The organism is Psychromonas marina (assembly GCF_030161115.1).
Classification (GTDB): domain Bacteria; phylum Pseudomonadota; class Gammaproteobacteria; order Enterobacterales; family Psychromonadaceae; genus Psychromonas; species Psychromonas marina.
In genome coordinates, this window is sequence record NZ_BSPQ01000001.1 from 519042 (window position 1) to 576712 (window position 57671).

At 40.5% G+C, this 57671-nt stretch carries 62 protein-coding genes (2 of these 62 cut by a window edge); 6 read left to right on the plus strand and 56 right to left on the minus strand.

Annotated elements, in window-relative coordinates:
- Together QQK09_RS02485 and QQK09_RS02490 are read right to left on the minus strand one after the other, a co-directional pair.
- On the minus strand, positions 1 to 494 hold the beginning of the coding sequence (locus QQK09_RS02485) for a sensor histidine kinase (RefSeq protein WP_284202531.1). The gene continues 622 nt to the left of window position 1, outside the view; 494 of the gene's 1116 nt are visible here — the first part of the coding sequence; its start codon is at positions 492 to 494; its stop codon lies beyond the left edge, outside the window.
- 178 nt (positions 495 to 672) lie between these two features.
- Positions 673 to 2118: a sigma-54 dependent transcriptional regulator gene (locus tag QQK09_RS02490; RefSeq protein WP_284202532.1), complete on the minus strand. Its 1446-nt coding sequence runs from the start codon at positions 2116 to 2118 to the stop codon at positions 673 to 675.
- 340 nt (positions 2119 to 2458) lie between these two features.
- Between QQK09_RS02490 and fliS the strand changes: the two genes are divergently transcribed.
- Complete coding sequence (gene fliS / locus QQK09_RS02495; protein WP_284202533.1) at positions 2459 to 2854, plus strand: flagellar export chaperone FliS; 396 nt, start codon at positions 2459 to 2461, stop codon at positions 2852 to 2854.
- 25 nt (positions 2855 to 2879) lie between these two features.
- The gene (locus tag QQK09_RS02500) at positions 2880 to 3179 is read left to right on the plus strand and encodes a hypothetical protein (protein ID WP_284202534.1); all 300 of its coding nucleotides are present in this window, start codon (positions 2880 to 2882) and stop codon (positions 3177 to 3179) included.
- Between the two features lie 240 nt (positions 3180 to 3419).
- On the opposite strand, the gene fliD is transcribed toward QQK09_RS02500, so the two are convergent.
- The 54 genes from fliD to QQK09_RS02770 all read right to left on the minus strand — a co-directional run bounded on the left by fliD (position 3420) and on the right by QQK09_RS02770 (position 54558).
- Complete coding sequence (gene fliD / locus QQK09_RS02505; protein WP_284202535.1) at positions 3420 to 5492, minus strand: flagellar filament capping protein FliD; 2073 nt, start codon at positions 5490 to 5492, stop codon at positions 3420 to 3422.
- A 97-nt stretch (positions 5493 to 5589) separates the two neighbouring features.
- Positions 5590 to 5982: a flagellar protein FlaG gene (locus tag QQK09_RS02510; protein ID WP_284202536.1), complete on the minus strand. Its 393-nt coding sequence runs from the start codon at positions 5980 to 5982 to the stop codon at positions 5590 to 5592.
- Between the two features lie 108 nt (positions 5983 to 6090).
- Positions 6091 to 7794 (minus strand): flagellin N-terminal helical domain-containing protein, encoded by a 1704-nt coding sequence (locus QQK09_RS02515; RefSeq protein WP_284202537.1) that lies wholly within the window; start codon positions 7792 to 7794, stop codon positions 6091 to 6093.
- A 443-nt stretch (positions 7795 to 8237) separates the two neighbouring features.
- Positions 8238 to 9938 (minus strand): flagellin N-terminal helical domain-containing protein, encoded by a 1701-nt coding sequence (locus tag QQK09_RS02520; protein WP_284202538.1) that lies wholly within the window; start codon positions 9936 to 9938, stop codon positions 8238 to 8240.
- Between the two features lie 480 nt (positions 9939 to 10418).
- Positions 10419 to 11105: a MaoC family dehydratase gene (locus tag QQK09_RS02525; protein WP_284202539.1), complete on the minus strand. Its 687-nt coding sequence runs from the start codon at positions 11103 to 11105 to the stop codon at positions 10419 to 10421.
- Positions 11106 to 11123: 18 nt separating this feature from the next.
- The gene (gene pyrF / locus QQK09_RS02530) at positions 11124 to 11822 is read right to left on the minus strand and encodes an orotidine-5'-phosphate decarboxylase (protein ID WP_284202540.1); all 699 of its coding nucleotides are present in this window, start codon (positions 11820 to 11822) and stop codon (positions 11124 to 11126) included.
- A gap of 157 nt (positions 11823 to 11979) precedes the next feature.
- On the minus strand, positions 11980 to 13143 hold the full coding sequence (gene lapB, locus QQK09_RS02535; protein WP_284202541.1) for a lipopolysaccharide assembly protein LapB: 1164 nt from the start codon (positions 13141 to 13143) through the stop codon (positions 11980 to 11982).
- A gap of 6 nt (positions 13144 to 13149) precedes the next feature.
- A complete protein-coding gene (locus QQK09_RS02540; RefSeq protein WP_284202542.1) occupies positions 13150 to 13437 on the minus strand; it encodes a LapA family protein in 288 nt (95 codons plus the stop codon).
- A gap of 138 nt (positions 13438 to 13575) precedes the next feature.
- The gene (locus QQK09_RS02545; RefSeq protein WP_284202543.1) at positions 13576 to 13863 is read right to left on the minus strand and encodes an integration host factor subunit beta; all 288 of its coding nucleotides are present in this window, start codon (positions 13861 to 13863) and stop codon (positions 13576 to 13578) included.
- 85 nt (positions 13864 to 13948) lie between these two features.
- Positions 13949 to 15619 carry a 30S ribosomal protein S1 gene (gene rpsA / locus QQK09_RS02550; RefSeq protein WP_284202544.1) on the minus strand — a complete coding sequence of 557 codons (1671 nt, stop codon included), beginning with the start codon at positions 15617 to 15619 and terminating at the stop codon, positions 13949 to 13951.
- A gap of 104 nt (positions 15620 to 15723) precedes the next feature.
- The gene (gene cmk, locus QQK09_RS02555) at positions 15724 to 16401 is read right to left on the minus strand and encodes a (d)CMP kinase (protein ID WP_284202545.1); all 678 of its coding nucleotides are present in this window, start codon (positions 16399 to 16401) and stop codon (positions 15724 to 15726) included.
- 18 nt (positions 16402 to 16419) lie between these two features.
- Entirely contained in the window at positions 16420 to 17211 is a 792-nt protein-coding gene (locus QQK09_RS02560) for an MlaA family lipoprotein (protein ID WP_284202546.1), read from the minus strand.
- Between the two features lie 21 nt (positions 17212 to 17232).
- Positions 17233 to 18552 (minus strand): c-type cytochrome biogenesis protein CcmI, encoded by a 1320-nt coding sequence (gene ccmI, locus QQK09_RS02565; RefSeq protein ID WP_284202547.1) that lies wholly within the window; start codon positions 18550 to 18552, stop codon positions 17233 to 17235.
- On the minus strand, positions 18549 to 19010 hold the full coding sequence (locus QQK09_RS02570; RefSeq protein ID WP_284202548.1) for a cytochrome c-type biogenesis protein: 462 nt from the start codon (positions 19008 to 19010) through the stop codon (positions 18549 to 18551). The genes ccmI and QQK09_RS02570 overlap by 4 nt, the downstream gene beginning before the upstream one ends.
- Before the next feature lies 1 nt (position 19011).
- On the minus strand, positions 19012 to 19548 hold the full coding sequence (locus tag QQK09_RS02575; protein WP_284202549.1) for a DsbE family thiol:disulfide interchange protein: 537 nt from the start codon (positions 19546 to 19548) through the stop codon (positions 19012 to 19014).
- A complete protein-coding gene (locus QQK09_RS02580) occupies positions 19549 to 21501 on the minus strand; it encodes a heme lyase CcmF/NrfE family subunit (protein ID WP_284202550.1) in 1953 nt (650 codons plus the stop codon).
- An 11-nt stretch (positions 21502 to 21512) separates the two neighbouring features.
- Positions 21513 to 21980 (minus strand): cytochrome c maturation protein CcmE, encoded by a 468-nt coding sequence (gene ccmE, locus QQK09_RS02585; RefSeq protein ID WP_284202551.1) that lies wholly within the window; start codon positions 21978 to 21980, stop codon positions 21513 to 21515.
- On the minus strand, positions 21977 to 22183 hold the full coding sequence (gene ccmD / locus QQK09_RS02590; protein ID WP_284202552.1) for a heme exporter protein CcmD: 207 nt from the start codon (positions 22181 to 22183) through the stop codon (positions 21977 to 21979). The genes ccmE and ccmD overlap by 4 nt, the downstream gene beginning before the upstream one ends.
- Before the next feature lies 1 nt (position 22184).
- A complete protein-coding gene (locus QQK09_RS02595) occupies positions 22185 to 22937 on the minus strand; it encodes a heme ABC transporter permease (protein WP_284202553.1) in 753 nt (250 codons plus the stop codon).
- A gap of 34 nt (positions 22938 to 22971) precedes the next feature.
- Entirely contained in the window at positions 22972 to 23640 is a 669-nt protein-coding gene (ccmB, locus tag QQK09_RS02600; protein ID WP_284202554.1) for a heme exporter protein CcmB, read from the minus strand.
- Positions 23633 to 24268 (minus strand): cytochrome c biogenesis heme-transporting ATPase CcmA, encoded by a 636-nt coding sequence (gene ccmA, locus QQK09_RS02605; RefSeq protein WP_284202555.1) that lies wholly within the window; start codon positions 24266 to 24268, stop codon positions 23633 to 23635. The genes ccmB and ccmA overlap by 8 nt, the downstream gene beginning before the upstream one ends.
- Before the next feature lie 101 nt (positions 24269 to 24369).
- Positions 24370 to 24762 (minus strand): DUF2802 domain-containing protein, encoded by a 393-nt coding sequence (locus QQK09_RS02610; RefSeq protein ID WP_284202556.1) that lies wholly within the window; start codon positions 24760 to 24762, stop codon positions 24370 to 24372.
- A 13-nt stretch (positions 24763 to 24775) separates the two neighbouring features.
- Positions 24776 to 25264: a chemotaxis protein CheW gene (locus QQK09_RS02615; protein ID WP_284202557.1), complete on the minus strand. Its 489-nt coding sequence runs from the start codon at positions 25262 to 25264 to the stop codon at positions 24776 to 24778.
- 73 nt (positions 25265 to 25337) lie between these two features.
- Complete coding sequence (locus QQK09_RS02620; protein ID WP_284202558.1) at positions 25338 to 25997, minus strand: chemotaxis protein CheW; 660 nt, start codon at positions 25995 to 25997, stop codon at positions 25338 to 25340.
- Positions 25997 to 26770 (minus strand): ParA family protein, encoded by a 774-nt coding sequence (locus QQK09_RS02625; protein ID WP_284202559.1) that lies wholly within the window; start codon positions 26768 to 26770, stop codon positions 25997 to 25999. Before QQK09_RS02625 ends, QQK09_RS02620 begins: the two co-directional genes overlap by 1 nt.
- A 2-nt stretch (positions 26771 to 26772) precedes the next feature.
- Entirely contained in the window at positions 26773 to 27735 is a 963-nt protein-coding gene (locus QQK09_RS02630) for a flagellar motor protein MotB (protein ID WP_284202560.1), read from the minus strand.
- Positions 27735 to 28487 carry a flagellar motor protein gene (locus QQK09_RS02635; RefSeq protein WP_284202561.1) on the minus strand — a complete coding sequence of 251 codons (753 nt, stop codon included), beginning with the start codon at positions 28485 to 28487 and terminating at the stop codon, positions 27735 to 27737. Before QQK09_RS02635 ends, QQK09_RS02630 begins: the two co-directional genes overlap by 1 nt.
- Positions 28480 to 29655 carry a protein-glutamate methylesterase/protein-glutamine glutaminase gene (locus QQK09_RS02640; protein ID WP_284202849.1) on the minus strand — a complete coding sequence of 392 codons (1176 nt, stop codon included), beginning with the start codon at positions 29653 to 29655 and terminating at the stop codon, positions 28480 to 28482. The genes QQK09_RS02635 and QQK09_RS02640 overlap by 8 nt, the downstream gene beginning before the upstream one ends.
- A 39-nt stretch (positions 29656 to 29694) precedes the next feature.
- Positions 29695 to 31854 carry a chemotaxis protein CheA gene (locus tag QQK09_RS02645; protein ID WP_284202562.1) on the minus strand — a complete coding sequence of 720 codons (2160 nt, stop codon included), beginning with the start codon at positions 31852 to 31854 and terminating at the stop codon, positions 29695 to 29697.
- Positions 31855 to 31865: 11 nt separating this feature from the next.
- Positions 31866 to 32618 carry a protein phosphatase CheZ gene (locus tag QQK09_RS02650; RefSeq protein ID WP_284202564.1) on the minus strand — a complete coding sequence of 251 codons (753 nt, stop codon included), beginning with the start codon at positions 32616 to 32618 and terminating at the stop codon, positions 31866 to 31868.
- Positions 32619 to 32629: 11 nt separating this feature from the next.
- The gene (gene cheY, locus QQK09_RS02655; protein ID WP_284202565.1) at positions 32630 to 33013 is read right to left on the minus strand and encodes a chemotaxis response regulator CheY; all 384 of its coding nucleotides are present in this window, start codon (positions 33011 to 33013) and stop codon (positions 32630 to 32632) included.
- Positions 33014 to 33168: 155 nt separating this feature from the next.
- Entirely contained in the window at positions 33169 to 33873 is a 705-nt protein-coding gene (locus QQK09_RS02660) for an RNA polymerase sigma factor FliA (RefSeq protein WP_284202566.1), read from the minus strand.
- A complete protein-coding gene (locus QQK09_RS02665; protein ID WP_284202567.1) occupies positions 33870 to 34733 on the minus strand; it encodes a MinD/ParA family protein in 864 nt (287 codons plus the stop codon). The genes QQK09_RS02660 and QQK09_RS02665 overlap by 4 nt, the downstream gene beginning before the upstream one ends.
- A gap of 39 nt (positions 34734 to 34772) precedes the next feature.
- Entirely contained in the window at positions 34773 to 36230 is a 1458-nt protein-coding gene (flhF, locus tag QQK09_RS02670; RefSeq protein ID WP_284202568.1) for a flagellar biosynthesis GTPase FlhF, read from the minus strand.
- Positions 36231 to 36243: 13 nt separating this feature from the next.
- A complete protein-coding gene (flhA, locus tag QQK09_RS02675) occupies positions 36244 to 38301 on the minus strand; it encodes a flagellar biosynthesis protein FlhA (RefSeq protein WP_284202569.1) in 2058 nt (685 codons plus the stop codon).
- Between the two features lie 124 nt (positions 38302 to 38425).
- Entirely contained in the window at positions 38426 to 39565 is a 1140-nt protein-coding gene (gene flhB / locus QQK09_RS02680) for a flagellar biosynthesis protein FlhB (RefSeq protein ID WP_284202570.1), read from the minus strand.
- Positions 39566 to 39577: 12 nt separating this feature from the next.
- Complete coding sequence (fliR, locus tag QQK09_RS02685) at positions 39578 to 40372, minus strand: flagellar biosynthetic protein FliR (protein WP_284202571.1); 795 nt, start codon at positions 40370 to 40372, stop codon at positions 39578 to 39580.
- Between the two features lie 25 nt (positions 40373 to 40397).
- Positions 40398 to 40667 (minus strand): flagellar biosynthesis protein FliQ, encoded by a 270-nt coding sequence (gene fliQ, locus QQK09_RS02690; RefSeq protein ID WP_284202572.1) that lies wholly within the window; start codon positions 40665 to 40667, stop codon positions 40398 to 40400.
- A gap of 8 nt (positions 40668 to 40675) precedes the next feature.
- Positions 40676 to 41422: a flagellar type III secretion system pore protein FliP gene (gene fliP, locus QQK09_RS02695; RefSeq protein ID WP_284202573.1), complete on the minus strand. Its 747-nt coding sequence runs from the start codon at positions 41420 to 41422 to the stop codon at positions 40676 to 40678.
- The gene (gene fliO, locus QQK09_RS02700) at positions 41415 to 41828 is read right to left on the minus strand and encodes a flagellar biosynthetic protein FliO (protein WP_284202574.1); all 414 of its coding nucleotides are present in this window, start codon (positions 41826 to 41828) and stop codon (positions 41415 to 41417) included. The genes fliP and fliO overlap by 8 nt, the downstream gene beginning before the upstream one ends.
- Positions 41825 to 42217 (minus strand): flagellar motor switch protein FliN, encoded by a 393-nt coding sequence (fliN, locus tag QQK09_RS02705; protein WP_284202575.1) that lies wholly within the window; start codon positions 42215 to 42217, stop codon positions 41825 to 41827. Before fliN ends, fliO begins: the two co-directional genes overlap by 4 nt.
- Positions 42218 to 42241: 24 nt before the next feature.
- A complete protein-coding gene (gene fliM / locus QQK09_RS02710) occupies positions 42242 to 43261 on the minus strand; it encodes a flagellar motor switch protein FliM (RefSeq protein ID WP_284202576.1) in 1020 nt (339 codons plus the stop codon).
- A gap of 31 nt (positions 43262 to 43292) precedes the next feature.
- Positions 43293 to 43805, minus strand: a complete 513-nt coding sequence (fliL, locus tag QQK09_RS02715; protein WP_284202577.1) for a flagellar basal body-associated protein FliL — start codon at positions 43803 to 43805, stop codon at positions 43293 to 43295.
- 78 nt (positions 43806 to 43883) lie between these two features.
- Positions 43884 to 45716: a flagellar hook-length control protein FliK gene (locus QQK09_RS02720; protein WP_284202578.1), complete on the minus strand. Its 1833-nt coding sequence runs from the start codon at positions 45714 to 45716 to the stop codon at positions 43884 to 43886.
- Positions 45717 to 45786: 70 nt separating this feature from the next.
- Entirely contained in the window at positions 45787 to 46239 is a 453-nt protein-coding gene (gene fliJ, locus QQK09_RS02725) for a flagellar export protein FliJ (protein ID WP_284202579.1), read from the minus strand.
- A gap of 9 nt (positions 46240 to 46248) precedes the next feature.
- On the minus strand, positions 46249 to 47580 hold the full coding sequence (gene fliI, locus QQK09_RS02730; protein WP_284202580.1) for a flagellar protein export ATPase FliI: 1332 nt from the start codon (positions 47578 to 47580) through the stop codon (positions 46249 to 46251).
- Positions 47573 to 48448: a flagellar assembly protein FliH gene (gene fliH / locus QQK09_RS02735; RefSeq protein ID WP_284202581.1), complete on the minus strand. Its 876-nt coding sequence runs from the start codon at positions 48446 to 48448 to the stop codon at positions 47573 to 47575. The genes fliI and fliH overlap by 8 nt, the downstream gene beginning before the upstream one ends.
- Positions 48449 to 48484: 36 nt before the next feature.
- Positions 48485 to 49537 (minus strand): flagellar motor switch protein FliG, encoded by a 1053-nt coding sequence (gene fliG / locus QQK09_RS02740; protein WP_284202582.1) that lies wholly within the window; start codon positions 49535 to 49537, stop codon positions 48485 to 48487.
- Entirely contained in the window at positions 49527 to 51245 is a 1719-nt protein-coding gene (fliF, locus tag QQK09_RS02745; RefSeq protein WP_284202583.1) for a flagellar basal-body MS-ring/collar protein FliF, read from the minus strand. Before fliF ends, fliG begins: the two co-directional genes overlap by 11 nt.
- Positions 51246 to 51277: 32 nt before the next feature.
- Positions 51278 to 51604 (minus strand): flagellar hook-basal body complex protein FliE, encoded by a 327-nt coding sequence (fliE, locus tag QQK09_RS02750; RefSeq protein ID WP_284202584.1) that lies wholly within the window; start codon positions 51602 to 51604, stop codon positions 51278 to 51280.
- Positions 51605 to 51767: 163 nt separating this feature from the next.
- Positions 51768 to 52337: a hypothetical protein gene (locus QQK09_RS02755; protein WP_284202585.1), complete on the minus strand. Its 570-nt coding sequence runs from the start codon at positions 52335 to 52337 to the stop codon at positions 51768 to 51770.
- 10 nt (positions 52338 to 52347) lie between these two features.
- Positions 52348 to 52539: an EAL domain-containing protein gene (locus QQK09_RS02760; protein ID WP_284202586.1), complete on the minus strand. Its 192-nt coding sequence runs from the start codon at positions 52537 to 52539 to the stop codon at positions 52348 to 52350.
- Between the two features lie 412 nt (positions 52540 to 52951).
- On the minus strand, positions 52952 to 54178 hold the full coding sequence (locus QQK09_RS02765; protein ID WP_284202587.1) for an ammonium transporter: 1227 nt from the start codon (positions 54176 to 54178) through the stop codon (positions 52952 to 52954).
- A 41-nt stretch (positions 54179 to 54219) separates the two neighbouring features.
- Positions 54220 to 54558: a P-II family nitrogen regulator gene (locus QQK09_RS02770; protein WP_284202588.1), complete on the minus strand. Its 339-nt coding sequence runs from the start codon at positions 54556 to 54558 to the stop codon at positions 54220 to 54222.
- A gap of 293 nt (positions 54559 to 54851) precedes the next feature.
- Between QQK09_RS02770 and QQK09_RS02775 the strand changes: the two genes are divergently transcribed.
- The 4 genes from QQK09_RS02775 to lipA all read left to right on the plus strand — a co-directional run.
- Positions 54852 to 56009: a D-alanyl-D-alanine carboxypeptidase family protein gene (locus tag QQK09_RS02775; protein ID WP_284202589.1), complete on the plus strand. Its 1158-nt coding sequence runs from the start codon at positions 54852 to 54854 to the stop codon at positions 56007 to 56009.
- A 143-nt stretch (positions 56010 to 56152) separates the two neighbouring features.
- Positions 56153 to 56422 (plus strand): DUF493 family protein YbeD, encoded by a 270-nt coding sequence (ybeD, locus tag QQK09_RS02780; RefSeq protein WP_284202590.1) that lies wholly within the window; start codon positions 56153 to 56155, stop codon positions 56420 to 56422.
- A 7-nt stretch (positions 56423 to 56429) separates the two neighbouring features.
- On the plus strand, positions 56430 to 57077 hold the full coding sequence (gene lipB / locus QQK09_RS02785) for a lipoyl(octanoyl) transferase LipB (protein ID WP_284202591.1): 648 nt from the start codon (positions 56430 to 56432) through the stop codon (positions 57075 to 57077).
- A protein-coding gene (lipA, locus tag QQK09_RS02790; protein ID WP_284202592.1) for a lipoyl synthase crosses the window boundary here: on the plus strand, positions 57074 to 57671 show its 5' portion. Its footprint extends 371 nt past the window's final position; the window shows 598 of its 969 coding nt (coding positions 1-598); it begins with the start codon at positions 57074 to 57076; the stop codon falls past the right edge of the window. Before lipB ends, lipA begins: the two co-directional genes overlap by 4 nt.

Consider the following 57671-nt stretch of genomic DNA (forward strand, 5'->3'; position numbering starts at 1 on the left):
TTAGCGCCATATAACATCGCAGCGGAGAGTGGTGTTCTGATTTGATGTGCTAATGAAGCCACCATTTTACCGAGCGATGAAAGGCGTTTAAGTTTTGCAACATGCTCTTGCAGTTGACGTGTATCGGTCAGGTCAGTTAATAAAATAAGTTGACCAGGACGACCATTGAGTGAAGAGATTGAGAGCTGAATCCGGCGACCATTTTTTAATGAAATCTCATGACCATCATCATTTTTTGGTGCAAAAGAGCGATCAATGATATCACTCCAAAGCTGACCTTTAAGTGGCTCACCAAGTAACGTAAGCGCAACACGATTAGCTTGCTCGACAATTCCATTACCATCAATCACGATAAGCCCTGAGGGTAATTCGCTATACAGTTGGTCCATATAAGCCGCTTGTGCACGTAACTGTGTTAATTCACCAGCAAATGATTCTTGTTGTAACACACTGTTATCGTCTTGGGAATTCTGCTCTGGCTTATCACTGGTCATTTTATCACCTACTTAAAAGTTTGCTCTGACAAGCTTTAAGCACAATTTATGCCAACACAGAAAACCTCATTAAAAACAGCAAATTAAAACACCTTAGCCACAAAAATGACAGCTAAAAAAGCCCATATTAATGGGCTAGCAGTTATTACTTAACAGAGGTGAAGTGGCTAAATATCAATCAACCATCTTTATTTAATCCATATTTTTTCATTTTTTCAACTAAAGTTGTACGACGCATCGAAAGTAGTTCAGCTGCATGGGAGACAACACCATCTTGGCTTTCAAGTGCTTGACGAATCATCTCTATTTCAAATTCAGTGATCTTATTTTTTAAATTCATTCCCTCTGGAGGAAGATGCCCTAAAAACCCTTGTGAACCATCAAACACATCTGCGTCTTCGACAACAACAGGTGCTCCACCAAACATGCCGGATAACGCATCACGCTCAGCTAACAATTCTTGTTCTTCGCTAAACTGTATCTGTTCAACCTCTTCACCTTGGGCATCGAGATAACGATACTTGATAGGCAGATCATTTAGGTCAATAATTTTATTCGCATGAAGAATAAGTAGTCGCTCTAAAAGATTTGAAAGTTCGCGTACATTACCCGGCCAATTATGTTGCATCAGAGAATCAAGGGCGCGTTGTGTAAAACGTAATGTCGCTTTATGATCCACTTCATGACGTGATAATAACTCTTGCAATAATAGAGGAATATCTTCCTGTCGTTCACGAAGAGCAGGCTTTTCAATAGGAAAAACATTTAGTCGATAATAAAGATCTTCGCGGAACTCACCTTTCTCTATAAGAGCTTCTAAATTACGATGGGTTGCTGCAATAACACGTACATCAGCCTGTAATGATTTAGTACCACCGACACGTTCAAAGGTACGCTCCTGTAAAACACGTAATAATTTCACCTGCATCGGCATTGGCATATCGCCGATCTCATCCAAGAAAAGAGTACCACCAGCAGCTAATTCAAAACGCCCTTTACGTGATGAGAAAGCGCCCGTAAAGGCTCCTTTTTCGTGTCCAAATAGCTCACTTTCTAACAGCTCAGCAGGAATAGCACCACAGTTTACGGGTACAAAAGGGCCTTTTTTGCGATTAGAGACGTCATGGATTGAGCGAGCAACGACCTCTTTACCCGTGCCTGACTCGCCTAAAATGAGTACGTTAGCTTTGCTATCTGAAACCTGCTCAATAAGATAACGTATCTCTTGGATGCGCGCCCCACGGCCAACTAATGATTTGGTCAGATAATTATTGGATTTTTGTAATTTTTTGCCGGGATTATGAAATGATTGGCAGTAATGCAACAGTTGTGTGAGCTGCTCATAAACAATCGGTAATGTTAATGTACCAATATGATTATTCAGAGAGAGAGCTTTAACGCCTTGCAGTGTCAAAAATGGTAATTGAGAAAAGCGAGTCGAGATCTCTTCAGGAAGTGCATCACCGTAAATAATTGCAAGTGGTTTACGCTCATCAACACGTTTTGATAGGCATGCTTTTTCAACAGCTTCACATGCTTCACCAACAAAGTGCAATACGGTTTTTAAAACATCGAATTGCTTTGCTTCCATTGCCACTAAATAGACTGGCGCTCTTTCTTCCATAGAATAGACTCACTAAATTTAAGTTTGCGCTATTTTATGCCACTTTTTAGCAAATAGGGACTTTAAAAGTCAAAAACATGACGATGTCTATTAAATGACAAATGGATATTGATTTGACTTGAAATATGTTCAAAAAAATAGTTAATAACAGAGGCCTTGCAGATAGGCTTAAATATTGCATAATAAATACAGTAATAAAGACTGGATGTCAGTGTGCTTCAGTAAGTTCACTAAAACAGAACACAAATAAACTTAAAACCATTGATAATAAAGATATATTTATATGTGGTTATGGTAACTGTTTACAATAAATTTTAAATGGGTAGTAAAGGAAAATATTATGCGTCGCTCTATTCAACAATATCAAAGCACAAATCTTTCACATATCGAACAAGCTGATCCTCATACTCTTATTTCATTAATTATGCAGCATATACTCGGTAATTTGGCTGGTGCAAAAGGGGCTATCGATCGTAAAGAAATAGAAAATAAAAATAAAATGCTCGGTAAAGTCATCGGTTTGATTGGTGAGCTTCAAGATAGCTTAGATATGGAAAAAGGCGGAGAGATTTCAACCAATTTATATAGCTTATATGCTTATATGATAAGCCAAGTAACCCAAGCGAATATAAAAAATGATGTCTCACTATTAACGGAGGTTATCTCGCTGATTTCTGAAATAAAATCAGGGTGGGATGGTATTCCTCAAGATATTCGTCAACAATATAATCGCTAGTTTTGATGCCTAATAAGAGATAATAATGACTAACAGCCAAGCACAACTTGAGCAGCTTTTTGAACTTGAAAAACAACTCCATACCCTGTTAGATGATGAATTGTATAGCCAGTTTCAACAGCAGCAGGTGCTTTTTAGTGATAAAATAAACCACCTGCTTGATAGTCAACCTGAAGCGCAGCTAATCGATAATCTTGAACAACTAAAAAAGCTTGATCATGCTGTTCAGTCATTGCAAATGCGTGCAGATGATTGCTTTAAAAGCTTAAAAGAGAAGTCATTATTGATGCAACGTAACAAAAATAAAATAAAGGCATATAAATAAGCACAATCAATAACGTTGCTTTTATTTTATTACGCTTAGATCAAAATAAAGAATAGGTAATAATGCTCTGTCGTTAAATTTGGTAATGCAGATGAAACAGATTTCAGCGTGACCGAAGATGGGCTAAAAGCGGCAAGATTTTGCCCTTTGCTGTAAATAGCGAAACACGGCTGTAAAATATTTGTATTAAAAATTATAAATAATGAACTAACAAAGCAAATATTTACGCCTTAAGCCGTGTTAATTATCACGCGTATAACCAGGTAGTGCATCTAAAGTACTCTTCAAATATTCACGCGTACTATTTAAGTTTGAAACAGCCATATCCATCGCATTGAAGGATTTAAACAAGCGCGCTTCTAACTTATCCATACGGTAGTTTAAGGTTTCGAGTTTATCCTCTTCCGACCATATCTTTTTGTATAAAGAATCTACTTTTGAGTCGATCATGCCATCACTGGATTCTACATCACCAATTGAGTCGCTGATATTAAGATCGATAATACCATCGAGCACATTATTCATGATCTTAGTTAACCCTTCAGCATAGGTTACTTCACCACGAGGCCCTAATGCACCGCCTTCGATAAGCAACTTCATGCCCGTTGAATCGCCCTCTTCCGAAAGTAAATATTGTCCATCAGCGTAAGCAGGTTTGCCATCAATAGTACCGGCGGCATTAATACCATTAACTCCCCCTGACACATCAAACCCGAGATCAGATAAAAAATCACTATCTACTTGAGTAAATGCAACGGTAGATCTTTCTCCATATCGATTAGAATTAACCGTCAGGCTACCAAGATCATTAACAACACTTACCTTAATTTTATTTTCTACAAAGTTACTATCTGAGTTAATTTGTGACTGCATTTCGGTAGCAAGATCTTCAATCGAAGCGTAGCTTTTCTGCCTCAGGTTAATATCACCTGACAGATAGCCATCAACACGCATAGTAAAAGAATCATTGTCGTCATTAATGGTAAAAGGGAAGGTTAATCCACTAATGTCAGCACCTGTTAATGTGCCTTGTGTGGCAAGCTGTGTCACCTCTACAGGATAAGATCCAGGCTTCGTTAAGCTATTATTGCTGTCAAAACTAATTTGAGGATCAGTCGATCCCCCCGATGCAGTAAAAAACTCAGCAACACTAGGCATATCACTCTTTAATACCTCTGCAAATTTAGCGGCATCCAAGGTTAATGTTCCATCACGCTCAGTCAACATACCGAGATCAGAAAAACTACGAACGCTACCTTCGATATGGCTCACTTGGGTATTTAGCACTGAACGCATCTGCTCACGGATACTGCGGACGGTGGAGTCACCATTCAAAATACCGCCATCACTGCCTGTACCACCTGCGGCCGTTAATTCATTCATTTTACTAATAGTACTATTGTAGTTTTCAACAAACGCTTCTATTTGTTCTTGTACCTTTGTGGTGTCTTGATTAATTCTCAGCGTAACTTTTTTACCCACTTCTGTTTCGCCATATAGATTCAGCGTCACACCTTCAATCACATTAGTAACTTCATTGCTGCTGCTGCTAATATCGATACCATTCATATCAATCAATGCATCTTGAGCGGCTGCAGTTTGCTGTAAGCTTTTGTTCGTCTCACTGTAAGTAAAGCGAGAAAGGCCGACACCATCATCGACTAAACCACCATCCTCATCTGCAACCGTCATTTCAATGGCGCTTGTTTCCCCAGTCTCTTTACTGGTTAATACTAAGCGATAATTGGTACCATCATTAATAATCGAGGCAGACACACTATAGTTATTTTCTTTATCATTAATGGTATCACGCATTAATGTCAGCGAATTATTACTACTATCTATGGTTAAGCTTTCCACAGGCTTATTAGGGTCGACGGAAAAACTACCATCGACATCACTGTAACTTCCAAAACGAAAAGAGATCACGCCAGTACCGATAGGCTCGTTAACATCCTCTATATTATCTGCAGCAGAGGTTATTAATGTATGTGCTTGTGCGCGCTGTTTTACTTCAAACTCCCACGTTCCTGTTGCAGCTCCTATGCCTAAGGTTGCATCAAGTATTTCATCATCACTTGTTGAAGCGTTAGCCGCTGAAAATGTGGAGTTATAACCGAGATCGGAGTAGGAGGATTTAAACTCTGAGAGTTCACTATTAAGCATACCATAGGCTGAAATTTGGGCTGTCGCATCGGCTGATGCCTTCATTATTTTTGCGGTTGCGGGATCTTTTTCGGCGTTCACCATCGCGGTCACGATACCATTAATATCTAATCCTGACCCCATGCCAGTGGAAGTGATTGAAGACATTATAACTCCTGACTTAATTGCGAAAGTGAATTTTCAAAATAATGAACCGACATAAAACATGCAAAAATCAAGCCAAACAAGAAAAAATACCGAGTAATTAAACTTCAGTATCGAACAAGATACCAGCTACATCATCCATTTTTTTACGTAATACAACTAACTCTTCAGAAGGGATCTGACGAATAACCTCCTCGGTTTCACCATCTTTTACCGAGATAATCGCCTGCCCCAGTTCTTCATCGATAGTGAAAGAGAGATTACGTTGCATACTTTGCATAAAAGTATTCAACTCATCAATCACGTTATCAACCTCTTGCTCAGACGTTGCTTTTTGTTTTTCAGTTGCTTGCAATGCACTCATTTTCTCTAAAGCGCTGCTAGTTAGTGTTGCTGTTGACGCTTTATTGACACTTTTTACAGTTGCAGTCTCAGTCGTTAAACTACCGCCTGCAGATGTTAATATAGATGTTGAAACCGTTAAGTCAGACATATAACCTCCAATTTAATCTCTCTATTAAAAACAAAAAAAGCCCCCTATCAAAATAGGGAGCTGTTGTATCACTTTATTACTGGCATCCCAGACAATTTATCAAAGTACTTAACCAAGCATTGATAAAACACTTTGTGAAGAAGCATTTGCCTGTGAAAGCATTGACGTCCCCGCTTGTTGTAATATCTGCGCTTTACTCATTTTTGAACTTTCTGCAGCAAAGTCTGCATCTTGAATTCGAGAGTTAGAAGCCGATAAGTTTTGAGAAACATTTTCTAAGTTAGACACAGTAGAGCCTAAACGGTTTTGAATCGCACCAAGGTCAGCACGAGAATCAGAGATTTTACTTAATGCATCATCAATTTTATCAATCGCTGTGTTCGCACCGCTAGCCGTTGAAACATTAACGCCTAAAGAGTCGATCGATTTACCGCCCATTTCACTTTGCATGCCTAATTTAGTTAGTGCAGCTGTACGCCCTGCTTGTGTATCAGCACCCGATGAAATTTCAACACCGCGGCCATCTGCAGCAGAGAACTGGAAACCACCAGCAGCAGTACCAGACATCGTAACACCCGTTTCATCTGAATAGGTATTAACATGATCGATTAGTTCTTGATCTGTCGTATATGCAGCACCTTCGATATCAACACCATTGATTTGCAATTTATCTGTTGCTTCAATTGTTGTTGATGCTGTCGCTGCTGTTGCAACGCCACCAGTGATTGAACCTGCACCATTAGACTTCAAGAAACCCGCTTTTTCAGCCGCTGCACCAGTCACTGAGATAGGTTTATCATCAGCACTATCTAAAGCAACATAACCAGTAAATGTCGTGCTATCGGTCGCATGTGCAGTTACGCCACTAAAACCTGCAGCATCAAGATTTCCTTGGTCTGTACTACCAACAGTAATATCTTTACCTGTATCATTGGTTAGTAATAGTTCACCATCATCACCTAAAGATGCATTAACGCCGCTTACATCACGGTTAATTGTTTCAACAAGGTTATCCATTGAAGAAGTCGCACCTAGCGTCGTGCCGTTAACAGTTAAGCCGTCAGTAATACCTGTTACCGCAGTACCCGCAGCATCACCCTGAACAACATTGTATGCACTTGCACTTACACCTGTTTCAGATGTTTTCAAGTTAATAGCTTCAACTTTTGCACCCGCTTCATTGCCAGGTTGTACCGTTGTCGCGCCAATATCTACACCATTAATTAATAAATCGCCATCAGCAAGCGCAGTACCTGTAGCACGACCACCGTTTAACTCACCTTTGTTTAGATCGCCATTTAAGCCAAGATCATTAGTTGTTACACCTTGGATAGAAAAGCTTAATGATTCGCCTGAATTAGCACCAATTTGTAAGGTCGTTTCGCCAGAGCTACCATCTAACAGTTTGATGCCATTGAATTCTGTTGTTCCTGCGATACGGTCTAGCTCAGAGTGAAGTTGATCAACCTCTTTTTGGATTGCGCCACGGTTTTCTGCAGAGTTAGTATCATTCGATGATTGTACCGATAGTTCACGCATACGCTGTAGGATGTTGGTCATCTCATCCATTGCACCCTCAGCAGTTTGCGCCATTGATACACCATCGTTAGCATTACGAATACCTTGGTTGATACCTTTAATTTGTGACTGCATACCGGTAGAAATAGCAAGACCCGCTGCGTCATCTTTTGCGCTGTTAATACGTAAGCCAGAAGATAAACGTTCCATAGCTTGGTTACTTGTTGCTTGTGATTTGTTTAAATTACGTTGCGCATTTAGTGACATCACGTTTGTATTTACTACACCTACCATAATCTGCTCCTTGGTTTAATTTCTGACTTAAGTTAACTAAAACACTTAAGTATTTATTTAATTGGTTATGACTTATCTATCGACCGCTTAAAAAATAACTTTAATTTTTTTAACTATTTTCTATTCGGTTCATTTTCAAAACAGTCGATCTGCTGACTTAATAACTTTATCGACAGCAATAAAAATTACTTTAGGATTTATCATAAAAAAATTACAACGACTTGATGGGGCATCTTAGATAGTGAGGTTGATAAACAGAAAAGAGAGAAATGAAAGCTATAAATAAAACGAAAAAGGCAGCCGAGGCTGCCTTTCAATGGGTGGGAACTAAGGAGAAAATGAGAGTAAAAACCTACGAAACCTTCACCCATTTTACCTGCTTAAAGTGACCATAATTATCTAAGGCAATGTTTGCCTTTCTAATCGTGTTTAGTCAACTCACTTTATCCTTGTAGTAATGACAAGACGTTTTGTGTACTTGCATTGGCCTGCGATAACATCGAGGTACCAGCCTGTTGTAATATCTGTGCTTTACTCATCTTCGAGCTTTCAGCAGCAAAGTCTGCATCTTGAATACGAGAATTCGAAGATGCTAAGTTTTGTGATACATTTTCTAAGTTAGAGATAGTAGAACCTAAACGGTTTTGAATCGCACCCAAATTCGCACGAGAATCAGTAATCTTAGTTAATGCTTTATCAATGGCATCGATACTATTATTGGCACCCGCAGCAGTAGTAACGCTCAAGCCGACACTATCAACGACTTTGCCACCCATTTCACTTTGCATACCCAATTTAGACAATGCAGCATTACGTCCTGCCTGTGTTGGTGAAGATGATGATATTTCAACATCACGACCATCTTCCGCAGAAAACTGAAAACCACCGGCAGCGCTTCCCGACATGGTCACACCAGTATCGCCTGAATATGTATTGATATGGTCAATTAGCTCTTGATCTGTTGTGTAAGCAGCAGGCTCAATATCGACACCGTTTATTTGCAAATTATCCGTCGCACCAATCGTAGTTGCTGCACCAGCTGCAGTAGCGACACCGCTGGTAATAGAGCCCGCACCATTTGATTCTAAGAAACCAGCTCCACCAGGTGCATTACCTGACACAGCGATCGGCGCATCATCAGCGCTATCTAACGCGATATAACCCGTAAATGTTCCGCCAGCACCACCTGTCGTTACGCCACTAAAACCCGCAGCATTTAAATCTGTTTGTGCACCATCAATGGTGATGTCTTTACCACCTTCATTAGTAAGGAGTAGTTCACCATCATTACCCACAGAGGCTGTGATACCAGTTACATCACGATTGATACTTTCAACTAAGTTATCCATAGAAGAGGTAGCACCTAGCGTCGTACCGTTAACCACTAATCCGTTGGTAATACCAGTAACGGCTGTACTGCCCGCATCACCTTGTACCATGTTATAGGCAGTTGCACTCACACCCGTTTCTGCTGTTTTTAAATTAATCGCATCAACCATTGCACCTGCTTCATCGCCAGGTTTTGCAGCAACAGTGCCAATATCTGTACCGTTTACTAATAGATCCCCTGCGGTTGTGCCTGCAGTGCCAACACGGCCGCCGTTTAAGTCGGCTTTATTAAGGTTACCATTCAGGCCAAGATCAGAAGTGGTCACGCCGGCAATGCTAAAGCTTAAACTTTCGCCTGAATTAGCACCAATTTGTAACGTAGTTTCGCCTGAACTCCCGTCTAATAAATTGGTCCCATTAAATTGTGTTGTTGTCGCAATACGATCTAACTCGGTATAAAGTTGATCAACCTCTTTTTGGATCGATACTCTGTTTGATGCTGAGTTAGTATCATTCGAGGATTGAACAGAAAGTTCACGCATACGCTGGAGGATGTTCGTCATCTCATCCATTGAACCTTCTGCAGTTTGTGCCATAGAGATACCATCATTTGCATTACGTACAGCCTGATTGATACCTTTAATTTGTGACTGCATACCAGTCGATATCGCCAAACCTGCAGCATCATCTTTTGCGCTGTTAATACGCAAGCCTGAAGACAAACGCTCCATTGCTTGGTTTTGGGTTAGTTGGCTTTTATTTAGTTGGCGCTGTGCATTTAGCGACATAATATTAGTGTTAATAATCTGTGCCATTGTTGGCTCCTTGGTTTCTTTCTATCCCATGCGGGAAAAATCGGCAACCTTGTACGTTTTGCCGTCAATTTTTACTCTCAAGGGTTACAATGCGAGTTTTATGCCAACTTTTAAAAAATATTATTTGGATACAATTTTAATGATGAATAAAATAAGAACAGAGGATAAAAAACATTAAAAAAAATAAAAAACAATTTATTTTCAGTTAGTTAACTGTTTCATAGAATTCTTTTTATTACAGGAAAATTATGCATTAGTGGCTAGATATTAATGTTTATAACGTAGAAATAGGTGTAAACAGTAGGTTTATTATAAAAAGAGAAGGTGGCAAAGATGACCTTTTATGCGCTTATTGCCGTTAATCATTGCCAATAAACACATAAAATTAAAGACAGGAAATAGTTTCCTACTTTATAGGACAGATTAAATGAAGATCTTTGTCAGCGTCAAAAGATCAGCACTTAAAATAGATGGTTAAAATTAAAAGTACACACGTACAACAGATACAGCAACACAGCCGGGGCGGCGTGTGTTTTTTATCTCAACGGAGATCTCTTTCTCGATCTCAAGACCGCGCTTGATCGGGGTAACCTTAATTAATCGACTATGCGCACGTATGACACTGCCCGTCTTTACTGGGTAAGGGAAACGTACTTGGTTTAAGCCATAGTTCACCGTCATTTTTGCGTCGGGATAAAGGGGCTTATCTGGATTAACGCTATCTGTTAATCGTGGTAATAGTGATAGCGTTAAAAAACCGTGTGCAATCGTGGTTTTAAAAGGTGACTCTTTTTCCGCTTTTTCAACATCATTATGTAACCACTGACGATCTTCAGTCACTTCGGCAAACTGATCGATACGATCTTGGTCGACGGTTAACCAGTCACCAACATGCACCTCTTCACCAATTTGCAACTGTAGTGTTAAAAAAAGTTCTCTTGCATCGGGCGAAAGTTGTATTGGCTTTTGCGCAATATTAACGGTTTTACCATCTTTAAGGATCGAGTACTCTTTTACCCAAGAACGTAACTGTGCGCGATTGTTATTTGCTTTTTTGATAAACAGCGAATAATAATCACGGATAGTAGGTGACATCCACGGGGTAAAATCGACCGCGAATTTTTCCATAAATTCCGCTTTATATTTATTGATATCAAATCTTTTCATTCAATTGTTCCAGCAAACTTATAACGTTGCATTTATCTCTGTTAATACTTGCGCAGGGTTTTCCGCTTGTGTAATCGGACGTCCAATTACTAAGTAGTCTGAACCTGAATCCATCGCTTGTTTAGGGGTTTTAATACGACGTTGATCACCGCTATCGCTACCTTCTGGGCGAATCCCTGGTGTAATCAATTTAAACTCTTTACCTAATAATGCTTTAAGTTCAGTTGCTTCGTGGGATGAACAAACAACACCATCAAGCCCTGAAGATTTGGTTAAGGTAGCTAGGCGCTTCACCTGCTCTAATGGTGAAAGTTCAATACCTAGCTCTAATAGGTCACTCTCATCCATGCTAGTTAGTACCGTCACCGCAATTAATAATGGTGCTTTGTCACCATAAGGCTCCAGAATTCCCTTTGCAGCTTCCATCATACGACGACCACCACTTGCATGGACATTGACCATCCACACACCTAAATCAGCGGCAGCTTTAACGGCTTTAGCCACCGTATTAGGGATATCATGGAATTTTAGATCTAAAAAAACATCAAAATCTTTAGCAACAATCTGTTTTACGAAATCAGGACCAAAATGAGTAAACATCTCTTTACCAATTTTTAAGCGACACGTTGCAGGATCAAGCTGATTTATAAAATCTAATGCGCTTTGTTTATTATCGTAATCTAACGCAATCACAACTTTTGGATCTAACTGATTCATCTTTTTTCCTAATTATCTAATATTTACTTATTAACCATTAACCATTAACTCAAGGCAAGCCTATTTAATGCAAATTGAAGGCGAAAATGCGCAGTTTAGTCATTTAAATAAGTACTTTCAATGAGCAGGTTACTTTAAATAGCAACATCATGAAATATTACTCACCATCTAAACCACGAATAGGTTTTATCCTTCCCCAATTTCGGCAAGAAGGACATAACCAAAATAGTTTGTTACTTGAATAACCACATTTTTGACAACGATAATGTGGGCGTAATTTTATCTGCTCAGCGACTAATTTTTGCAGAAATGACAGACTTTCTACCTCACTTTCTGACTCAGAGAGAGTAAGGTGATAACTCATCAATTGATTAAAGCCTTTCATCGTTGGGTTACGTCGTAACTCTTGCAACATGAAAACCTGTGCTTTTTCTATACTACGAAACTCTGCGATCAATTTTGAGAGTAATATAACGCTACTCGCACCAGCACCTAAACTGATAATTCGGTAAAGATAAGTAATCAGCTCTTCTTCCCGTCCAAGCTGCTGATGTAACAGTAATAGTTTATCGAGTATTATCTCACTAAAATCAATATCCACCTCGGGGATTTTTTGCAATACCACGAGTGCTTTATCAAGCTGATTATGTCGTTGATAATAATCACTTAATGCTAAGCTCGCCTTTACACAACCGGGAAAGGTTTCTAATGCTTTTTTATACAGCTTCACCTGCTGTTTCTCATCTTCAGACTCTAGCGCTAAACTACAATATAAATAGGAGAGTGTACGTCGCTTTATTTTCCCTTTACCAATTTTATTTAATGCTTCTGTTACACTAACCGCTTCTTTCCAATCTTTTAACTGCTGATAAATATTCAGTAAATTCTCTAAAGCAACCTGCTTATATTCTGGTGATTGCTTGAGTTGTATAAAAATCTCTTCACTGCGATCAAACAGACCTGCTTGGTAGAAATCTTTACCTAGCTGTAATAGGGCGAGATCACGCTGTTCGCGTGTTAATGATGGACGCGCAATTAAATTTTGGTGAATGCGAATAGAGCGTTCTACTTCTCCGCGTTGACGAAATAAGTTACCTAACGCTAAATGAGTTTCGATGGTTTCATTATCAACCTCTAGCAAGGCAATAAAATGGTCAACCGCTTTATCAGGTTGATCACTTAATAGAAAATTTAACCCTTTTACGTAATCACGACTGAGCTTATTGTCTTTTTTTTGCTTCTTTTGATGGACACTACGCACGCCCATATACCAGCCATAAAAGGCTGCTACGGGTAATAGGAGGAAGAATATCTCTTGCACTAAGAGCTAATCTTTTTCTGGTGTTGAGCGTAATAAATTTAGCTCTTTACGCTGTTTTTTATTGAGCTTGCGTAGATGACGCGTTTTCATGCCCAAACGAAAATAGAAAAGTGTGCCAAAACAACCTGAAATGATAAACCCAAACATGAAATTAATTGCCAACAAGGTTGATAGGCGCATTTCGCTTTGTGCAAGTAAGTAGTTAATATTTACCAACTGCTGATTTTTCAAACCTAAAATGATCGCAATAGCGAACAGTAAAATGATAACAACGAGTGTAATAAAACGTTTCATATTTCAACTCAATAGGTAATGGATGGTTTACTAAGTGTATTATAAATTGGTCAGGTAATAAATCTGCGATTTAACTTTAGGTAAAAAATAGGCAAAAAAAATGGTGCTTTATAAGCACCATTTTAAATGTGTTATGCATTAAGCATTAACGGCATTAACTCGCTCTCTCAACTCTTTGCCAGGTTTAAAGTGCGGAACATGCTTGCCACCTAATTCGACTTTATCTCCTGTCTTAGGATTACGTCCGATACGTGGTGCGCGATAATGTAATGAGAAACTACCAAAACCTCTAACTTCAATTCGCTCACCTTGAGCAAGTGAATCAGTCATTAGTTGCAGCGATTCCTTTACGCTATCTTCTACTTCTTTAATTGACAATTGAAAGTGCTTGCTGGTTAGTCTTTCAATTAAATCAGACTTAGTCATATTCTACCTCATTTAAAAATTAACGAATGCAGTAAGTATAGACTCCAGTTAAGAAAAGTGGGCGAAAAAAGCCCACTTCAATTAATTATTTGCCTTTAGCTGCATTAAATGCGTCAAGCATCGCATTACCCATGCTTGCTTCATCTTGTTCTTTTAAGCTATCAATTGCTTCTTTCTCTTCAGCTTCATCTTTCGCTTTAACAGAAAGGCTAATTACGCGGTTTTTACGATCAACACCAACATATTTAGCTTCAATTGAATCACCAGCTTTAAGTACAGTAGATGCATCTTCGATACGATCACGTGAAATATCAGCAACACGAATGTAACCTTCAACGCCATCAGCAAGAGTTACAACAGCACCTTTTGCATCAGATTCTGCGATAGTACCAACAACAACAGCACCTTTCTTGTTTTCTGCAAGGTAGTTATTGAATGGGTCAGCAGCAATTTGTTTGATACCTAGAGAGATACGTTCACGCTCTGGGTCAACTTGTAGTACAACAGCTTCGATTTCGTCGCCTTTTTTGTACTCTTGAACTGCTTTCTCGCCTTCAACATCCCAGCTGATATCAGAAAGATGTACTAGACCATCGATGTTACCGTCAAGACCGATGAAGATACCGAAGTCAGTAATAGACTTGATTTTACCAGAAACTTTCTGGCCTTTATCGTGTGTTGAAGAGAACTCTTCCCATGGGTTAGCTTTACACTGTTTAAGACCTAGAGAAATACGACGACGTTCTTCGTCGATGTCTAGAACCATAACTTCAGCCATGTCACCTAAGTTAACAACTTTAGATGGGTGGATGTTTTTGTTAGTCCAATCCATTTCAGAAACGTGAACAAGACCTTCAACGCCTTCTTCAATTTCTACGAAACAACCGTAATCAGTTAAGTTAGTTACTTTACCAGTTAAACGAGTTGATTCAGGGTAACGCTTAGCGATTGCTACCCATGGATCTTCACCAAGTTGCTTAAGACCTAGAGAAACACGAGTGCGCTCACGATCGTACTTAAGAACTTTAACGTTGATTTCATCACCAACATTTACGATTTCACTTGGGTGCTTAACGCGTTTCCAAGCCATATCAGTAATATGTAATAGACCGTCAACACCACCTAGATCTACGAATGCACCGTAGTCAGTTAGGTTCTTAACGATACCTTTAACGTCTTGACCTTCTTGAAGATTTTCAAGTAGCTCTTCACGTTCAGCACTGTTTTCAGTTTCGATAACAGCACGACGAGATACAACAACGTTGTTACGTTTTTGATCAAGTTTGATCACTTTGAATTCAATATCTTTGTTTTCAAGGTGAGCAGTGTCACGTACCGGACGTACGTCAACTAATGAGCCAGGTAAGAATGCACGAATACCGTTTAATTCAACAGTGAAACCACCTTTAACTTTACCGTTGATAACACCGATAACTGTTTCTTGGTCTTCGTATGCTTTCTCAAGCTGGATCCAAGCTTCGTGACGTTTAGCTTTTTCACGAGAAAGTTTAGTTTCACCGAAACCGTCCTCTACCGCGTCTAACGCTACGTCTACAACATCGCCAACAACAACTTCAATTTCGCCAGCAGCGTTCTTAAATTCAGCAACGTCAATAGCAGCTTCAGATTTAAGACCAGCATCAACGAATACTAGGTTGTTACGGATTCCAACAATTGTACCTTTAACAATTGTACCAGGGCGAGTTTCTACCTGTTGAAGAGATTCTTCAAATAGTTCAGCAAAAGATTCCATCATCTATTTATTCACACTTATTTTATACAACCCATCACAATCCATTCGCGAGGGAGGCAAGAAAAATTATCATTTCATCCATAAAATGATATATAAAAAGCAGTAAATTATTTCACTGCCAAATTTAATTTAAGCTTAACTAAATCAACAACTTGACTAACAACTTCATCAATAGTTAATGAGGTCGAATCGATCTCTATAGCGTCACTTGCTGGCTTTAATGGCGCAACAGTGCGATTTCGATCACGAAAATCACGTTCTTTGATTTCGCTTAAAATTTGCGCGATGCTAACATCAAAACCTTTATTTTGCAACTGATTAAAACGGCGCTGTGCTCGCTCTTCGGCACTTGCATCTAAAAATACTTTAATCGGCGCATCAGGAAAAACCACGGTTCCCATGTCGCGACCGTCAGCAATTAACCCAGGCTCTTGGTAAAATGCTTTTTGTCGCTCCAGCAATGCATCACGTACGACTTGAATGGATGCGACCTTTGAAGCCGACTCAGCCACTACTTCGGTACGCAATTTATCGCCAACATTCTCACCATTGAGTATGGTATCAACTCCAGCTCCATTAGAGATAAATGCAACCTTTAAATTCAACGCGAGTTCAGCTAGTTGCAGATCATTGTCTAGAGCAACTTTCTCTTGTAACGCAGCATAGGCCAAAATACGGTATAACGCGCCGCTATCTAAGAGGTTCCAGCCTAATTTACTCGCCAATATATGACAAACAGTGCCTTTTCCTGAGCCACTTGGGCCATCAATTGTAATTATATTCATACTTAGTTATCTAATCCTCTAATCAATCTCATCCATAAACGCATCGAGGTCCTGCTCTTGGTCGAATGATTGTTGTTGCTGCTCCTCGATAAGCAGATTTAAATCTTCACTATTTTGATAAAATTTAAAAGCTTCATATTGCATATAAGCTTCTTTGGCAAAAATGTAAGGGTCTAGCGATTGATCTAATAGTTTCTCTTGTCCCAACACGCTTTCACGTTTATCTATTCCATCTAATCCCCATAGCGCAGTACTTTGCCAAAAACTAAGGTAGCTCATTGGGAAATATAACCCATCAACAACGCCACCGACGAGTTTCCTCACGCTTCGCGGACCTATCACCGGCAACATTAAATATGCACCATGTGGAATATGCCAATGCCCAAGCACATTACTAAATGTTTCTCGTCGTCGAGGCACACCACCATGCTCAGCGACATCAAAAAAACCCAATAGTCCAAAGGTGGAATTAAGAGAAAACCGGACAAAAGCGCCTGCCGCATGTTTAAACTCTAATTGAATTAAATTATTTACCATCGTTGATGGTTCATCAAAATTTAAAACAAAATTATTTATTGCCTTTCGTCCGCCATCAGGAATCCAATCAACATACGTCTCAGTAACTGGCTTATAGATATAGGCATCAAGAACAAGATAGTTAAAATCCCAGATGACACGGTTTATAGGCTCGATAGGATCACTCATATGAGTTTGATACTCATAATCTCCATTAACCGTTTGTGCTGAAGCCATTATTGGCATCATTACCAAACATACAAATAATGGTAATCGTAGAACTCCTTTTCCCATTATGCCCCCTCGATTTTACCCTTAAAGCTGCTCACTAATAACAATATTTATCGGTGTGAGTTGTCCAGCTTCGATTACCGTACTCGTACCTTGCCAATCCCCTTCTTTATTCATGACATTACCGCTTTTAGAAAGTCGAGCTTTAATAACAAACTCACTCTGGTCACTTAGCTTCATGCCCTGCATCATCGCATTAGCGTCTGATATTTGCGTTGAAACAGGCAACGTCGTTAATGCAAATTTCACTGCAGCAATCGGCATTTTAGGGCCAGAAACAGCTTGTGCATAAACGATTAAAAAACCAGACTCAGGAACTAATACCGCATCAGAAATGGAAATGTTCACCGTATAGATCGGCTTACCCGCTTCATCTAGGGTAGCACTTTCTAATGTTTTCTGAGTTGATTGTTGCACTGTTGGTAGCGATGAATTAGATGTACTCATCGCATCACTATCTTGAGATTGCATTTGGGTATTCGCATAATCAATGCTATCGCGCAGCATTCCCGCTTGTTCTGAATCACTATCAACCAAGGTTAACATCTGCGTCCAGCGTTGAATCGCAGCGGAGAAATCTTGTTTTTCAAGTGCCATAAACGCATACATTGACCAAGCCTGAAGCTCTGTAGGGTTATCAGCAAGCAATTGAGCTAACATCATTTCCGCTTGTTGCTGCGAATACTCATCTCCTTTTTGCATCTTTAATTGTGCATAAACAAGTACCACATCAACTGACTCTGGTGTTAATGCATAGGCTTTTTTGATCGCATCTAATGCCAACTCAGTATCTTTAAATACCATACCTAAACGACTGTATAACAGCCATCCATCAGCATCATTTGCATCATTAGCAAGCTGCGTGCGTAACCCTAACATAATATCACGCAAATCCTGTTCCGTTGGACGCGCATCAGGATCATTAAACAGTTTGTCTTGAAGTGCTGGGTAGCGATGTAGCGTATTTTGCCAGTTATTTACCTCTTGGTAAGCACCAACAGACCAGTACATTGCTATTGACCCTAAGGTCAGTACCAATAACCCAGGTAACCAGATTAACTTACTTTTATTGCCCACCGACGCTACTTGTTGATCGTTAATATCGTCTAATAAATTATGTTGCAGCTCATTGATGATTTTATCTTTATCAATCAATAACCCCTGTTCATCATCCTTTTCAATTTCAGCTACTCGTACATCATATAGTGCACGATTCAACTGATTACGCTTATCATGACTACTGCTTTTAGTATTATTTTTAGCGCCTAAAAAGGGGATTAAAAATATTACAGATGCAATAATAAGTAACAAAATGGCGCCAAGCCAAAATTGTAAAATCATCATTTATCTCCCTGTTTTAGTATTTTTTGTAAGCGATTAGTCTCTTCACTGTCAAGTTGATCCTCTTTTTTACTTTTATTCTTAGCCTGTTTATATAACACCAAGAATCCAAAAATAATAAATAATAGAGGGCCTAACCATAGGAAGATGGTCGCCGGGGTCATCGGCGGGTCATAACGCACAAAATTACCAAAACGCGCAACCATGTAATCAACGACCTCATCTTCCGTTTTACCTTCTTTAACCAACTCATAGGTTTTATTACGTAGATCTTTAGCAAGCTCTGCATTGGAATCAGAAATATTTTGATTTTGACACTTTGGACAACGTAATACTTTGGTTAAGTCATGGAACGTTTGTTCCTGTTTAACATTGTCAAATTCAAAAGTATCGATAGCGCTAGCAATGGCAGGTGTAAAAGCGCTAAAAAGTAAAAAAAACGCGACGATTAATTTTCTCATTTTATTGCATCCCATCGAAGAGCTCAGCAAGTTGCTCTTTCCATATACGTTCATTCAAATCACCTACATGGCGATATTGGATAATACCTTTACTATCGATAAAGTAAGTTTCAGGTGCACCATAAACGCCAAGATCCATGCCCAGCATGCCATCACGATCGAAGAGGCTGATTTGGTAAGGGTCGTTAAGATCCGTTAACCAACGAATCGCCTTTTTGCGATCATCCTTATAATTCATACCAACGATATACATTCCTTGAGCCGCTAATTGGTTAAGAAATTTATGCTCGGCATAACAGGTCGGACACCAAGTAGCCCAGACGTTAAGCAACATCTTTTGCCCCTTAAAAATAGACGCATCATGTTGTTTATTTTCATCATAAATATCCTGCAAGATGAATTCAGGTACTGGTTGCCCAATTAATGCTGAATCGAGCTTACGAGGATCGCTGTATAAACCTTTAAAAAGGAAGATACAGCCAACAAAAAAGATCGCCAATGGCACCAATAAAACGAGTCTTTTGCGATTATTAGCCATTTATGCCTCCTCTTTAACCAGTTTTTTAACTCGGTAACGTCTATCCATCATCATAATGATGCCTGCAAATCCCATCATTAATGGACCAAACCAGATCCAACGAATGAATGGTTTGTAATAGATGCGTACTGCCCATGCACCATCGGGTAATACTTCGCCCATTGCGATATAAAGATCACGAGTGAAACCGGCATCGATAGCCGCTTCCGTCATCGGCATGCGCTGCACGGTATAGATACGCTTTTCTGATTTCATGGTCGTAACATATTTACCATCTTTTTTAATGGTAAAAACACCTGCATTACTCGTATAGTTTTGACCATCCATATTTTGGATTGAATCAAAGTGGAAATCATAATGTTCAAAAGCAATACTGTCCCCTACCGCTAACTTAACATCGCGTTCAATATCGTAGTTTTGGGTCATGGTAATACCGATAATCATGACCGCAAAACCTGCATGACCAATACTCATCGCCCAATGGCTATTGCCGAGCTTAGTTAACCCTTTAAACAGAGAGAAACGGTGTGTAGCACGTAGGTATAACTCATAACAAGTTGCCGACAATACCCAGAATCCTAAGAATACGCCCATCAAAGCAAGCCATGTAAAATGCGACGCAAAGCTATAAAGAAACACTAAGGTAAGTACAACAGTGATCAATAATGAATGTAACAATGGTTTAAATAACTCATTGATGCTTTGACGTTTCCAGCGCACTAGTGGTGCAACACCTAAAAACAGCGCAAAGGGCACCACCAATATAGTAAACATACTATTAAAGAAGGGTTCGCCAATAGAGATGCTGCCTAAGCCAATCTCTTTATGTACGAGGGGCAATAACGTCCCTAATAACACCACAATCAATGCCGCGATTAAGAGGATATTATTGGTAAGTAGCATCGTTTCACGTGATAATAATTGGAAACGTCCACGACTTTTCACTTTAGATGCTTGCACAGCATAAAGTAGTAATGACCCACCAATCACCAAAATTAGAAACGCTAAAATAAACAAGCCACGCGCCGGATCACTCGCAAAAGCATGTACCGATACTAAAATCCCAGATCGTACTAAGAAAGTACCTAGCAGGCTTAATGAGAACGCACTGATCGCAAGCAACACAGTCCATGACTTAAATACACCACGTTTTTCACTCACAGCTAAGGAATGAATCAGCGCTGTACCCGCTATCCAAGGCATAAATGAAGCATTTTCAACGGGATCCCAGAACCACCAACCACCCCAGCCTAATTCATAATAAGCCCACCAGCTACCTAGTGCGATACCGACAGTCAGAAATACCCAAGCAGCCATGGTCCAAGGACGAGACCACTTTGCCCAAGCACTGTCTAAGCGCCCTTCCATTAAGGCTGCGATAGCAAAAGCAAAAGCCACTGAAAAACCTACATACCCCATGTACAACATCGGTGGATGCAATATCAGACCAATATCCTGCAGCAGCGGGTTCAGATCGCGGCCATCAACGGGAAAGTAAGGTAAAGTACGTAAAAATGGATTAGAGGTTAATAATACAAACAGATAAAAACCGAGTGATAACAAGCCTAATACAGCCAGTACACGGGCAATCGACTCAACGGGAAGGCGTTTACTTAATATAGCAACCGCAGTGCTCCATAATGAGAGTAAGAATACCCATAGTAATAGCGAACCTTCATGTGCTCCCCATACCGCTGATAAGCGATAATACCAAGGTAATGCACTATTGGAATTGGTGGCAATATAACCCACGGTAAAATCATTTACCAAAAAAAGGTAGCTTAAAATAATTAACGACAAACTAACAAAAAAGAATTGTAAAATAGTTAATACTTTAGCGGATTCGATAGCACGCTGTTCGCGTGCATAGATACCGTATAAAGGGTAAACGGTTTGTAGCAACGCCAACATACAGGCGATGACCAGTGTAAATTGACCAATTTCAGCAAGCATTAATCTACCCTCTATGGTTTATTTGATTTTAAGTGGTCCATGCCTTCAAGCGCTTCCGCAACTTCAGGCGGCATATACTCTTCATCATGTTTAGCAAGCACTTCAAAGGCATCTATTTGCGTTGCGGTTAATAATTCACCCTGCGCAACAATGCCTTGTCCTTCACGAAATAGATCCGGCAAAATACCATCAAAGAAGACTGTTACGATACCACCACGGTTATCGATCAGATCAAAGCTCACTTTGAGGCTTTCAGGATCACGGCTTACCGTGCCATTGACTACCATGCCACCCACGCGGAGTCGTTGTCCGATCTCTGGTTTAACACCGGTTTCATTCTTACCTTCGATGATCTCCGTTGGGGTATAAAACAGATCAATATTTTGCTGCAGAGCAAAAAGCACCAAACCAATCGCCAGTGATAAACCAACCACTAATGAAGAGGTGATTAATAAACGTTTTTTACGTCTCGGGTTCATAAAGTACCTTCCATATTTTGTGCTTTTTTAATGCGTTGTTCGCGAGATAAACGTTGTTCAACGTTTTTAAGAATTTTATTTTTTTTAGCAATACTATTAACGACTAAGATGATCAACGCTAAAAAAGTTAATCCGTAGGATAACCACACATAAAACCCATAACCGCCCATTGCGATGAAATCACTGATTGATTCGAATGCCATGTTACTTTTCTCCGCTTAATTTATCTGTCACTAATGCACTTACCCAAGGTCGATGGCTCTCACGAGCTAATATCTCATTTCTAAAACGTAATAAGCTTACCGACCCTAAAAAAGCTGCAAAACCAACAATCATAATCATCAGTGGCCATAACATCTCTGGTGCCATTGAAGGTTTATCAAATTTCATGATCGTTGCACCTTGATGCAAGGTATTCCACCAAACCACTGAATAGTGAATAACCGGTAAGTTGATCACCCCCACTAAAGTCAATATTGAAGCAGCACGTCCCGCTAATACTTTATCGGAAAACGCATTATATAACGCGATAATACCTAAATAGACAAACAACAAAATCAGTTCAGAAGTCAGGCGTGCATCCCAGACCCACCAAGCGCCCCACATCGGTTTCCCCCAAGCAGCACCAGTAACAAGTGCGATAAAGGTAAACACGGCACCTACTGGCGCAATAGCAGCGATATTCATCTCGGCTAAACGAATCTGCCACACTAACGCGATAAAAGCGGCAATCGCCATTGTTGAGTAGGCTGCCATCGCCATCATCGCAGCAGGCACATGAATATAGATAATGCGGAAGCTATCCCCTTGCTGATAATCAGCCGGAGCGAATAATAGCCCCCATACTAAACCCACTACAAAGGTGATCACGGTGACGACAACAAACCAAGGTAATAACTTGCCAGCTAGTTGATAGCTTTTTTCCGGCTTTGCATAGGGATGTAACCATTTCCACATAATAAAATAACTCTCTGTCTAAAATTAAATAAACTCAGCTCACGCTAACACGCAGTGAAGCTGCAATCGCGAAAGGGGCTAAGGTAATTGATGTAACTAACATTGCACCTAACAGTGCTAACAAGCCGAGATAGGATTGCCCATAAGCAGCCGCATCAATAGCTAACGTTGAAAAGATTAAAATAGGAATACTTAATGGCAACATAATTAAGCTTAATAATATTCCGCCTTTACGCAAACCAACAGTCAATGCAACACCAATAGCCCCCAGTAAACTTAAGATTGGCGTACCAATTAACAAAGTTAAAAACAATGCAAAATAAGTGTTTGTCTCCATCGATAAAAAAATAGCCAATAACGGAGAAATAAATAAAATCGGTAATCCGGTTAATAACCAATGTGCAAATACTTTAGCACTTACTAACCACGCAAGAGGATGTGGCATCAACATTAGTTGCTCAAGTGAGCCGTCGATAAAGTCATCTTTAAATAATCGCTCAAAAGAGAGCAATGCCGCAAGCAAGGCTGCGACCCAGATAACACCGGGTGCAATGCGTGCTAATAGTATTGGGTCAGTGCCAATACCAAGAGGGAATAGGGTAACAACAATAATAAAAAACCATACTGGATTTAAGATATCACTTTGTCGCCTAAAAGCACCTTTAAGCTCTTTACTGACTACTTGCAAAAAGACCTTAAACATAAAAATTATCCTGTGGCTTTTCTAAGATAATTTTAGAGAGATGCTTCTTATCGAGTGAGAGGTCTTGATGGGTGGTTAACAAAACGATCCCCCCCTGTGCAGCATGCTGCAGAAATAGGTTCTCTAATACTTTCACACCAGACTTATCAATTGCAGTAAAAGGTTCATCGAGGATCCATAATGGACAATCATTTAACCATAAGCGAGCGAGAGCGACACGACGTTGCTGACCCGCTGAAAGTTGCGCCGTGATGATATCTTCATATCCCGCTAACCCTACTTTTGCCAATATCTCCCAGAGATCTAAATTTTTATGGCTAGGTTGCAATTTTTGAAAGAATTGTAAATTTTCGAGCGCGGTTAACTCAGGTTTAATACCGGTTTTATGGCCGAGATAAAGTAGTTTCTGATAAAAATGTTCACGATCATCTGTGATAGGTGTATCTTGCCAAAAGATGTCTCCCTGATAGGGTAACGACAATCCAATAACAAGTCGAAAAAGACTGGTTTTTCCAACGCCATTAGGACCTTCTACTTGTACTATTTCACCTGGTTTTATTACAAAACTGAGATCTTTGAATAAAACGCGATCCTCTCGCACACAGGTTAATTTTTCACAGCGAAGCATCCAGGCTACCTAATCAAAAAGTTCAAATAAACGGGCATATTAAGACACCGCATCCTAACTTATCTCTGCAGATAAAGATAGGATGGTGATAAACGCTATCATTATTTTTTGTGTAAGTTGATCAATAACTCAGCTTCTGCGCGTGGAAGTTCACATTCAGCCATTAACTCATCAATCGAGGCACCCAATTCAACCATTTTAGCCGCACGAGTATATAACCGATTTTCTGGTGCTTGAGCGACAATATTTTGCTGGTTTTCTTGAGTTTTTATTATTTTAGATTCTAACTGTTGGATCTTCTTACCCATGCCAATACTGCCTGAGTGAAGTTCCACAAATTGCTGTTTAAAGAGTTCATTATTGGCCATAACAGACTTTAATAGTATCTCTAAAGCATTATTTTTTTTCGCTAGTTTTTTAATCCACAGGTAGCTAGTGATAAAAAAAACAAAGGCTAACACAAGTGTTAGCCATGGTAGATATTGTAAATACATTGTTCACTCTATTTTATAGTAGGCTTAACTCATCCCACTCATCATCACTGAGTAACTTATTTAAATCAACCAAAATAAGCAGACCATCATCACGATTAGTGACACCTTGTATAAACTGAGAACTCTCTTCCGTTCCAACATGTGGTGCAACTTCCATCTCAGATTTCTTCAGGTAAACAACTTCTGCCACGCTATCAACCAGAATGCCAATCACTTGTTTTTCAGCTTCGATAATAACAATGCGACTGTTATCAGTGATATCAGCAGGCATTAAGCCAAAACGTGATCGTGTATCGATAACAGTGACAACATTACCACGCAGGTTAATGATGCCTAAAACATAATCAGGTGCACCAGGTACCGCTGCAATTTCGCTGTAACGCAAGATCTCTTGAACTTGCATCACATTAATTCCATAGGTTTCATTTTCTAACTGAAACGTTACCCGTTGGAAAACTTCATCATCTGAGCCATTTTCTGAGCCATGTGTATCTCTATTCATATTATTCCCTATCGAATATGTTGTATTAATCGTTTTATGTTAATTGTTACTTGCTAATGTTTGTTTCTCACTGCTATTTACCGTGTATATTTATACCACTATTCAACAGCTTAACTAACTCTTCTACATGGATAAGCCCGCACATTTTATCTTTTACCATGCCCGCAAGCCAAGGTCGTTTCCCTTGTGCTTCTCGCCACTTTATTTGCGATCGAGTTAACGTTTCTGTGCCTAACAGCTTCTCGCAGGATAACCCCCACTTCGTTGCGCCCAATAATATATAGTGGCTATAACTTAGTGTTTCAGCTGACTCGCCAGTACTGATCCATTTAGCAGTATCAACAATATTAAACAGCGAGTCATTATGCGTCATCACACCAGAAAACCAGTCGGGTTTACCAAACAGTGAATTAATTGAATCATCAAGGTGATGAATTCCACCTAAGTCGGTTAAAGGTACTGCAAACGTGAGACCTGATAGTTCAAAAAAAAGCACCTGAAATTGTTCCTCCACATCAATATTCTTCCATGCTGCCGATGCTTTTTCTGGCACGGCTTCTGGCTCAATTTCAGGTTCAGGTTCAGGTTCAGAGAAAACTAAATTTTCAGGTAAACCAGAAACATTCACCGCTAATGTTTTAGGCGTTGTCTCTTCGATAACCTCTGTTGACGCTTTTTCATTTAACATCGAACTAAAGTAGTTCGCTATCGCTTCGTCGTTATGGTTTTTCATTAATAAGGCTCTATTTGTAACAGGTAATTAAGTAGTGTTTCATAAGCAAAGGCGCCGCGACAATTACGTGCAAATAATGAAACAGGCAGATGTTTGATGCTCGCATCTCGAAATTTAGTATCAATAGGAATAACACCGCTCCATACTGTTGTTTTATAAGTCGCCTTTAATTGCTGTAGCGTATCCAATGATGCACGTGTTCGCCTATCAAACATGGTAGGAATAATACAGTAGTTAAAATTTGAATCGCGTGATTGTTGCATTATCTGCAGGGTTTTCACCATTCGCTCTAGCCCTTTTGAGGCTAAAAACTCAGTTTGTACCGGTACAAGAATCTTACTACACGCGGCTAAGGCGTTAACCATCATCACCCCTAAAACAGGCGGACAATCGATCAGGACAACATCATAGTCATCCTCCACTAGCTTGAGCTGTTTTTTTAAAAAAAGCCCCATTCCTTCTTTATTACCGAGTACACGATCCAATGTTGCTAACGCCATCGATGCAGGTATTAAAGAAAGGTTATTTATCTCCGTCGGCAAGATCACTTGATCTAAGTCTGCCTTTGTTTGCGCAGGTTGCTGAAAAAGATCATACAAACTGACGGGTAGCTGGTCAGAGTCATATTGCAGATAACTGGTCAATGATGCATGCGGATCCGTGTCAATTAACAGAACACGAAAGCCTCTTTCCACTAACAAACCCGCTAATGAAATAACGGTGGTTGTTTTACCTACACCACCTTTTTGATTTGCTACTGTCCAGACTAACAACGCTATTCCTGCCTTGTGGTAATAATTAATCGATCATTGGGTAAGTAAACTTCGCGCATCTCTTTACTATCGGCCGAGATGCTATTCAGTTGAGTTTTATTATCAGATTGTAGTGATTTATCTTGTGGTAATTTCCGGTTTCTCTTTGCAACTGCAAGTTGAGACGCTGATATGGCAATAACAGCACGTCGACTTTTTAGCAGTTCAACATCATTGTTATCATTTAAAATCGGAGAAAAACGTCCGTAAGCCTCAGCAATCATCCTCGGTTCTTTAATTCCTTGTTCGCTCAAGGCGTGTAAAACACTAAAGGCACGCATTCCGGAGAGCTCCCAGTTTGAGCGATAGATTTCATTGGCGACTATTTCATGGTCACTATAGCCGCGAATACGCAGTAAGTTATTTACCGGTGCCAATACTTGCGCTATTTTTTTTACCACGTCACCAGAAGAGTTTAATAAGGTGTGGCTGCCACCAGCAAAGAGAATATCGCCTCCCATTTCAATCGTTAACCAGTCGCCATTTAGGTCTAACTCAATACGATGGTTATCCAATTCAGTAACAAATAGTTTTTCTAGCGCTAATTTAATCTGTTTTAAACCATCCTCCTGTTGGGGAGATTCAATCTCTTGCTGCAATGTTTCTATTTCTGATGGGTGCATCTTTTCTTGAATTGGCGTGCGCTGCGAAAGTAACGCAGGACCTGCATCCTCAATAAGACTATTACTATTATGGGTTAATACCCCTTCCATATTACTACTGAGTAGCGACTGATTCAGTAATTTACTGGCATTTTGAATACTTAACATCACCTCTTTATATTGCTCTTTATCGTTTGCAGCAACCGCATATAAAACCACGAAAACGGCAAACATTAACGTCATAAAATCAGCAAAAGAGACTGTCCAGCGATGAATATCATTGCCTTTCTGCATCTGCATTCTTGAGCGTGGACGAACGCGCATTAATAGGAAGCTCGATCGATATAAGCGTGTAAACGGCGTTTGAGTAACAAGCTATTATCACCATATGCAATCGATAACAGTCCGATTAACGTCATCTCTTTATAGAGTGCGATATATTGATAATGAAGACGAATTTTATTGGCAATCGGTAGGTAGATAAAGTTAGCAAAACCGACACCATAAATGGTCGCAAGAAATGCAACCGCAATGCCAGCACCTAATTTTTCTGGTTGGTCTAAATAACTCATCGCTTGTATTAAGCCAAGCACCGCACCAATAATACCGATAGTTGGGCTATAACCTCCCATCGATTCATATATCTGCGCACTGCGTTCATTATGCTCACTCTCAAGGTCAATATCCTGTTGTAGCACGTCTTGCAATACTATCTGATCACTGCCATCAATCAGCATTGATAACCCTTTTTGAGTGAAGGGGTCTAAGCGTTGATCAGTTAGTTGCTCTAGGCTAAGTAAGCCATGCTGACGAGAGTGCTGTGACCATGCCTGTATTTTTAATGACTGCTCACGTAAGGATAATTTAGGCGTCGTAAATATTTTAGGTAAAAGCTTAAGTGCATGTAATAGCTGTTTAGAAGATGTTTGTATAAAAATAGCACCAACCGTGCCACCAAATACGATAAGAAAAGCGGGCAGATCAAACAACCCCGCTATTGATGAACCATGGTAGCTTTGTGCAAATAGGATACTAATAATAATGATGGCAAAACCAAGCAACCCCAGCTTATTCATGCTTTAATTCCACTAAAATACGCTTAGCAACTTGATCAAGTGCTAACGATTCGGTTGCAATTCCCGCTTTAGTGACCGCTTGCGGCATACCATATACAACACAACTCGCTTCATCTTGTGCCCAAATTTCAGCACCTTTTTCTTTCAACATACGCGCACCTTCACGACCATCAGCGCCCATGCCGGTTAACACCACCGCTAAAACTTTTTTCCCATACAATTTAGATAACGAAGCAAAAGTGATATCCACACTAGGTTTATAATTAAGCTTTTCACTGCCTGCATGAAGACGAACTTTTCCATGCCCAGCGCGACCATCGACCAACATCTGTTGTCCACCTGGCGCTAAATAAGCACATCCTGGTTTTAAAATATCACCATCACTTGCCTCTTTAACACTAATCTGACAAAGACCATTTAGACGATCAGCAAACGCCTTGGTAAAGGTTCCCGGCATATGTTGAATCAACAAGATAGGCAGTTTGAAATCACGAGGAAGAGCAGATAAGACCGTCTGCAGTGCAACAGGACCGCCTGTTGAGGTGCCGATGGCAAGTACATCATAGTTCTTACCAGAAGCTTTAAAAAACTTATTTGTACTTGAGGCGGTAATCGGCTTTCTTGTCACCGGACGCGCAGCAACCGCTTCTCTCGTACTATTTGCAGGTGTCGCTAAATTATGCTCATTCAGTTTTTTTAGTGCCGAAAGTGCAGGCTTCGCTTTAACAGGCACCTCTCTGTTACTGAATTTGGGGAAAGCGCGTGCGACTCTTCGTGATGCGATAGCTTGAATGCGCTGCTGTAATAGCTTAATCGCTTCCTCTTTATCGCGTGCAATGTCTTCAAACTTTTTAGGTAAGAAATCACTTGCCCCTGCTTCAAGTGCATCTAACGTTGCACTTGCGCCTTGATGGGTTAATGAGGAAAACATTAAAATTGGCAATGGATTTGTTGCCATGATGTGCTTCACCGCAGTGATGCCATCCATCACAGGCATCTCAATATCCATGGTAACAACATCAGGTTTTAGCTTCGCAACCAGTTCAATTGCTTCCTGACCATTGTTGGCGGTACCAATAACTTCTAATGCAGGCGATTTATTAATTATTTCACTGACACGACGTCTGAAAAAACTTGAATCATCAACAACTAATACTTTTATCGCCATCTCATTCCCTAACCTTTTATGCGTCATTTATGACATCGTTTATGCGTAATGTTTTAGTAGACTTGGTAAGTCTAAAATTAATGCAATACCACCATCACTGGTGATGGTCGCACCCGCCATGCCCGGAGTCCCTGAAAGTAACTTATCAAGCGCTTTGATAACCACCTCTTCCTGACCTAATAATGCATCAACAACAAACGCTATCTGCTGTACACCCAGTTGAACGATAACAACATGTCCAACACCGGTTCCCTTTTCAACGCTAGGTTTATTAGGTGCTAACCAATCGCTTAAATAGAAAAGAGGAATCGCTTTATCACGAATAACAATGGTAAGTTGATTGTTAACCATGTTGGTTTTACTTAGATCAAGATGGAATATTTCATTTACATTGGTTAATGGTAATGCAAATGTTTGCTCTGAAACCACAATCATTAAGGTCGGTAAAATCGCTAATGTTAAGGGGACTTTTATCTCTAAACGCGTGCCTTTACCCAGCGCTGAGTCAATCGATATTGTACCGTTGAGCTTAGTGATGCCGGTTTTCACCACATCCATTCCAACGCCACGACCAGAGATGTCTGATATTTCTTCTTTGGTTGAAAAACCCGGCGCAAAAATTAATGAATAAGCATCTCTATCAGACATGCGATCAGCACCGTCCTGATCCAGAATACCTTTATCCATTGCAATCTGTTTCAGCTTGTTCGCATCCATTCCGGCGCCATCATCTTCGATGACTAATAGAATATGATCGCCCTCTTGTGAGGCTGAAAGTAATACTCTTCCCTCTTTACCTTTTCCGGATTGCATACGAACATTAGGCATTTCGATGCCATGATCGACAGAGTTTCTGACTAAATGCACCAGTGGATCCGCTAATGCTTCCACTAGGTTTTTATCTAAATCGGTCTCTTCGCCGACTAAATCAAGGCGAATATCTTTACCTAATGTACGCGCTAAATCACGTACTACACGCGGGAATTTACCAAATACTTTTTTGATTGGTTGCATTCGCGTTTTCATCACTGAACCTTGTAGGTCACCCGTCACGATATCGAGGTTAGCAACCGCTCTTGATATCTCTTCATCTTCAGAAGTCGTTTCAAGACTAACGAGACGATTTCGCACTAAGACCAACTCGCCAACCATATTCATTATTTCATCAAGAATTGCGGTATCTACACGCACAGTTGGTTCCGCTTTAGCAACGGCAGCTTTCACGGGGGCTTTAGTAGCAGGTGTCGCTACAACCTCTGTTTTAACAGGGAATTTTTTAATGGCTTTTATCGGCGCAGTGCTAGTAGGTTGTTGCACAACTTGCTCGACAGTTTTAGTTACCGTTGGCGTTACTGAAGTGGTATTTTGAACACTTTTCCCGGCGCCATGAAGCTCATCTAATAATGATTCGAATTCATCGTCAGTAATTTCATCGCTGCTACTTTCTAGTACCGTTTCTTTTACGGGTACGCCAGAATGCGCCCCTTTACCATGTAGTTCATCGAGTAACGATTCAAACTCATCATCACCAATTTCATCAATCGCTGCAGCACTAGGCGTATCTGGCAATGTGATTGCGTGTTTACCTGTACCATGTAATTCATCTAATAATGATTCAAACTCATCTTCGCTTATCTCTGCATTTTCAGGACTAGCGGGTTGTGCAGCGAGTGCTGAACCAGATTGAGCATGAAGCTCATCTAATAATGCATCAAACTCAAAGTCGTCTATCTCTTCACTCGCCGATGGCGCGACGCTGTCTAAAGCTTCTTCTTGTAATACTTCTGGTTCAACAACTTCATCTGCAGATTCTGGCTTACTTAAACGATGCAATTCTGCAACGATCTCAGCAGGTGCCGGTGTTGCCTCTTCACCGGTTTGAACCGCATCAAATTGCGCATTAATGACATCAAGTGCAGCTAATATAGTATCCATTAGTGCAGAACTTACACTACGGTTTTTTTGGCGTAAGCAGTCAAATACATTTTCAGCACCATGACATGTCTCTACCAATTCGGTCAGTGATAAAAACCCCGCACCTCCTTTTACGGTATGAAAACCTCGAAAAATGGCATTGAGTAATTCGCTATCATTAGGATTATTTTCTAGTTCCACCAGTTGTTCAGATAACAATTCTAAAATTTCGCCTGCTTCAACTAAAAAGTCCTGCAGAATCTCTTCATCTACTTCAAATGTCATTTTCCATTCCCTTAAAATCCTAAACTAGACAGTAAATCATCCACATCATCTTGCCCATTAACAACATCATCACGCGATTCGGCATCGATGATTGGCCCTTCCGCCTTAATATTGTTATCTATACACGCTGTCTCTTTTTTTATCTCAGCGTTTTCTTCACTACTACAAACCGTTAAAATACCAACTAATTTTAATTCGATCTCTTGTACAAGATCGATCACACGCCGAATCATCTGTCCGGTTAGGTCTTGAAAATCTTGTGCCATTAAAATATCGGTTAAAGAAGTGCGTAGGTTTATCGCACTGGATGAAGATTCTTCGATTAATCCATCAATCTGGTGACAAAGCTTTTTAAAATCACCTAAAGCGAGCTCACGGTTCATCAAGCCTTGCCAACTTGGTTTTACCGCATCAAGATCTGCAATTAACTTATCTGCAATAGGTAGGCAATTATCAACCGCATCCATGGTCTTATTTGCCGCTTTGTCAGTCATCTCAATAACATAATTTAGTCGTAGCTTAGCGTCAGGGATATCATGACCAGCCATATCGATTAATCGGGTATCATTTTGAAAACTCACTAACGCGTCATGTAATTCACGGGTTAATTCACCTACTTTTTCAAAAACCTGACCTTCACTTATCGATATGTCGCTTGCTTGTTCTACAATTTCATTTGCTGCAATTATCTCATTTGCTTCTAAGTGAGCAACTAACGCTTTGGCTTGTGATAGCGAGAGAAGTGGCACTATTTGATCGGCCATACATTCCCCCTTTAACCTAAACGCTCAAATACTTTGTCTAGCTTCTCTTTTAATGTGCCAGCTGTGAAAGGCTTTACAATATAACCATTTACACCAGCCTGTGCCGCTTCAATAATCTGCTCCCTTTTTGCTTCTGCCGTTACCATTAGAACAGGTAAGTGTTTTAATTTAGGGTCTTTTCTAATCTCTTTTAACAGATCAATCCCTTGCATGATCGGCATATTCCAATCAGTTACCACAAAGTCGAATCCGCCATCTTTAAGCATGGGTAACGCAGTATTTCCATCATCAGCTTCGAAGGTATTGGTAAACCCAAGATCTCTTAATAAATTCTTAATTATTCTTCTCATTGTTGAAAAATCATCCACAATGAGTACTTTCATATTTCTGTCCAAAACGTTCCCCTAGGTAAAAACTAAATTTTTCTATAACTAATTGAAACTTATACTAAGTAGATAGTAAAAAAAGACGTAATCAAAAGCTATAATTTTTTTTATTGTTGAGCCAACTGTGATCTATCTCTTATCAAGATGGCAATAATGGCGGTTAACTATACTGCTTGCGCCTTTGCTTTTAAGCGATGCAATGCTTGAGAGTGAATCTGACTCACCCTTGATTCACTGACATCCAATACTAAGCCTATCTCTTTAAGGTTTAATTCTTCATCGTAATAGAGTGATAAGACTAATGCCTCTCGCTCTGGTAGTTCTTTTATCATCGTCACGAGCTTACTCGCAAATTGCGCTTCGCTCACTTCGTTAAAAATACCATCATGGCTAACAGACTCATTACATAAGCCCTCTTCGGAGCCAGCAAGGTCTTCATAGGCCACTAATTTTGCACAGTTAACATCACGTAACATATGCTGATACTCTGGCAATGTTAATGATAACTCTTCTGCTATTTCAGCTTCTTTGGCATCGCGTCCAGTTTGCTTTTCTACGCTAGCAATGGCGGTTGCGATACTGCGACTATTTTTATGTACCGATCTTGGTACCCAATCGCCGCGACGCATCTCATCGAGCATTGCACCACGAATTCGAATACCTGCAAAGGTTTCGAAACTAGCCCCTTTACTGGCATCAAAGTTTCTTGCCGCTTCAAGCAAACCAATCATGCCAGACTGAATGAGATCATCGACAATCACACTAGGTGGCAACCTAGCAATGAGATGGTAAGCTATTTTTTGCACCAACTCAGTATGACGATCAATCAGGTCTGAAGTATTGTTATAATAACCTTTTGCCTTGATCACCGAAGTCGCTCATCTACATTATTAAGTAATAATTTTTCAATGAAGAATTCTAGGTGTCCTCCGGGCTGATGCGGAATTGGCCAGTCACAAGCCCTATTGGCTAATGCTTTAAAGGCTAAAGAAGCAGGCGTTTTAGGAAAAGCTTGCACCACTACTTTTTGTTTTCGCACCGCTTGGCGTACATTGCCATCAAATGGTATGCAGGCAACAAGCTCTAATGAGGCATCTAAGAAACGGTCTGTTACACGAGTTAGCTTGGTAAAGAGATCTTGCCCTTCACGTAAACTACGCACCATATTGGCAACAATTTTGAATCGATAAACACCGTTTTGCTTACTTAATATTTTAATTAAGGCGTAAGCATCGGTAATAGATGTCGGTTCATCACAAACCACCATCACCACATCTTGAGCTGCTTGTGCAAAGCTAACCACCATATTGGAGATACCTGCAGCGGTATCAACAAGTAACATATCGATAGGTGTTTGCAATGAGCTAAATGCTTGAATAAGGCCAGCATGTTCAACATCACTAAGCTCAACCATTGATTGAGTGCCTGAGGTGGCAGGAATAATCATCACTCCCTCTGGACCTTCAACAATCACCTCATCCAAAGTACATTCACCAGACAATACATGCGAAAGGTTTTTAGTGACACGAATACCTAAAAGCACATCGACATTAGCAAGACCTAAATCGGCATCTAATACCAGCACGCGCTTACCACGTTGAGCAAGAGAAACAGCCATATTCAAAGTCACATTTGTTTTGCCCACACCACCTTTACCGCCTGTGATAGCAATGACCTTTACTTGGTTGTTTTTCATTCTTCTTAACCCACTTGCTTGGTCTGAAATCATATTACACTCATCTAAATTATTGATTCTAAATACTAAATTCTATTCATTTTCGAAACTGCTAAACCATTGATGCTGCTCTTGCTCAAAGATCTCATTCATCGTCGCTAACGTACCTGAAATAAGGTTGTCAATGCTAGCGATCTCAATATCTTCGGGCACACGCTGTCCCGTGGTTACATAACTTATCGGCAGCGCATGTTGCATGGTTACACTTAATAACTCTGCTAAACCAATACTCTCATCTACTTTGGTTAAAATACAACCAGAAAGAGGTATACGTTTAAAATGATCCATCGCTTCTTCAACAACACGTCGTTGTGCAGTAGAAGAAACAACAAGATAGCTTTGAATATTAACACGACTATTACGCATTAACGTATCAAGTTGTTCCGATAAACGAATATCTCGTTGCCCCATCCCTGCGGTATCAATCAATACCAATCGTTTCTCTCGAAACTGATACAAAATTTCCGATAACTCATCAGCATCCTTTGCGACACGAACACTACAACCCATTATTTTCCCATAGGTAGCCAGTTGCTCATGTGCGCCGATACGGTATGTATCGGTAGTTATTAACGCCACTTGATCTGCACCATATTTCATTGCAAATTGTGCTGCAAGTTTGGCGATAGTAGTCGTTTTGCCAACCCCTGTTGGGCCAAGTAATGCAATTGCACCACCCTGCGATAATATCTCGTTTTTGCCAATATAAATCTTATCTTGTAATAATGCCTGAATATATTGCTGAACTTCAGTCGAAGACGCATCTTCTGGGATGTAACTCGCAAGTTGATCGGCAATATCGTCTGAAAAACCAGCTTTAGTCAACCACTTAATGATCATCGCACGAATTGGTTCCTTGCGTTCCATCTCCTGCCACATCAAACCAGAAACTTGATGTTCAAGTAGTTTACGTAATGATTCCACTTCCGCACTAATTTTGGCAATTTCTTGATTATCATTACGTGAAGGTGCAGGTGTTGTTCGACGAATGCTCGCGTTCACTTTTAGTGGCTGTTCTGTCGCCGCCCAATTCTGTTGTTCAGCTAATGTTTTTGGTCTGTTCGTTTGACTTACCTGCTCTGAAACAGCAGAAAAAGCAGGTAGTTCATCTCTTGTTTGTAGCGCTGGTTTAACCGGTTTTCTTGATCTGTTTTTTGCTTGTTGTGATTCAACTTTACCAAAGAATGAGTTCAATGATTTAGCAAAATCTTCGCCACTCTCTTTAGCGCCATTACGCGCGCTTTTTTGTAATTTAATGGGTGCTTTGGTAGAACGTGAAGATAACTGCACATTGTCATCTTGTAATGCGTTTAATGGATCTTCTTTTTTACTTATTTCAGCTTGTTGAGCTTGATAGTCCACGGCAGCAACAATCTCAATACCGCCGACGACCTTTTTATTGGACATAATCACGGCATCAGGACCTAAGACTTCCTTAACCTCAACCATCGCTGTACGCATATCTTTTGCAAAAAAACGTTTAATTTTCATCTGTTATACCCAGCTATTGCCCTATTGAACTAATTATTTTTATCTGTTTATCATCAGGAATTTCCTGATAAGAGAGTACATGTAAACTTGGAATCGTGTGTTTAACAAATTTCGAAAGCGTGCCCCTTAAAATCCCCGACGTCAGTAATACTGAAGGTTGACCGATCAACTCTTGCTGTTGTGACGCCTCAATGAGTGACGTTTGAATACGTTCAGCTAGTCCAGGCTCAATACCTGCGCCCTCATTTCCACCCGCCTGCATTGATTGATGCAAGATTTGTTCCAAATCCGTTGACAAGGTGATCACCGGCAGTTCGTTTTCGTTACCTATTATCTCCTGTACTATCATGCGTTTCAATGAGATACGACAAGCTGCAGTGAGTACTTCAGGGTCTTGACTGCGTGGACCATAATCAACTAATGTTTGTACAATCGTGCGGATGTCACGTACTGCAACATTCTCGTTTAATAAACTCTGCAACACTTTAACTACCGTACTCAAGCTCAAAATTTCAGGTACTAACCCCTCCACCAATTTAGGGTTTTTCTTAGCCAGCAGATCTAACAAGCTTTGTGCTTCTTCATGCCCTAACAGTTGGGCTGCATTATTGGTTAAAATTTGACTAAGGTGTGTGGCAACAACGGTTGCGGTATCAACAACGGTGTAACCTAATGCTTGCGCTTGTTCACGCTGCGGTTCATCAATCCAAGTTGCTTCTAAACCAAAAGCGGGATCAATACCCGCAACCCCTTCAATAGGGCCAAATACTTGCCCGGGATTAATCGCCATGTCTTTATCATGATAAATATCTGCACTACCAGAGGCGACGCCCATCAACGAAATGGTGTAGTTATTGGGAGATAGATCCAAATTGTCACGAATATGTACCGGAGGAATTAAAAAGCCCATCTCTTGTGATAGCTTCTTACGCACGCCTTTAATACGATCTAATAGTTCACCACCTTGACTTTTATCGACCAAAGGAATCAGGCGATAACCGACTTCTAAACCAATGGTATCAACACTTCTCACATCATCCCAACCAAGTTCTTTAGGTTCTGAAGACTCTCTTGCAGTTGCAACTGCGCCTCCCGCTTCACCTGACTCAGCTAAAGCTTGTTGTTTTTTAACACGATTTAACTGCCAGTAAGCACCACCCGCCGCAATACCACCGAGTGTTAAAAACGCAAGGTGTGGCATGCCAGGTACAATACCCATTATTAATAAAATACCCGCGGTGATCATCAATGCTTTAGGATCGTCAAACATTTGACCCAACACACGTCCGCCCATATCCGCAGAAGTATTCTCACGCGTCACTGTAATGGCAGCGGCTATCGAAAGTAACAGCGAAGGTATCTGGGCAACCAGTCCATCACCAATAGTTAAAATAGTGTAAATTTCAGCCGCTTCTGCCATCGGAAGGTCATACTGAGACATCCCAATGATAAAACCACCAATAATATTAATGAAAAGAATCATGATGCCCGCAATCGCATCACCTTTAACAAACTTACTCGCACCATCCATCGAACCATAAAAATCAGCTTCCATGGTGACCTCTTCACGCCTTGAACGTGCTTGCTCTTGATCAATCAGTCCGGCATTCAAATCGGCATCGATCGCCATCTGCTTACCTGGCATTGCGTCTAGCGTGAAGCGGGCACTAACCTCGGAGATACGGCCAGCACCTTTAGTGATTACCACAAAGTTAATAATCATCAAAATCAAGAAGACGATTAACCCCACCGCTAAATTCCCACCAATAACCACCGAACCAAATGCTTCAATTACATTACCGGCAGCAGCACCACCTTGATGTCCTTCGAGTAAAACAACACGTGTGGATGCAACGTTTAAGGCTAAACGCATTAATGTGGCGATTAAAAGCACCGTTGGAAAAGCAGCAAAATCTAATGGTTTTTTGGTGTAAATAGACACCAACAACACTACTAATGCAAGTGCAATATTGAACGTAAACAGCATATCAAGTAGCAGCGTTGGCATCGGCAAAACAACCATTGCTAATGCCGCTAATACCATGATTGGCGTACCAATACCGGAAAGCATTTTGGCTTTATTCAGCCATAAAGAGGTGAGTAATGTATTAATGGGAATAACCTATATTTTTTTTGTGGTCATATTATGAAGCAAGCATCAAGCCATGTGCGAAAAATATTTTTAAAACATGAACTTAGTCGTTATATTGAAACCCTTTGGGTATTTTTAAATCATTCGGTAGTGGCTTGGGTCGACCTGATTTTCCCTTACGAAACTGATCTAGCTGATAAATATAAGCAAGTACTTGCGCAATCGCGATAAATAACTCCTCAGGGACCTCATCACCAATTTCTGTTGTATGGTAAATAGCACGACATAAAGGCGGAGCCTCCATCACAGGGATTTCATATTCACGGGCAACTTCGCGGATTTTAAGCGCCATAAAATCGACACCTTTGGCGACGATATAAGGAGCTCGTTCACCATCTTGCTCATACTTAATGGCAACCGAATAATGGGTTGGGTTTGTTACGATTACATCGGCATCGGGCACATCGCCCATCATTTTACGTTGTGAAGCTTCATATTGCAGTTGACGAATTCGCTGCTTAACTTCCGGCTTACCCTCGGAGTTACGATATTCATCTTTAACCTCCTGCTTAGTCATTTTCAACTCTTGGCTATGCTTGTGAATTTGATAGGGTACATCAACAGCCACAATCACCAACAGTGAACAACAGAGTAAGATAAACATCCAAGTGATCATATCTAACGCTTCAAACACACTACCCGGTAACGGTGTCATAGAAAGGTTTAAAATCTGCTCAAAGGTCATCGCTAAAATCGTCCATGCAACACCGATAACCACCAGCACTTTTAAGATAGATTTTAGAAGCTCGACCCAGGCTTGCATCCCTAACATACGTTTTAACCCCGCTTTAGGGCTAAGTCGACTCCATTTAGGCATCATCGATTTAGTGCTGAATATCATCCCCCCAAGTAGCGAACTGCCTAAAATAGAGATGACAAATAACATAAATAAAATAATAAACATCGGCATCGCCAAGCCTTTAAAGCTTGTCGTTAAATGGATCCAGAGGTATTCAGGGGAAAACAACACACTTCGCTCAAAGGTGAACGAATATTTCATCATCACAGACAGTTCATAGGCTAATCGGTCACCAAAAACTAATAATGCAAAAGCAGCCGAGATAAGTACCGAGGCGGTTGCAAGCTCTTTTGAACGGGCAACCTGTCCCTTCTCTTTGGATTTACGGATTTTGTCCGGTGTGGCTTCCTCGGAGCGTTCTGTACCATTCTCATTTTCAGCCATACTAAGCTCCCTTTAGGGTTGTTTCTCACAAACACCATTTAATAATTCACACATGGTGGTGATGCCACGCAACCACTGATTTTCAAAATGAGTTGGTACATTAATCAGGGTGATCCACAGAACAAATAATCCAAACACCATGCTGATAGAAAAACCTAAACTGAAGATATTAAGTTGTGGTGCTGCTTTGGTCATAATGCCAAAAGAGAGGTTAACTAATAACATCGCGACCATCGAGGCGATTGAAAAAGCTAATGCAGCTTGAAACATCACAGAAAACCACCCTGCTAATTTCTGATAGTCAGTAGCAAGCAAACCTTTCATTGAAATAGGTAAAGTCTCGAAACTGCGCACAATCAACTCAATCATTAACAGGTGACCATCGACACCTAAAAACAACAGCGTAACCAGCAATACATAAAACTGACCGACAACGGGTGATGACTGTCCACTCATCGGATCCGCCATCGATGCAAAACCTAAACTGGTTTGCATCGCGATAATTTGCCCTGCAACCACAAAAGTTTGCACAACAAAAATGGAGATAGTACCAATCGCAATCCCGATCAGTAATTGCTGTAAAATCACAAAAGCACTGGCGACAGAAAAGAGTTCAATATCCATCGGTGCAGCAGGCAGAATTGGGAAAACAGCAATGGTCACCGCAAGCGCATAAAACAGGCGCACACGTTTTGGCGTGGTACGTGAACCCACCACTACCATCACCATTAACATCGCAGCAATACGTGTAAATGACCAAATATAAGTGGCAATCCAATTCATCAGCAGTTCAGCAGAATATTCCATCGCTAGTGTTGCTTCAACATGGTCATTAACCCACAACTTGCGGAATTTGATCGATCATCGCAATAAAGAATTCCATTAACTTACCAAAGCCCCAATGCGCACCAAATGCCAATGCAATTAACGTCATCATCAACCTCGGTAAAAAGCTTAAGGTTTGCTCATTGATTGAAGTCGCAGCTTGGAAAATAGCAACCACTAAACCAATTAATAGGCTAGGAATAATAGCCGCTGAGACCAATACCAAAACAGTCCACAGTGCTTGGCGGAATATATTAACAAAAACTTCCGGTTCCATTTCCTCTCCTACAACAGACCAAAGCTGTTTGCGAGACTGCCCATGATCAAGTTCCAACCATCTACTAATACAAACAGCATTAACTTAAAGGGTAACGAAACAATCATTGGCGATAACATCATCATACCCATTGCCATTAAGATACTGGCCACCACTAAATCGATGATCAGAAAAGGGATGAATATCATAAAGCCAATTTGAAAAGCGGTTTTTAATTCACTGGTAACAAAAGCGGGAATAAGCACGGTAATAGGCACCTCTTCAGGTGTATCTACTTGCACATTCGCTATCTCTAAAAAGGTTTCTAAGTCTTTTAAGCGCGTCTGTGACAGCATAAACTCCATCATCGGTTGTTTACCTAGTTCCAACGCCTCTGCTATTGGCATATTTTCATTGAGGTAAGGCTGCAGTGCACTTTCATTAATTTTATCAAAAACCGGCGTCATAATGAAAAACGTTAAAAACAGTGCAATACCATTTATCACCTGATTTGAAGGCGTTTGTTGCAAACCTAATGCTTGTCTTAAAATCGACATCACCACCACAATACGGGTAAATGAGGTCATTAAAATCAGCATTGCAGGCAAGAAACTTAACGCAGTCATAAACGCAAGCACTTGCAAGGTCACACTGTATTCTTGATCTCCCCCGGCGTTGGTGGTTACCGTCAGGGCAGATAATGCCCCCGGCTCGGCAAGCAGCGATGGAGAGAAAAATAACAGCGAGCTGAGCAACAATAAAAGTACTTTATTCATTACGTTTAGTGCTTATTTTAGAAAGGAGTGTGGAAAAAGAGTGCTTACTTTTACCGTCTGTAGGCTCACAGGGGTCTTCTTCAGGCAGAGGCAAGGTATCTAACAGATTAATGTTTTGCTCAGTCACGCCAATCAGATAACGTTTTTGGTCAACTTCTATTATCTGCACTCGCCCTTTGTTAGTAAGCGGCTGTGTCGCAATCACTTTAATTAATGAATTGCCGTTAGCATTGCGGATTAAATTGCTTTTTTTCATTAAAAAGGCAAACACAAAAATACAAGCTAACACCAAGACTAAGGAAGCAACCATACTACCGATACTTAGATCTGAAGGAGGCTTAAGCCCCCCTTCCGCCCAACAGAGCGTCGGCAAAAACAACGTAATGAACAACAAAACATATTTCATTTAAGTTTCTTAATGCGTTCTGTTTGGCTAATCACATCGGTCAAACGAATACCAAATTTATCATTAACCACCACCACTTCACCGTGGGCGATTAGGGTGCCATTAACCAATACATCTAATGGCTCACCAGCAATACGATCTAACTCAACAACCGAACCTTGGTTTAATTGTAATAAATTACGAATATTGATTTTACTGCGACCAACCTCCATCGAGATAGTCACCGGGATATCTAAAATACTGTCTAAACGCGCATACTCATCAGCGCTTAATGGGGGGGAGCTATCCTTTAACTCATTCAGTTCGACATTGCTTACATTATCACCCGCATCACCGGATTCTTCTAAAGCTGCAGCCCACTCATCGGCCATATCTTGTTCTGTACTCATTACGTTCTTCCTATCTATTCGCTATTATTCAAGATCTTTTAAGTTACCCAGTTGTAGCTGGGTATTTTGTACTTCAGGGCGCTCAATGCGTTCTGTAATTTTCAGTGCTAAATTCTCATTACTTTGACCAAGTGTTGCTCTAAAAGTAGGTAGTCCCTCGACTAGCACCATCATTGACTCAGGCAGATCAACGGGAATAATATCCCCCGCTTTGAGATCAATCATATCGCGTAGAGGCATCTCTTTTTCTAACAACTTAGCCGTAAAATCGACACTGACATCCATAATTTCATCTTCTAAGGCTTGGCTCCAACGTTGATCAGTATCTTCTTTGTCACTCTGTACCCCCGCATCAAGTAGTTCACGAATTGGTTCCAACATTGAGTAAGGCATTGCGATATGAAAGTCACCGCCCCCTCCATCGAGTTCGATGTGAAATGAGTTCACCACAATCACTTCTGTAGGGCTCACAATGTTCGCCATTGCAGGGTTTACTTCAGAGTCAAGGTACTCAAATTCAGCATCCATCACCGGTGCCCATGCATCATGGTAATCTTCAAAAATTATTTTTAATAACATCTGAATAATACGGCGCTCTGTGGGAGTAAATTCACGCCCTTCTATCTTGGCATGGTGGCGACCGTCTCCACCAAAAAAGTTTTCCACTAAGATAAACACTAAACGCGCTTCCATAGTGACTAACGCAGTGCCTTTTAAAGGGCGAAAGCGCACCATATTTAAACTCGTCGGGACAAATAAAGTATGTACGTATTCACCAAACTTGAGCATCTGTACACCATTAATGGAGACCTCTGCAGTATGGCGTAGCATGTTAAATAAACTGATGCGTAAATGGCGTGCAAAGCGCTCATTAACCAGTTCCAGTGTTGGCATACGACCGCGCACAATACGGTCCTGTGATGAAAAGTCAAAATGAACAAGGGCTTCCTCGCCATCATCTTCACTTTCAACAACATCCTCTTCAACATCATCGACACCATGCAACAGCGCATCAATTTCGTCTTGGGATAATAGATCTGCCATAAAAAACCTTACTAATTAAAAAATGTGATGATCACTGTAAAACAAAACCGGTGAATAAAACCGTGTGGACAATCTCTTTACCCTCGCGTTTTTTAGTTTCTTCATTAATTGCGACTAATGCTGACTTCCTAAGTGCTTCCTTTCCTTCAGGGCTGCGTAATTGCGCTGCTGTTGCTGCACTAAATACGCTTACTAACGTCCCCTCTAACAATGGAATATGCTTTTTAGCAAGTGTCGCATTTTCATTGCCACGTACCATTAACTGCACTTTAATTTGCACCAAACGATCACGTTTACCTTCCATTACATTAAATACAAATGGGCGCGGCATCGCGACATAGTTCGCTGATAACGTTTGCTCTGGTTGCTTTATTTCGACTACAACTTCCGTTGCTACTTCACTGTCATCAGAGGCAAAGAAAAAAACATATGCCGCTACACCAGCGCCTAAAACAAGTAATACAGCAACAATGATAATAATTAATTTTTTCTTACTATTTGAAGGAGTTCCCTCACCATCTAATGATATCTGCTCATCAGGCATAGTTAATATTTCCCTATTTTTATACGTTGGTTTTCAGTGTTGCTGATTTTAATGCAAATGAATGACAAATACAGAGCTTTATGCATAATAATCAATTCCTTGAGCAGGAATCGGGATTTGCGTACTCATCCACTCTCCTTGATCGTCTAAACCTTGTTCAGTGCCATCACGCCCGCCCTGTAAAGCAACACTGCCATTGCCTGAATGTTGCGATGAAGACTGCTCCTGCTTACTCTGTTGCTCGACCGTTGCTTCACCTAAGTTGATACCCTGTTGGGCTAACTGTTCACGTAACCTTGGTAAATTTTGTTCAACAATATCGCGACTTTGACCAGCTTGTGTCTGAATAGCCACCTGCAATTGATCCTGTTGTATCTGCAACTTGATATGCATCGAACCTAATTCAGCAGGATCCAGGCGAATAGTCACTTCTTGTTTCCCCTGTGCCATCATCATCATCAACCGTTCCCCTATCATCGCAGAAGCTTGTTTAGATTGTAATTCAAGGGGTTGTTGCAATGCTGCTGATTGCATTAATGGCGTATTATGTGTTGTTTGCTGGAGCATCCTATCGCTGACAGCGGTTGCTGCGATTGAGCGTAATCCATTATTCTCTATATTTTGAGGAGGCGTCGATTTAGCCATCTCTTGATTTAAAGAGGAGATAAGACTATCAAGTTTATTACTACTCTGGTTGCTCTCTTTGGGGGTATTCTCGTCAGTGACTTGCACAGCATCACTGCCCATATTATCAGTATTTAACTTAATCTTTTTTTCAAATGCTGGCGCAGCTTCTGTTGTTTTTGCCGCTATATCCGCATCTAGCTTAGTTTTAGGATCCGTTACCTGAGTATCTATTTTTTGTGCGTTTTCTATTTGTGACAAAATAGGATTTATTACTTTAGATGGTTGCGACTGGTGGTCAGTAGCATCAGTACTGTCGTTGCTTGATACGGCAAAGGTCTTGTTAGATACTTGATGATCAGTGACGAGTTGCTCTTCTAGCAAAGGATCCGCATCAAGTACTAAACCTTTTACGCCACTTTCAGCAAGATCATTGTCAGTGCTCTCATTCTTAGCAATTTGCTCAATTGGCTCTTTATTCGACATTTCAGATGCTTGATTAAGCCCTGTTGCCATTTTCTCGGTTTTATCTGCAGCTTCACCAACAACATCTTGATTAAGTACTTTATTAGCTGAAGCGAATAGCTCTTTTTTAACCTCTTGAGTGACCACATCATTCTGTTTTTCTGAAGAGGGTAAAAGAGGAAGCGCTATCTCTTCACTCATTGTATCACCCGTATTAACAGTTTCCTCTGTCGCTTCTTTCGAGTCCATTGCACCCGCTAAATCTGTATTGCTTTGCGGCTCTATTAGTGCGCTTTGAGAGCCCTCATTCGCAGGTAGGCTCGTTTGACTAAAAGTGGCTTGTTTAATTGCTTTTACGACCTGCTCATCCGATGATTCAATATTACTAATAGGTTCTTTTTTAGTAATGGAAGTTGCGACGTTGCTCGAAAGTTCAGTAATGTTTTGCAGTACATCCTTATGATTATCATTATCATTTACATTTACAAGCAATTGTTCTTCAGAAGCAGGTAACGCAAAAACCTCATCGCTTGAGGCTTGCTGATCTAGTTGTTGACCCTTTGTAGATAGGGGTGTTTCTTCAACCAGTGTTTGCTCTAAGACAGCTTCACCAGTTACTGTTTGTTGTTGAACGGTTTGCGATAAGGTCGATTTTATTAAGGCTTTATTGTCAGTCAAGTCACTCAACACAGAGGAGAAACGTTGTGCAGTATTTTCTTCACCGGTTTTATCGCTATGTTCAACCTCATGAGCCTCTTTATCGGCATGATTTTTTTCTGTTGCAAGCAATTTAGTTGGGGATGTGGAGAGTATTGATTGCATCGAGATCTCTTTTGAGGATAGTTATTGCCATTAATCGGTATTTTTACCGCGTTATAACACTGCAAGCAATTTACAGACCAGATTGTGATTGTTTTTGAAAGTATTGAAAGGTTGCAAATTCATCGAGTAACATTTGCTCTTTTTTATCTGCTAACGCTAACTTCTTTTTTGCTTTTTTTTCTAATAACATGCCTAACGCTTTATGATTTACCTGCGCTTCAATCCACATTTTTTTGTGCGCTTGTACATCATACTCAAACTTAACCATTCCCTGCTGATGCTGAGTAACACCTTGATCTATTTGCACAATAAACTGTTGATACTTCCCTAAATCGGCAATAGATACGCCTTGTGAACCTTTTTCACTGAGTTGGTTCGTATATTGGCGACGATATTGATGTAGATTTTGCAATTGCTGACGCTGTTCAAATAACGCTTGCTGTGCGTGCTGATATGCTTTTAATGCTTGATTTACCTGTTTTTCTCGTTGCTCATAAACAAGCTGTAATGCGTCTCTAGACATAGTAATTCCCTAACTATTCACAAACTGCTGGGTTAAGGTAGCAAGCTGTGTCAAACAATCGTTATAGCTAATGCTATCTTTCATGCCTTGCTGCAAAAAGTGATCCAACTTAGGTCTTATCACAATCGCTTTATCGATGCGTGGATCGCTACCGCGAGAATATGCACCAATGGTAATGAGTTCTTTGTTCTCTTGATATAAGGAATAAGCTTGTTTTAATGCGCGCGCAAGCGTTTGATGCTCTTCTGAAGTCACCATCGGCATCACACGACTGATTGACTTACCCACATCAATAGCGGGGAAATGACCAGAATCAGCCAACTCTCGAGAGAGTACAATATGCCCATCTAAGATCGCACGAGAGGCATCTGCAATCGGATCCTGTAGATCATCACCTTCCGTTAACACGGTAAAAAAGGCACTAATCGAACCTTGATTTTCATTTCCGTTACCGGCTCGTTCAACTAAAGCGGGCAATTTTGCAAATACAGAGGGTGGATAACCTTTCGTCGCTGGCGGCTCACCGATTGCAAGTGCAATTTCACGCTGTGCCTGTGCAAAACGTGTCAGTGAATCCATCAATAACAGCACATTTAAACCCTGATCTCGAAAATACTCAGCGATGGTTAATGACGTTTCACAGCCCTTTAAACGCATTAGTGGCGAAGCATCTGCAGGCGCAGCGATCACAACGGCGCGTTTACGCCCTTCTTCACCCAAGATCTCTTCAATAAACTCTTTCACCTCTCGACCACGTTCACCGATCAGTCCCACCACCACTACATCCGCGGTGGTACCACGGGTCATCATGCCAAGTAAAACACTTTTACCGACGCCCGAGCCTGCAAACAAGCCCATACGCTGACCTTGACCAACGGTTAATAGCGCGTTAATCGCTTTAATTCCGACATCCAGGGGTTCTTTAATCGCTTTACGGCTAAGGGGATTAATACGCGGGTTATTAAATTGACTGGTCTGTGCAGTAACAATGTCACCTTTACCATCAATCGGCTTACCAATACCGTCTAGTACACGCCCAAGCAATTCCATACCAACAGGAATCCCTTGCGCTTCTGTTTGTGGGATGACACGCGCGCCAGGTAAAACACCGGTTAAACGTTCACTCGGCATTAAAAATAGTCGTTCACCAGAAAAGCCAACCACCTCTGCATCGATAAAACCATCGTTGGTTTCCACGCGGCATAAGCTCCCTACCGCTGCACTGCAGCCCACTGCCTCTAACGTTAAACCAACTACACGTATTAGTTTCCCTGATACGATCGGCTGAGTGCTCGTGTCTGCCACTTTATATTGGCTTAAACGCTCGTCGAAACTAAGCATAGCTGAGGGCTTCAACCTCCTCCTGCTCGGTGTTCGATTCCACCGGCATTGGCTGATCATTAATCAAACTAGAATTATCATTTTTCTCTGGTAGGTGCTGATAATTTTCTTTAAAGAAACGCTTTAAGACCTGATCAATACGGGTATTAAAAGCAAAGTCGACACTGGATACTTGCGTATTAATTTGGCAGTCGCCACGCATTAAGGCGGGCTCGGCTTGTAGATCCCAACCGCGATGAATGCATTGTTCTTGAGAGTAAGCAGCCAAGACAAATTTTAGATCTTCAGGGTGCAGGTTAATAGACAGCTTTTGTTCGCTGATCGGCAATGCATCCACTGCTTGCTTTAACGCTTGTAGTATTATTTTCGGAGAGGTCTGTATTTCGCAACGTGTTATCTGTTCAGCTAAAGAGGTAGCGAGGTGTACCAACTGATATTCAGCATTAGCATCAAGTTTTTCAAGAGGATTATGTAATCGATCAAGTAACGATGTCCAACGTTTAACTTGTTCTTCAATCTCTTTTGTACCTTGCGCTAATCCTTCTTCAATACCTTGTGCAAGCCCCTCTTGATGACCCGTTGCTAGGCCTTCTAATTTTCCCTCTTCAACCCCTTGTTGATGCCCATTCTCTTTGCCTTCATTAAAACCATCTTCATAAGCTGATTGGCGAATCGCTTCAATATCATCCAATGTTAATGGCTTAGGCTGCTCTTCAACATCCTCTTCAATCTCTTCAACCGCTTTGTTACGGTTATTATACCAAGTTGCTGGTTTACCAAATAATGAACTCTCTTCAGGTTCATCACGTTCGGTTTCGCTTAACTCTGGAATAGACCAGCTTTGAAACTCATCTCTATTATCTGTCATAAAGCGTAACCCTCGATATCGTTACCAATAGGCTGATCATAAGAACTCATCTCCTCCACCACCACCGAGCATAATTTCACCTGCATCGGATAAGCGACGCGCAATGGTTAAGATCTCTTTCTGTGCAGATTCTACTTCACTGATGCGAATAGGTCCCATCGCTTCTAAGTCATCTTCGAGCATTTCCGCCGCACGTTTAGACATATTTTTCAGTATTTTATCTTTCAGCTGCTCATCCGCACCTTTTAATGCACGTTGTAATTGTTCGCCAGGTACTTCTCTTAATAACGCCTGTGTTCCACGATCATCAAGATCAATTAGATTATCAAATACAAACATCAGATCTTGAATTTGCTGGCTCATATCTTCATCGGTTTCTCGTAATGAGTCCATTAATGGCCCTTCAATACCAGTATCGAGGTAGTTCATGATATCCGCGGCAGCTTTTGTTCCGCCCATTTTAGCGGCTTGTGCCCCAGCTTGTCCGGCAAACTGTTTCTCCATGATCTCATTTAGCTCTTGAAGTGCAGCGGGTTGCACCTCCTCTAAATCAGCAATACGCATCATCAAATCAAGGCGAATTTTTTCTGGGAATTGAGTGATGATTTCAGCCGATTGTTCAGGCTCTAAATAAGATAATACAATAGTTTGAATTTGTGGATGTTCATTCTGAATGATTGAAGCAACTTGGCGAGCATCCATCCATTTCAATGAATCAAGACCTTTAGAGCCACTGCCTAAAATAATTTGATCAACAAGATTTCCAGCTTTATCTGCACCTAATGCTTCAATTAAGGATGCACGAACAAAGTTTTCACTGTCTAAGCCGATACTGCTGTATTTTTGAATATCTTCAATAAAAGCACGATGTACACCGGATACTTTGTTTTGCGAAGAGTCCTCCAGCGCAGTCATCTGCATACCCAATTTTTGAACCTGTTTTGGCTCTAAATTACGAAATATTTGCGCAGCATCCTCAGGTGTTAAACTCAACATGAGTAACGCACTTTTTTCAACGCCAGTTAACGTCGCAATATCAAATTCAACCGGCAGCGTTGCTGCGGCTTTGTTTTTTTCATTATCCTTCATCGGCAGATAACCACTCTTTAATTACTTGTGCAGATAAACCAGGTTCGTTTGCAACTAGCGCACGTACCGCTTTTAGAAGATCTTCATCTTTATGTAAGTCTGGCAGTGTAAGCACACCATTGGCAATTCCAAACTCAACACCACCAGCTTCGTCGTCATTTAATAACTGTAAATTATCACCATTCATGGTACCAATCGCGCCCCCCAGGTCGTACTCTTCAGCTTGCTCAATACTCTCTGGGTAGAGTAATTTTTTCATAATTGGGCGAACAATTAACAGCAAGGTTAAAATAATGATAAGTAGACTACCACCAAATCGAACATAACCTTCAAAAGCTTCTGTTTTCCAAAATACCTCCTCTGGAATGGCTTCTAAATCAGGACGATTAAACTTCACGGAGGCAATCTCTAAAACGTCCCCACGGACACTATTAATACCGAGCCCGCCCATTAATAAACGGCGGATACTTTCAATCTCTTGCTCACTGCGAGGTTCATATGAAACCTCGCCGGCAGCATTAGTCACCGGTGCATAATCTAATGCCACAGAGACAGCTAAGCGATCAACGGTGCCAACTTTATGCTTGATATGAGTCACTGTGGTATCAACTTCATAATTTCGCGTCGACTCATTATGTGAATTGCCATCGGCACCAAAAGCACTGTTTCCCTCTTGCAACTCTTCAGGAATTGCTGAGTTCGCCGGGGGTTGATTAGTTAATGCTCCGGGTACATTACCCACCGTAGAAGAGGAAGATTTAGTTTCCACCAACATCTCACTTCGTACCGCTTGATTACTTGGATTAAAGGTTTTTTTAGTCTCTTCAACAACGGTGAAATCCATCGCCAAATCAACTTCTGATGTATAATTTGCTAATCCTAGTACCGGAATTAAAATCGCATCGACCTTAGATTTATATTCCTGCTCACGCTCTAGTGTTAACGCAAACTCTTTACTTGATTGTGCGGATAAGCCACTTTTACTACCCGAGTGCAATAGGCGACCACGCTGATCACTGACCGTCACGCTCGCGGGAGATAATCCCTGTACTGCAGAGGCAACAATATCAACAATTGAATCTATTTCTTGTTGGGAAAGACTATATGAACGTGACGAGGTAACAACAACAGTCGCACTGGCTTGACGCTCTTTGCGAGCAAACACACTCTGTTTAGGGATAGCCAGTAAAACTTGCGCTTTAGTTATATTTTGCATCGCTTGAATAGCAAGAGAGAGTTGTCGCTCACGACTTAATTTTAACCGCTCCTGTTCCACACGCTGACTAACACCAAACCCCATATCTTGTAGTAAGATATCATCACCACTTTCGGTATTATCATTCGCTAAACCCGCACGGGTCATTAACAGTTTAATTTTTTGGTATTCAGTGGTAACAACGAGTATTGAATTACCTTCAATTTTATAAAGGATTTTTTGTTTATCAAGAAAATCAAGCGTACTAATCAGTTCATCTGTTTTATAGCTACCAAGTGGGCGATAGTCAGCCTCTTTACCCCATGACCATAAAATAACCACAATCGCTAAAACAATTAATAAACCGATGATCATGCTAATTTGGCGTAATACATCTACATTTGAAAAAAATGAAGCAAGTGCTCCCTTTTGCGGCTCAATAAGCGAGTCATCACTAGTGCCGATACTGCTATTTTCAAGCAACATATCTGGATTGTTATTTAATTCGGCCACTTTTACTTCCCTGGTTCAACACCGCAATTCACCTATACAGGCATGCTCATCACTTCTTTATACGCTTCCAACATTTTGTTACGTACCTGTACTGTTGCTTCAAAAGCAAGACTCGACTTATTAGAGGCGATCATTACCTCTCCTAAACTTACTTGATCATCACCCATTTCAAAACGATTACGTAGATCAGAGGTATTTTCTTGTAAACCATTAACGTTATTTATCGCCTGCTTCAACATTTCTGAGAAATCGGGCGCGTTAGATTTAGCAGTTTGAGTGGTTAATTCTTCACCTAAGCCTTTGCTTTTTAAGCCTTGCAAGGGTATATCATTAAATAAAGCAGATGTATTTAGATTCATATTATTTATCTCTTTTTTGACACATACTGCATATTAAGCAATATTAATGCCAAAAAATGTACAATTATTTATTAAAAAAGAAGTAAATGAGGATTAAAAACTGGGAGGCTAAATGTGGTGGAAGAAATCCCCACGTTTAAACGTGGGGATTATTGAGAATAAATTATTGCAGTTGAAGTTTTTCTAGCTCTTTATCTAATTGATCTTCAGCACGCTGAGCTTTAAATTCTGCGTATAACACATCTTTTTGCTGTGCATTCATTGGCAGATCCGCTTCACTGACTAATTGATCAAAAATATCCTTGGTAGATTGCTGGCCAATCGCCACTAAAACACAAAGGTTATCTTTACCTGCAATCTTAGTAATATCTGTTTTAAGTGGGTTAGTGCCGACTAACGTCTGCTGTGTTACCTGTTTAGAAACACTTGAGAATGTTGAACCAGACTCTACGCCAGAGGCAACCTCAACTTTATCACGGTAACTTTTATCCATTGCACTAACACGCGTTTCAATACGCTGTGCAAGAGAAGTGCGCGCATTAGCAAGCGCCTGCTGTTTATCGATAGACATATTACCCGAAAATAAAACACATTCTGAAACTGCAATTCCATCTTCAACTTGTGGATTTAAAACCCAACTTGGAATATCGCCTACAGAAGTTGTTTCAACAGGTGTTGATGAACAAGCGGCTAAAAAAACAAGACTTGATAAACTTAATATCTTTAATGACATAATAATCCCTTTAATATTTGTGGTGTTCTGCATTTAGGTAACTGCTCATATCCTTTGCAAGCATAGGCTTGCCATAATAATAGCCTTGAACATGATAGCAACCATTCTCGATTAAAAATTTTACTTGCTCCGCAGTTTCAACGCCTTCGACGATCACACTGAGATGCAAGTTTTTAGCAGGCATTAGTAATTTCGGTATCATCTCCATCATCGGGTAAACAGCATATAAGCGATTGATCTATTTTTAATTTATTAATTGGCAGACGCTTTAAGTAAATTACGCCTAAGCACAGCGCAAAAAATATAGAAGAAAACTCAGCAAAAAAATGAAAGAGTAAAAAAGGCGTATAAAGGCCAAGCAAAGATAGCCCCACAATAAAGATAGTCGGCACTATTAAAGAGGACAGTTCTTTTATCAACTCTGGCTTGCGACTCAAAGTAAGCATTCAATTCCCTATTTAGACACTGTATATAAATAACAGACATTTAAATAATAGACTTTAAATAGAGATTTAAATTTAAAATTTTTATTGCTCAAAAAAAAAGACCTTATCACTGAGTGATAAGGTCTTTAAATTACGGGGGGGATAAATTAATACTGATTGGCGTCAGGATTAATCTTTAAATTCAGGGTAAGCTTCGATGCCACAGTCATGTAAATCCATGCCTGTTTCTTCTTCTTCAGCTGTAACACGGATACCCATTGTTACTTTAATGATGCTCCAAACAACCCATGATGCTGCAAATACAAATCCGAAGATAACTGCCGCGCCGTAAATCTGTGCGCCAAATGTTGCATCGCTGTTTGAAAGAGGAACAACTAACAGACCAAAAATACCACATACACCATGCACTGATAGCGCACCAACTGGATCATCAATTTTCAATTTATCAAAAGTGATGATGCTATATACAACAATCACACCAGCAACTGCACCGATAAGACATGCAAATAACGGAGATGGTGAAGCAGGGTCAGCAGTAATTGCAACAAGACCGGCTAATGCACCATTTAAGATCATCGTTAAATCTGCTTTACCCCATTTAAATTTGCTCACAATTAGGGCTGCGATAGCACCTGTTGCAGCTGCGGCGTTAGTGTTTAGGAAAACAACACCAATTGCTTGTGCATCGTCTGCAGTAGAAAGTGCTAACTGAGAACCACCGTTAAAACCAAACCAACCCATCCACAGAATGAATGTACCTAATGTTGCAAGTGGCATGTTTGAACCTGGAATCGGGTGAACACTACCATCTTTACCGTATTTACCTTTACGAGCACCTAGTAGTAACACACCTGCAAGCGCTGCTGCAGCACCGGCTAAATGTACAATACCAGAACCTGCAAAGTCAGAGAAACCCGCTTCGCTTAAGAAACCGCCGCCCCAAGTCCAGTAGCCCTCTAATGGGTAGATAACACTTGTGAAAACAACAGAGAACACCAAGAATGCAAATAGCTTCATACGCTCAGCAACCGCACCTGATACAACAGACATTGCCGTTGCAACAAATACTACTTGGAAGAAGAAGTCAGACTCTAAAGAGTGACCCGCATCGCTTGCTTGTGTACCCATTAATGCACCAAATGAAGGTAACCAACCACCAGCGGCGTTATCAACGTACATAATGTTGTAACCTACCAATAGGAACATCGTACAAGCAATTGCAAATAGCACGACATTTTTAGTTAATATTTCAGTGGTATTTTTAGCGCGAACTAGACCTGCTTCTAACATTGAGAAACCGGCAGCCATCCACATTACCAAGACACCTGACATCAGAAGGTAGAATGTGTCTAGAGCAAACCTAAGCTCTGTAACTTCTGCGACTATATTTTCCATAATTTATTTTCCTTATTTGATAAAATTTATTAACTAAAAACTTAAAGTGCTTCTTCGTCCGCTTCACCCGTACGAATACGTACAACTTGCTCAAGCGGCTGAATGAAAATTTTACCGTCACCGACTTTGCCAGTATTTGCAGCTTGCGTAATTGCTTCCACTAGACGATCAACATCTTCATCTTTCACTGCAATCTCAAGTTTTACTTTTGGTAAGAAATCCACTTGGTATTCAGCGCCACGATAAAGTTCAGTGTGACCTTTTTGACGACCAAAGCCTTTTACCTCTGAAGCAGTAACACCAGCGATGCCAGCATCCATGATCGCTTCGCGCACTTCGTCTAATTTGAATGGTTTGATGATTGCAGTTAACATTTTCATTAAAATTTCCTTATCTAATTTGGAGTGTTATTTAAATATTTGTTGATAGTCTATTATCAAGTTGCGTGCCAAAAAAAATAAGCATTAAAAAACAAACACTTAAATTTACAAAAAAGATAAACACCCCAAGCAAGCACCAAAACAGTGCATAGCAAACAATGGAAATGCACTAAAATAGTACTTCAAGAACTTTTATCAGTAGAAGGTGACTAAAGAATTTAATTTCCATCCCTGCGCCTAGCACGCTATAGTGCGTATTATTTTTTTATTCCATAAATTCAAAGGTACAATAGATGAAAAAAATAGGCCTACTGCTTATCACTTTCGCCCTCAGTTTTAACGCGTTAGCGACACCACGTGTTATCCCCAATGCTCCTGCTATCGCTGCAAAAGGTTACCTATTAGTCGATTTTGCTTCTGGAAAAGTGCTATCAGAAAATAATAGTGAGGTGATGCTAGCGCCTGCCAGCCTAACCAAAATGATGACGAGTTATATCATTGGACAAGAGCTTAAACAGGGGAACTTGAACCCTGAAGATAAAGTAATGATCTCTGAAAATGCTTGGTCTAAAAATTTCCCAGATTCTTCAAAGATGTTTATTGAAGTCGGCAAAGAAGTGACCGTTGCAGATTTAAATCGCGGTATCATTATTCAATCAGGCAACGATGCTTGTGTTGCAATGGCAGAACATATTGCTGGCAGTGAGAGTGCGTTCGCAGACTTAATGAATTCATGGGCATTACAACTCGGTATGAATAATACCCATTTTGTAAATAGCCATGGCCTGCACTCTGAAGACCATTACACAACACCAACAGATATGGCCATTTTAGCAAAAGCGCTAATTTTAGACGTTCCTGAGGAATACCGTATTTATAGTGAAAAATCATTTAAGTTTAACGGTATTGTTCAATACAACCGTAACGGCTTATTATGGGATAAAAGCTTAAACGTAGATGGTATCAAAACTGGCCACACTAGTGCTGCTGGATTTAGCTTAGTATCATCAGCGACAAAAGATGACATGCGTCTAATCGCTGTTGTAATGGGCGCTAAATCAGATTCAGCGCGTAAAGTTGAAAGTAAAAAACTACTAAACTGGGGCTTCCGTTTCTTTGAAACAATGACACCTTATAAAGCCGGCGAGCAACTAGCAACAGAGCGCATCTGGATGGGTTCTCAAGAGATGATTCGCCTAGGTGTTGCTGTCGATACACCAATCACGTTACCGCGCGGTCAAGCTAAAAATCTACAAGCTGATTTTGTTATTAACAATGAGTTGCGTGCACCCGTGCAAAAAGGTGATGTAGTCGGCCAAGTAAATTACTCTTTTTCAGATGAGAGTGTGGCAACTTACGACCTGATTGCACTAGAGACAGTCGAAGAAGGCGGATTATTTAGCCGTTTAATTGATTACATAAAATTACTATTTATCGGTTGGTTTGCGTAAATTAATCCCCATATAGTTAGGGTAGACGCGAAGAATGTCAGCATCTAGGTATTGCAATACTTAGCTGTTGCAACATAATAGTAACAATTATAAAGTGAGGCATTGGCCTCATTTTTTTTATTTATAGATTTTGGAGTTCCTAAATGGCACTTAATACTCACTTTGATGAACTGCTAGAGTTCCCTTGTGTTTTTGCATTTAAAGTAATGGGCGTTGCGGGCCCTGAATTGATGAGCGATGTGATCGCTGTCATTCAAAAAAATGCACCAGGTGATTACTCACCAACCGTAAAGCCAAGTTCAAAGGGCACGTATCATGCACTTAGTGTACCGGTTACCGTCAAGTCTAAAGAGCATATAGAAACTATCTATACTGAGCTTAATAAGCTTGAATCTGTTCGTTACATTTTGTAGCTAAGCAATGACCGATTTAACCAAACAACTCAAACTACGTTATTTAGGGACTCAACCCTACGTTGAAACGTGGCAAGCGATGAGCGAATTTACCGATCTTCGTAACGAACATACTGCGGACGAAATTTGGGTTGTTGAGCACCCAGCTGTCTTTACCCAAGGTAGCGCAGGCAAAGCAGAGCACTTATTACAACAGACCGATATTCCAATAGTCAAAAGTGATCGTGGCGGCCAAATCACCTACCATGCTCCCGGACAACTGATTGTTTACCTGTTAATCAATATTCGCCGTAAAGCGTTCAATGTGCGCAGTTTAGTGACCATTATTGAACAGGGTATTATTGATCTATTAAATGAATACGGTGTTCAAGCAGTTGCAAAACCTGATGCACCGGGTGTTTACGTTAACGGTAAAAAAATTGCTTCACTAGGATTAAAAATCCGCCGAGGTTGCTCATTCCATGGGCTAGCATTAAATGTTGATATGGACCTTTCTCCCTTCTTACAAATTAACCCTTGTGGTTATGCAGGCCTTGAGATGACTCAATGTAAAGACGAAGGGATTGAGTTGAGTGTTAAAACACTTGCACCGCTATTAATAGAAAAGATGAACCATCAATTACAATATTCACAAATAGAGAGTGTTTTTTCATGAGTAATAAACCGAGCCAATTGACTGCAGGTAAAAAACTACGCGATGCAGACAAACTTTCTCATATACCAATTAAAGTTATCCCATCAGATAAAAGCACGGTATTGAAAAAACCTGCATGGATGAAAATTAAGTTAAAATCAGATAATACGCGTGTGACTGAAATCAAAAAAGCACTGCGTAAGAACAAGCTACATTCTGTTTGTGAAGAAGCCTCTTGTCCTAACTTAAATGAATGTTTTAATCACGGTACTGCGACCTTTATGATTTTAGGTGAGATATGTACACGACGTTGCCCATTCTGCGATGTTGGCCACGGTAAGCCACTAGCTGTTGATACAGATGAACCAAAGAAATTAGCTGAAACAATTAAAGATATGAAGCTAAAATACGTCGTTATTACTTCGGTTGACCGAGATGATTTACGTGATGGTGGTGCACAACACTTTGCTGATTGTATTCGTGAGATACGTCTATTAAACCCAGAAATAAAAATTGAAATCTTAGTTCCTGACTTCAAAGGTAGAATGGATAAAGCGTTAGCATGCTTTGAAAATGATGTACCCGATGTGTTTAACCATAACCTTGAAACAGCGC

Bases quoted from the DNA above. Each gene is read 5' to 3' on its own strand.
- QQK09_RS02490 (WP_284202532.1), bottom strand. From the start codon at position 2,118: ATGGAAGAAAGAGCGCCAGTCTATTTAGTGGCAATGGAAGCAAAGCAA.
- fliS (WP_284202533.1), top strand. From the start codon at position 2,459: ATGCGTCGCTCTATTCAACAATATCAAAGCACAAATCTTTCACATATC.
- QQK09_RS02500 (WP_284202534.1), top strand. From the start codon at position 2,880: ATGACTAACAGCCAAGCACAACTTGAGCAGCTTTTTGAACTTGAAAAA.
- fliD (WP_284202535.1), bottom strand. From the start codon at position 5,492: ATGTCTTCAATCACTTCCACTGGCATGGGGTCAGGATTAGATATTAAT.
- QQK09_RS02510 (WP_284202536.1), bottom strand. From the start codon at position 5,982: ATGTCTGACTTAACGGTTTCAACATCTATATTAACATCTGCAGGCGGT.
- QQK09_RS02515 (WP_284202537.1), bottom strand. From the start codon at position 7,794: ATGGTAGGTGTAGTAAATACAAACGTGATGTCACTAAATGCGCAACGT.
- QQK09_RS02520 (WP_284202538.1), bottom strand. From the start codon at position 9,938: ATGGCACAGATTATTAACACTAATATTATGTCGCTAAATGCACAGCGC.
- QQK09_RS02525 (WP_284202539.1), bottom strand. From the start codon at position 11,105: ATGAAAAGATTTGATATCAATAAATATAAAGCGGAATTTATGGAAAAA.
- pyrF (WP_284202540.1), bottom strand. From the start codon at position 11,822: ATGAATCAGTTAGATCCAAAAGTTGTGATTGCGTTAGATTACGATAAT.
- QQK09_RS02540 (WP_284202542.1), bottom strand. From the start codon at position 13,437: ATGAAACGTTTTATTACACTCGTTGTTATCATTTTACTGTTCGCTATT.
- QQK09_RS02545 (WP_284202543.1), bottom strand. From the start codon at position 13,863: ATGACTAAGTCTGATTTAATTGAAAGACTAACCAGCAAGCACTTTCAA.
- rpsA (WP_284202544.1), bottom strand. From the start codon at position 15,619: ATGATGGAATCTTTTGCTGAACTATTTGAAGAATCTCTTCAACAGGTA.
- cmk (WP_284202545.1), bottom strand. From the start codon at position 16,401: ATGAATATAATTACAATTGATGGCCCAAGTGGCTCAGGAAAAGGCACT.
- QQK09_RS02560 (WP_284202546.1), bottom strand. From the start codon at position 17,211: ATGGGAAAAGGAGTTCTACGATTACCATTATTTGTATGTTTGGTAATG.
- ccmI (WP_284202547.1), bottom strand. From the start codon at position 18,552: ATGATGATTTTACAATTTTGGCTTGGCGCCATTTTGTTACTTATTATT.
- QQK09_RS02570 (WP_284202548.1), bottom strand. From the start codon at position 19,010: ATGAGAAAATTAATCGTCGCGTTTTTTTTACTTTTTAGCGCTTTTACA.
- QQK09_RS02575 (WP_284202549.1), bottom strand. From the start codon at position 19,548: ATGGCTAATAATCGCAAAAGACTCGTTTTATTGGTGCCATTGGCGATC.
- QQK09_RS02580 (WP_284202550.1), bottom strand. From the start codon at position 21,501: ATGCTTGCTGAAATTGGTCAATTTACACTGGTCATCGCCTGTATGTTG.
- ccmE (WP_284202551.1), bottom strand. From the start codon at position 21,980: ATGAACCCGAGACGTAAAAAACGTTTATTAATCACCTCTTCATTAGTG.
- ccmD (WP_284202552.1), bottom strand. From the start codon at position 22,183: ATGGCATTCGAATCAATCAGTGATTTCATCGCAATGGGCGGTTATGGG.
- QQK09_RS02595 (WP_284202553.1), bottom strand. From the start codon at position 22,937: ATGTGGAAATGGTTACATCCCTATGCAAAGCCGGAAAAAAGCTATCAA.
- ccmB (WP_284202554.1), bottom strand. From the start codon at position 23,640: ATGTTTAAGGTCTTTTTGCAAGTAGTCAGTAAAGAGCTTAAAGGTGCT.
- ccmA (WP_284202555.1), bottom strand. From the start codon at position 24,268: ATGCTTCGCTGTGAAAAATTAACCTGTGTGCGAGAGGATCGCGTTTTA.
- QQK09_RS02610 (WP_284202556.1), bottom strand. From the start codon at position 24,762: ATGTATTTACAATATCTACCATGGCTAACACTTGTGTTAGCCTTTGTT.
- QQK09_RS02615 (WP_284202557.1), bottom strand. From the start codon at position 25,264: ATGAATAGAGATACACATGGCTCAGAAAATGGCTCAGATGATGAAGTT.
- QQK09_RS02620 (WP_284202558.1), bottom strand. From the start codon at position 25,997: ATGAAAAACCATAACGACGAAGCGATAGCGAACTACTTTAGTTCGATG.
- QQK09_RS02630 (WP_284202560.1), bottom strand. From the start codon at position 27,735: ATGCGCGTTCGTCCACGCTCAAGAATGCAGATGCAGAAAGGCAATGAT.
- QQK09_RS02635 (WP_284202561.1), bottom strand. From the start codon at position 28,487: ATGAATAAGCTGGGGTTGCTTGGTTTTGCCATCATTATTATTAGTATC.
- QQK09_RS02640 (WP_284202849.1), bottom strand. From the start codon at position 29,655: ATGGCGATAAAAGTATTAGTTGTTGATGATTCAAGTTTTTTCAGACGT.
- QQK09_RS02645 (WP_284202562.1), bottom strand. From the start codon at position 31,854: ATGACATTTGAAGTAGATGAAGAGATTCTGCAGGACTTTTTAGTTGAA.
- QQK09_RS02650 (WP_284202564.1), bottom strand. From the start codon at position 32,618: ATGGCCGATCAAATAGTGCCACTTCTCTCGCTATCACAAGCCAAAGCG.
- QQK09_RS02665 (WP_284202567.1), bottom strand. From the start codon at position 34,733: ATGATTTCAGACCAAGCAAGTGGGTTAAGAAGAATGAAAAACAACCAA.
- flhF (WP_284202568.1), bottom strand. From the start codon at position 36,230: ATGAAAATTAAACGTTTTTTTGCAAAAGATATGCGTACAGCGATGGTT.
- flhA (WP_284202569.1), bottom strand. From the start codon at position 38,301: ATGCTTTCCGGTATTGGTACGCCAATCATGGTATTAGCGGCATTAGCA.
- flhB (WP_284202570.1), bottom strand. From the start codon at position 39,565: ATGGCTGAAAATGAGAATGGTACAGAACGCTCCGAGGAAGCCACACCG.
- fliR (WP_284202571.1), bottom strand. From the start codon at position 40,372: ATGGAATATTCTGCTGAACTGCTGATGAATTGGATTGCCACTTATATT.
- fliQ (WP_284202572.1), bottom strand. From the start codon at position 40,667: ATGGAACCGGAAGTTTTTGTTAATATATTCCGCCAAGCACTGTGGACT.
- fliP (WP_284202573.1), bottom strand. From the start codon at position 41,422: ATGAATAAAGTACTTTTATTGTTGCTCAGCTCGCTGTTATTTTTCTCT.
- fliO (WP_284202574.1), bottom strand. From the start codon at position 41,828: ATGAAATATGTTTTGTTGTTCATTACGTTGTTTTTGCCGACGCTCTGT.
- fliN (WP_284202575.1), bottom strand. From the start codon at position 42,217: ATGAGTACAGAACAAGATATGGCCGATGAGTGGGCTGCAGCTTTAGAA.
- fliM (WP_284202576.1), bottom strand. From the start codon at position 43,261: ATGGCAGATCTATTATCCCAAGACGAAATTGATGCGCTGTTGCATGGT.
- fliL (WP_284202577.1), bottom strand. From the start codon at position 43,805: ATGCCTGATGAGCAGATATCATTAGATGGTGAGGGAACTCCTTCAAAT.
- QQK09_RS02720 (WP_284202578.1), bottom strand. From the start codon at position 45,716: ATGCAATCAATACTCTCCACATCCCCAACTAAATTGCTTGCAACAGAA.
- fliJ (WP_284202579.1), bottom strand. From the start codon at position 46,239: ATGTCTAGAGACGCATTACAGCTTGTTTATGAGCAACGAGAAAAACAG.
- fliI (WP_284202580.1), bottom strand. From the start codon at position 47,580: ATGCTTAGTTTCGACGAGCGTTTAAGCCAATATAAAGTGGCAGACACG.
- fliH (WP_284202581.1), bottom strand. From the start codon at position 48,448: ATGACAGATAATAGAGATGAGTTTCAAAGCTGGTCTATTCCAGAGTTA.
- fliG (WP_284202582.1), bottom strand. From the start codon at position 49,537: ATGAAGGATAATGAAAAAAACAAAGCCGCAGCAACGCTGCCGGTTGAA.
- fliE (WP_284202584.1), bottom strand. From the start codon at position 51,604: ATGAATCTAAATACATCTGCTTTATTTAATGATATACCCTTGCAAGGC.
- QQK09_RS02755 (WP_284202585.1), bottom strand. From the start codon at position 52,337: ATGTCATTAAAGATATTAAGTTTATCAAGTCTTGTTTTTTTAGCCGCT.
- QQK09_RS02760 (WP_284202586.1), bottom strand. From the start codon at position 52,539: ATGATACCGAAATTACTAATGCCTGCTAAAAACTTGCATCTCAGTGTG.
- QQK09_RS02765 (WP_284202587.1), bottom strand. From the start codon at position 54,178: ATGGAAAATATAGTCGCAGAAGTTACAGAGCTTAGGTTTGCTCTAGAC.
- QQK09_RS02770 (WP_284202588.1), bottom strand. From the start codon at position 54,558: ATGAAAATGTTAACTGCAATCATCAAACCATTCAAATTAGACGAAGTG.
- QQK09_RS02775 (WP_284202589.1), top strand. From the start codon at position 54,852: ATGAAAAAAATAGGCCTACTGCTTATCACTTTCGCCCTCAGTTTTAAC.
- ybeD (WP_284202590.1), top strand. From the start codon at position 56,153: ATGGCACTTAATACTCACTTTGATGAACTGCTAGAGTTCCCTTGTGTT.
- lipB (WP_284202591.1), top strand. From the start codon at position 56,430: ATGACCGATTTAACCAAACAACTCAAACTACGTTATTTAGGGACTCAA.